Origin of the sequence: Streptomyces sp. NPDC093111 (assembly GCF_040683955.1) — a bacterium.
In the GTDB taxonomy this organism is placed as follows: Bacteria; Actinomycetota; Actinomycetes; order Streptomycetales; family Streptomycetaceae; genus Streptomyces.
Genome location: NZ_JBFBNW010000034.1, coordinates 1 through 57671, shown reverse-complemented (window position 1 = coordinate 57671; position 57671 = coordinate 1). Strand labels below are relative to the sequence as shown.

At 74.2% G+C, this 57671-nt stretch carries 47 protein-coding genes (1 of these 47 running past the window's edge); 37 read left to right on the top strand and 10 right to left on the bottom strand.

Annotated elements, in window-relative coordinates:
- The coding region annotated (locus AB0Q96_RS37175; protein ID WP_365333440.1) for a BTAD domain-containing putative transcriptional regulator crosses the window boundary (this coding region is incomplete at its 3' end): on the bottom strand, nucleotides 1–1037 show 1037 of its 1220 nt. 183 nt of the annotated region lie to the left of the window's left edge.
- 90 nt (nucleotides 1038–1127) lie between these two features.
- Here AB0Q96_RS37175 and AB0Q96_RS37170 point away from each other — a divergent pair.
- Both AB0Q96_RS37170 and AB0Q96_RS37165 read left to right on the top strand, forming a co-directional pair.
- Nucleotides 1128–3203 carry a SpoIIE family protein phosphatase gene (locus AB0Q96_RS37170; protein ID WP_365333438.1) on the top strand — a complete coding sequence of 692 codons (2076 nt, stop codon included), beginning with the start codon at nucleotides 1128–1130 and terminating at the stop codon, nucleotides 3201–3203.
- 139 nt (nucleotides 3204–3342) lie between these two features.
- A complete protein-coding gene (locus AB0Q96_RS37165) occupies nucleotides 3343–4368 on the top strand; it encodes a PHP domain-containing protein (RefSeq protein ID WP_365333436.1) in 1026 nt (341 codons plus the stop codon).
- 85 nt (nucleotides 4369–4453) lie between these two features.
- Here AB0Q96_RS37165 and AB0Q96_RS37160 read toward each other — a convergent pair whose 3' ends face one another.
- The 3 genes from AB0Q96_RS37160 to AB0Q96_RS37150 form a co-directional block, all read right to left on the bottom strand.
- A complete protein-coding gene (locus AB0Q96_RS37160; protein ID WP_365333434.1) occupies nucleotides 4454–4747 on the bottom strand; it encodes a DUF6342 family protein in 294 nt (97 codons plus the stop codon).
- 258 nt (nucleotides 4748–5005) lie between these two features.
- Nucleotides 5006–6397 (bottom strand): NADP-dependent succinic semialdehyde dehydrogenase, encoded by a 1392-nt coding sequence (locus AB0Q96_RS37155; protein WP_365333433.1) that lies wholly within the window; start codon nucleotides 6395–6397, stop codon nucleotides 5006–5008.
- A 107-nt stretch (nucleotides 6398–6504) separates the two neighbouring features.
- Nucleotides 6505–7176 carry a ThuA domain-containing protein gene (locus AB0Q96_RS37150; protein ID WP_365333431.1) on the bottom strand — a complete coding sequence of 224 codons (672 nt, stop codon included), beginning with the start codon at nucleotides 7174–7176 and terminating at the stop codon, nucleotides 6505–6507.
- A 276-nt stretch (nucleotides 7177–7452) separates the two neighbouring features.
- On the opposite strand from AB0Q96_RS37150, the gene AB0Q96_RS37145 reads away from it, so the two are divergent.
- Nucleotides 7453–8259 (top strand): class II aldolase/adducin family protein, encoded by an 807-nt coding sequence (locus AB0Q96_RS37145; protein ID WP_365333429.1) that lies wholly within the window; start codon nucleotides 7453–7455, stop codon nucleotides 8257–8259.
- Nucleotides 8260–8301: 42 nt separating this feature from the next.
- On the opposite strand, the gene AB0Q96_RS37140 is transcribed toward AB0Q96_RS37145, so the two are convergent.
- On the bottom strand, nucleotides 8302–8910 hold the full coding sequence (locus tag AB0Q96_RS37140; protein ID WP_365333428.1) for a TetR/AcrR family transcriptional regulator: 609 nt from the start codon (nucleotides 8908–8910) through the stop codon (nucleotides 8302–8304).
- Between the two features lie 114 nt (nucleotides 8911–9024).
- Here AB0Q96_RS37140 and AB0Q96_RS37135 point away from each other — a divergent pair, with 114 nt between their 5' ends.
- The 3 genes from AB0Q96_RS37135 to AB0Q96_RS37125 are packed head-to-tail and all read left to right on the top strand — an operon-like array spanning nucleotide 9025 to nucleotide 13414.
- Entirely contained in the window at nucleotides 9025–11376 is a 2352-nt protein-coding gene (locus AB0Q96_RS37135) for an FHA domain-containing protein (RefSeq protein ID WP_365333426.1), read from the top strand.
- A gap of 5 nt (nucleotides 11377–11381) precedes the next feature.
- A complete protein-coding gene (locus AB0Q96_RS37130) occupies nucleotides 11382–12287 on the top strand; it encodes a hypothetical protein (protein ID WP_365333424.1) in 906 nt (301 codons plus the stop codon).
- Nucleotides 12284–13414 (top strand): serine/threonine-protein kinase, encoded by a 1131-nt coding sequence (locus AB0Q96_RS37125; protein ID WP_365333422.1) that lies wholly within the window; start codon nucleotides 12284–12286, stop codon nucleotides 13412–13414. The genes AB0Q96_RS37130 and AB0Q96_RS37125 overlap by 4 nt, the downstream gene beginning before the upstream one ends.
- 135 nt (nucleotides 13415–13549) lie before the next feature.
- Here AB0Q96_RS37125 and AB0Q96_RS37120 read toward each other — a convergent pair whose 3' ends face one another.
- Complete coding sequence (locus tag AB0Q96_RS37120; protein WP_365333420.1) at nucleotides 13550–14905, bottom strand: streptophobe family protein; 1356 nt, start codon at nucleotides 14903–14905, stop codon at nucleotides 13550–13552.
- A gap of 54 nt (nucleotides 14906–14959) precedes the next feature.
- Here AB0Q96_RS37120 and AB0Q96_RS37115 point away from each other — a divergent pair, with 54 nt between their 5' ends.
- The 3 genes from AB0Q96_RS37115 (at nucleotide 14960) to AB0Q96_RS37105 (ending at nucleotide 18902) form a co-directional block, all read left to right on the top strand.
- The gene (locus AB0Q96_RS37115) at nucleotides 14960–16489 is read left to right on the top strand and encodes a DUF6777 domain-containing protein (protein WP_365333418.1); all 1530 of its coding nucleotides are present in this window, start codon (nucleotides 14960–14962) and stop codon (nucleotides 16487–16489) included.
- Nucleotides 16490–16825: 336 nt separating this feature from the next.
- Entirely contained in the window at nucleotides 16826–18307 is a 1482-nt protein-coding gene (locus tag AB0Q96_RS37110) for a PLP-dependent aminotransferase family protein (RefSeq protein ID WP_365333416.1), read from the top strand.
- A 91-nt stretch (nucleotides 18308–18398) separates the two neighbouring features.
- Nucleotides 18399–18902 (top strand): FBP domain-containing protein, encoded by a 504-nt coding sequence (locus tag AB0Q96_RS37105; protein WP_365333414.1) that lies wholly within the window; start codon nucleotides 18399–18401, stop codon nucleotides 18900–18902.
- Nucleotides 18903–18924: 22 nt separating this feature from the next.
- Here the strand turns inward: AB0Q96_RS37105 and AB0Q96_RS37100 are convergent, their stop codons facing one another.
- On the bottom strand, nucleotides 18925–20130 hold the full coding sequence (locus AB0Q96_RS37100; RefSeq protein ID WP_365333412.1) for an acyl-CoA dehydrogenase family protein: 1206 nt from the start codon (nucleotides 20128–20130) through the stop codon (nucleotides 18925–18927).
- A 137-nt stretch (nucleotides 20131–20267) separates the two neighbouring features.
- On the opposite strand from AB0Q96_RS37100, the gene AB0Q96_RS37095 reads away from it, so the two are divergent.
- The 5 genes from AB0Q96_RS37095 to AB0Q96_RS37075 all read left to right on the top strand — a co-directional run bounded on the left by AB0Q96_RS37095 (nucleotide 20268) and on the right by AB0Q96_RS37075 (nucleotide 26202).
- A complete protein-coding gene (locus tag AB0Q96_RS37095) occupies nucleotides 20268–21437 on the top strand; it encodes a CoA transferase (RefSeq protein WP_365333410.1) in 1170 nt (389 codons plus the stop codon).
- A 132-nt stretch (nucleotides 21438–21569) separates the two neighbouring features.
- Entirely contained in the window at nucleotides 21570–22235 is a 666-nt protein-coding gene (locus AB0Q96_RS37090; protein WP_365333407.1) for a GntR family transcriptional regulator, read from the top strand.
- Between the two features lie 94 nt (nucleotides 22236–22329).
- Nucleotides 22330–24066 (top strand): FAD-dependent monooxygenase, encoded by a 1737-nt coding sequence (locus AB0Q96_RS37085; protein WP_365333405.1) that lies wholly within the window; start codon nucleotides 22330–22332, stop codon nucleotides 24064–24066.
- 86 nt (nucleotides 24067–24152) lie between these two features.
- Complete coding sequence (locus AB0Q96_RS37080; protein ID WP_365333403.1) at nucleotides 24153–25460, top strand: serine hydrolase domain-containing protein; 1308 nt, start codon at nucleotides 24153–24155, stop codon at nucleotides 25458–25460.
- Nucleotides 25461–25566: 106 nt separating this feature from the next.
- Entirely contained in the window at nucleotides 25567–26202 is a 636-nt protein-coding gene (locus AB0Q96_RS37075) for a CBS domain-containing protein (protein ID WP_365333401.1), read from the top strand.
- On the opposite strand, the gene AB0Q96_RS37070 is transcribed toward AB0Q96_RS37075, so the two are convergent.
- Both AB0Q96_RS37070 and AB0Q96_RS37065 read right to left on the bottom strand, forming a co-directional pair.
- Entirely contained in the window at nucleotides 26199–27602 is a 1404-nt protein-coding gene (locus tag AB0Q96_RS37070; RefSeq protein ID WP_365333400.1) for a hypothetical protein, read from the bottom strand. The genes AB0Q96_RS37075 and AB0Q96_RS37070 overlap by 4 nt on opposite strands.
- A gap of 425 nt (nucleotides 27603–28027) precedes the next feature.
- On the bottom strand, nucleotides 28028–28327 hold the full coding sequence (locus tag AB0Q96_RS37065; RefSeq protein ID WP_365333399.1) for a DUF1876 domain-containing protein: 300 nt from the start codon (nucleotides 28325–28327) through the stop codon (nucleotides 28028–28030).
- Between the two features lie 202 nt (nucleotides 28328–28529).
- On the opposite strand from AB0Q96_RS37065, the gene AB0Q96_RS37060 reads away from it, so the two are divergent.
- The 3 genes from AB0Q96_RS37060 (at nucleotide 28530) to AB0Q96_RS37050 (ending at nucleotide 32461) form a co-directional block, all read left to right on the top strand.
- On the top strand, nucleotides 28530–30008 hold the full coding sequence (locus tag AB0Q96_RS37060) for an APC family permease (RefSeq protein ID WP_365333397.1): 1479 nt from the start codon (nucleotides 28530–28532) through the stop codon (nucleotides 30006–30008).
- Complete coding sequence (locus tag AB0Q96_RS37055; RefSeq protein ID WP_365333395.1) at nucleotides 30005–30445, top strand: hypothetical protein; 441 nt, start codon at nucleotides 30005–30007, stop codon at nucleotides 30443–30445. The genes AB0Q96_RS37060 and AB0Q96_RS37055 overlap by 4 nt, the downstream gene beginning before the upstream one ends.
- A 165-nt stretch (nucleotides 30446–30610) precedes the next feature.
- Nucleotides 30611–32461: a DUF4157 domain-containing protein gene (locus AB0Q96_RS37050; RefSeq protein ID WP_365333393.1), complete on the top strand. Its 1851-nt coding sequence runs from the start codon at nucleotides 30611–30613 to the stop codon at nucleotides 32459–32461.
- Nucleotides 32462–32759: 298 nt separating this feature from the next.
- Here the strand turns inward: AB0Q96_RS37050 and AB0Q96_RS37045 are convergent, their stop codons facing one another.
- Nucleotides 32760–34082 carry a hydrolytic protein gene (locus tag AB0Q96_RS37045; protein ID WP_365333391.1) on the bottom strand — a complete coding sequence of 441 codons (1323 nt, stop codon included), beginning with the start codon at nucleotides 34080–34082 and terminating at the stop codon, nucleotides 32760–32762.
- Nucleotides 34083–34394: 312 nt separating this feature from the next.
- Between AB0Q96_RS37045 and AB0Q96_RS37040 the strand changes: the two genes are divergently transcribed.
- The 20 genes from AB0Q96_RS37040 (at nucleotide 34395) to dhaM (ending at nucleotide 57564) form a co-directional block, all read left to right on the top strand.
- Nucleotides 34395–35210, top strand: a complete 816-nt coding sequence (locus tag AB0Q96_RS37040; protein ID WP_365333389.1) for a response regulator transcription factor — start codon at nucleotides 34395–34397, stop codon at nucleotides 35208–35210.
- Nucleotides 35211–35394: 184 nt separating this feature from the next.
- Entirely contained in the window at nucleotides 35395–38574 is a 3180-nt protein-coding gene (locus AB0Q96_RS37035; RefSeq protein WP_365333387.1) for a hypothetical protein, read from the top strand.
- On the top strand, nucleotides 38571–39275 hold the full coding sequence (locus AB0Q96_RS37030) for a DUF4255 domain-containing protein (protein ID WP_365333385.1): 705 nt from the start codon (nucleotides 38571–38573) through the stop codon (nucleotides 39273–39275). Before AB0Q96_RS37035 ends, AB0Q96_RS37030 begins: the two co-directional genes overlap by 4 nt.
- Nucleotides 39276–39574: 299 nt before the next feature.
- Nucleotides 39575–41803, top strand: coding sequence for an ATP-binding protein (locus tag AB0Q96_RS37025; protein ID WP_365333444.1), 2229 nt, complete (start codon nucleotides 39575–39577; stop codon nucleotides 41801–41803).
- 161 nt (nucleotides 41804–41964) lie between these two features.
- Entirely contained in the window at nucleotides 41965–43530 is a 1566-nt protein-coding gene (locus AB0Q96_RS37020) for a phage tail sheath family protein (RefSeq protein ID WP_365333381.1), read from the top strand.
- A gap of 69 nt (nucleotides 43531–43599) precedes the next feature.
- On the top strand, nucleotides 43600–44040 hold the full coding sequence (locus AB0Q96_RS37015) for a phage tail protein (protein ID WP_329418251.1): 441 nt from the start codon (nucleotides 43600–43602) through the stop codon (nucleotides 44038–44040).
- Complete coding sequence (locus tag AB0Q96_RS37010) at nucleotides 44037–44534, top strand: hypothetical protein (RefSeq protein WP_365333379.1); 498 nt, start codon at nucleotides 44037–44039, stop codon at nucleotides 44532–44534. Before AB0Q96_RS37015 ends, AB0Q96_RS37010 begins: the two co-directional genes overlap by 4 nt.
- Nucleotides 44531–44689: a DUF6760 family protein gene (locus AB0Q96_RS37005; protein WP_365333377.1), complete on the top strand. Its 159-nt coding sequence runs from the start codon at nucleotides 44531–44533 to the stop codon at nucleotides 44687–44689. Before AB0Q96_RS37010 ends, AB0Q96_RS37005 begins: the two co-directional genes overlap by 4 nt.
- Nucleotides 44690–47579: 2890 nt before the next feature.
- On the top strand, nucleotides 47580–47870 hold the full coding sequence (locus AB0Q96_RS37000) for a hypothetical protein (protein ID WP_365333375.1): 291 nt from the start codon (nucleotides 47580–47582) through the stop codon (nucleotides 47868–47870).
- 37 nt (nucleotides 47871–47907) lie between these two features.
- Entirely contained in the window at nucleotides 47908–48333 is a 426-nt protein-coding gene (locus AB0Q96_RS36995) for a phage tail protein (RefSeq protein ID WP_365333373.1), read from the top strand.
- Between the two features lie 85 nt (nucleotides 48334–48418).
- Entirely contained in the window at nucleotides 48419–49144 is a 726-nt protein-coding gene (locus AB0Q96_RS36990; protein WP_365333371.1) for a LysM peptidoglycan-binding domain-containing protein, read from the top strand.
- Entirely contained in the window at nucleotides 49141–50958 is a 1818-nt protein-coding gene (locus AB0Q96_RS36985; RefSeq protein ID WP_365333369.1) for a VgrG-related protein, read from the top strand. Before AB0Q96_RS36990 ends, AB0Q96_RS36985 begins: the two co-directional genes overlap by 4 nt.
- Nucleotides 50959–51027: 69 nt before the next feature.
- The gene (locus tag AB0Q96_RS36980; protein ID WP_365333368.1) at nucleotides 51028–51345 is read left to right on the top strand and encodes a PAAR domain-containing protein; all 318 of its coding nucleotides are present in this window, start codon (nucleotides 51028–51030) and stop codon (nucleotides 51343–51345) included.
- Nucleotides 51345–51767 (top strand): GPW/gp25 family protein, encoded by a 423-nt coding sequence (locus AB0Q96_RS36975; RefSeq protein WP_329418259.1) that lies wholly within the window; start codon nucleotides 51345–51347, stop codon nucleotides 51765–51767. Before AB0Q96_RS36980 ends, AB0Q96_RS36975 begins: the two co-directional genes overlap by 1 nt.
- Nucleotides 51767–53740, top strand: a complete 1974-nt coding sequence (locus AB0Q96_RS36970) for a putative baseplate assembly protein (RefSeq protein WP_365333365.1) — start codon at nucleotides 51767–51769, stop codon at nucleotides 53738–53740. Before AB0Q96_RS36975 ends, AB0Q96_RS36970 begins: the two co-directional genes overlap by 1 nt.
- Nucleotides 53737–54315: a phage tail protein gene (locus tag AB0Q96_RS36965; RefSeq protein ID WP_365333363.1), complete on the top strand. Its 579-nt coding sequence runs from the start codon at nucleotides 53737–53739 to the stop codon at nucleotides 54313–54315. The genes AB0Q96_RS36970 and AB0Q96_RS36965 overlap by 4 nt, the downstream gene beginning before the upstream one ends.
- Before the next feature lie 487 nt (nucleotides 54316–54802).
- Nucleotides 54803–55426 carry a zinc ribbon domain-containing protein gene (locus AB0Q96_RS36960; protein WP_365333361.1) on the top strand — a complete coding sequence of 208 codons (624 nt, stop codon included), beginning with the start codon at nucleotides 54803–54805 and terminating at the stop codon, nucleotides 55424–55426.
- 109 nt (nucleotides 55427–55535) lie between these two features.
- A complete protein-coding gene (gene dhaK / locus AB0Q96_RS36955; RefSeq protein ID WP_365333359.1) occupies nucleotides 55536–56528 on the top strand; it encodes a dihydroxyacetone kinase subunit DhaK in 993 nt (330 codons plus the stop codon).
- Between the two features lie 5 nt (nucleotides 56529–56533).
- A complete protein-coding gene (gene dhaL / locus AB0Q96_RS36950; protein ID WP_365333442.1) occupies nucleotides 56534–57163 on the top strand; it encodes a dihydroxyacetone kinase subunit DhaL in 630 nt (209 codons plus the stop codon).
- The gene (gene dhaM / locus AB0Q96_RS36945) at nucleotides 57160–57564 is read left to right on the top strand and encodes a dihydroxyacetone kinase phosphoryl donor subunit DhaM (protein ID WP_365333357.1); all 405 of its coding nucleotides are present in this window, start codon (nucleotides 57160–57162) and stop codon (nucleotides 57562–57564) included. Before dhaL ends, dhaM begins: the two co-directional genes overlap by 4 nt.
- Nucleotides 57565–57671: the final 107 nt, after the last annotated feature.

Genomic DNA, 57671 nt, shown 5'->3' with positions numbered 1-57671 from the left:
TGGGTCTCGCGGGTGCCGAGGGCGGTGAGGACGGCGGCGAGGACGGCGGATTCCTCGCGGACGGAGGCGAGTTCGACGACCCACACCTCGGTCTCCCGGTCGGCGGGGTCCGCCTCCACAGCTCGGGCGGCCTCCATGGCAAGCCGGGTCTTGCCGACGCCGCCGGGCCCGAGCAGGGTGACCAGCCGCGAGGATTTCAACTCACCGGCCAGCCACTCCAATTCGGCGTCCCGGCCCAGGAACGAGGTGAGCGCGAGGGGCAGTCCGGGCCGGGGCGCGACAGCCCCGACCGGGGGCGCTCCGGCCAGCAACTCCTCGTACAGCTGGCGGAGTTCGGGCCCGGGGTCGGTGCCCAGCTGCGCGGCGAGGGCGGTGCGGACGGTCTCGTACGCGGCGAGGGCTTCCGCCGGGCGGCCGGCGGCGCGCAGGGCTCGCAGGTGGAGGGCGTGCAGGGGCTCGTCGAGCGGGTGCTCGGCGAGGAGCTCGGCCAGCGGGGCGAGGGTGTCCTGGGCGTGGCCGAGGGCGACGGCGGCGGCCAGCCGGTCGCGCCGGGCCCGGGTGCGGCGCCGTTCGGCCCGGAGGGCGAGGGGGTCGGTGTCGTGGTCGGGGAGGTCGGCGAGCGCGGCGCCCCGCCACAGGCCCAGGGCCTCGTCGAGGAGCTCGGCGGCCCGCCGGGGCCGGCCGGCGTCCAGTTCGCGGGCGGCGGCGTCCGCGTCCCGTTCGAAGCGGAAGTAATCGACGTCCTCGGGTGCCCCGACGACGAGCCGGTAGCCGCCGGGGTCCGAGGCGACGGCGGCGGGCCCGAGGGCCCGCCGCAGGCGTCCGACGAGGGCCTGGAGGGCGGCGAGCCGGTCGTCCGCCTCGCCGCCGCGCTCCCCCCACACCTGCGCGATCAGGGTGTCCGTGCGCACCGGGCGTCCGCCCGCCGCGGCCAGGGCGGTGAGGAGGGCCCGGAGCCGGGGGCCGTTCAGGGCGGCCTCGTGGCCGTCGGCGTGGAGGGCTTGGCCGGGACCGAGGATGCGATAGGACGGATGCACCGGCCCATTCTGCCGAACCTCCGGAGAATCCCCCGCGCGGCGGTGTCGTCGCCATGGCGTCCGGGGGGTGCCGGTTCGACAATGGTGAGGATGACCGAAGACGAACGCAGCGCGCGCGGCGGCGGCGAGATCGGGCCGACCGAGCGTCTCGCCATGAACCGTACCGGCAGCTTCGACTGGGATCTCGACACGGGCACCATCGATGTCGACGACGCGGGGCTGCTGGTCTTCGGGGTCGCCGCGGACGCGTTCGACGGCCGGCCGGCGACGCTGGTGCGCGGGCTCGATCCGGAGGAGCGGTCCCGGCTCGACGCGGTGATCCGGCGGGCGATCACCAGCGGGGAATCCTCGTACACGGCGCACGTGCGGCTCGAGCGGGCCGACGGGACACCCCAATGGACGCATGTGCAGGCGCGGATCCTGCGCCGGGACGGGCGCATGGCGCACCGGATCGTGGGGATCGTGCGGGACGCGACGGCCGAGGTGACGCATTCGGCGTTCCTGCTGGAGCTGGAGAAGCGCCGGGAGGTGCAGACGTCGATCGTGGAGCGGACGACGCACGCGCTGTCGCGGGCGGTCACGGTGGACGACGTGACGGCGGCGCTCACCGGTCCCGGGGGGCTGGCGAGGCTGGGGGCGGACGGGCTGGCGCTTGGGCTGGTGGAGAACGACTCCCTCAACATCATCGCGCTGTCCGGGGAGTCCCTGGACGTGTTCGACGACTTCCGGATCCGGCGTCTGGACGGCGGGCTGCCGATGGCGGAGACGGTGTTGAGCGGACGTCCGCGGTTCGTCCCCACGTTCTCGTCGCTGGGGCAGGACTTTCCGGAGCTGGCGCCGTACGTGAGCCGGATGCCGTTCCAGTCGGCCTGCTATCTGCCGCTGATCGCGCAAGCCCGCAAGCTGGGCGGGCTGGCGCTGTTCTACCGGCGCCGGAGCACGTTCAACGCGGACGAGCGCAACCTGCTGCTGGGGCTCGCGGCGATCGTGTCGCAGTCCTTGCAGCGGGCGATCCTGTTCGACGAGGAGCGGGAGCTGGCGACGGGGCTCCAGGCGACGATGCTGCCGCGCCGGATCCCGGTGATCACGGGTGGCGAGATCGCGGTGCGTTACCACGCGGCGTGGAGCGGCCGGCAGGTCGGCGGCGACTGGTACGACGTGATCCCGCTGCCGCGCGGGCGGGTCGGGATCGTGGTGGGCGACGTGCAGGGCCATGACACGCACGCCGCCGCGATCATGGGGCAGCTGCGGATCGCGCTGCGGGCGTACGCGGGTGAGGGCCACGCCCCGTCCACGGTGCTGGCCCGGGCCTCGCGCTTCCTCGCCGAGCTGGACACGAACCGCTTCGCGACCTGCACGTACGCCCAGGTGGATCTGGCCGGGGGCACGGTGCGCGGGGTGCGGGCGGGGCATCTGGGGCCGATGATCCGGCACACGGACGGGCGGGTGGGCCGGCCGAAGCTGCGGGGCGGGCTGCCGCTGGGGCTCGCGACGGTCTTCGGGGACGAGGAGTTCCCGGAGACCCGGCTGGACCTGGTGCCGGGCGAGACGCTGGTGCTGTACACGGACGGTCTGGTCGAGCAGCCGGGGACGGACATCGAGACGGGTCTGTCGGCGCTGGCCGAGGCGGTGCGCAGCGGTCCGCCGCAGGCGGAGGCGCTGGCCGACCACCTGTCCGAGCAGCTGTGGGAGCGCTGGGGTTCGGGGGACGACGTGGCGCTGCTCGTGCTGCGGCGCAGTCCGGACCCGGGCACGCCGCGGGCGCCGCGCATCCACCAGTACATCCACCAGGCCGACCCGCAGGGCCTGTCGGACGCGCGGGCCGCGGTGGGGCAGGCGCTTGTGGACTGGGGCATGCCCGAACTCGCGGACGACGCGGAGCTGTTGACGGGCGAGCTGCTGGTGAACGTGCTGCTGCACACCGAGGGCGGCGCGGTCCTGACCCTGGAGGTGCTGCCGGAGCCGGTGCGGCGGGTCCGCCTGTCGGTGCAGGACCGGTCGAGCGCGTGGCCGCGGCGGCGCACGCCGGGCGAGGCGGCGACGTCGGGGCGGGGCCTGCTGCTGATGGACGCGCTGGCCTCGCGCTGGGGCGTGGAGCCGCGCGGCGAGGGCAAGGCGGTGTGGTGCGAGATCGGGCCCGCGCCGACCGCGGGCCCGGCGGGCTGACGGGCCGACGAACGGGCGGACCGGCAGACGGGCGGACCGACAGACCGAGGAATCGGCCGACCGCCGAACCGGCGGACCGACAGACCGGCAAACCGACGAACCGACGAACCGACGGACTCACAACAGAAGGGTGCGGCCGATGGATCCGGTGGCGGCGCTGGAGCGGATCGCGTTTCTCCTGGAACGCTCGCAGGCACCCACGTACCGCGTCCGTGCCTTCCGTACGGCGTCGGCGGCGGTGACGGCGCTCGGCGCGGACGAGGTGGCGAGGCGGACGGCGGCGGGGACGCTGGAGGCGGTGAAGGGCATCGGGCCGAAGACGGCGGCGGTGGTGCGCGAGGCGCTCGACGGGCGGGTGCCGGACTATCTGGAGCGTCTGGAGCGGGAGATCCCGATGCCGGAGGTGTCGGGCGGCGAGGAGCTGCGGGCGGCGTTGCGCGGCGACTGCCATGTGCACTCGGACTGGTCGGACGGCGGCAGCACCATCGTGGACATGGGGCGTACGGCGGCCCGGATCGGGCACGAGTGGACGGTTCTGACGGACCATTCGCCGAGCCTGAAGGTGGCGCGGGGCCTGTCGGCGGGGCGGCTGCGGGAGCAACTGGGGCTGGTGGAGCGGCTGAACGAGGAGTGGGCGCCGTTCCGGATGCTCACCGGGATCGAGTGCGACATCCTGGAGGACGGTTCGCTCGACCAGGAGCCCGAGCTCCTGGACCGGCTGGACCTGGTGGTCGGTTCGGTGCACTCGAAGCTGCGGATGGAGTCGCGGGCGATGACCCGCCGGTTGGAGAAGGCGGTCCGCAATCCCCTGATGGACGTGCTGGGGCACTGTACGGGCCGGCTGGTGAGCGGCGGGCGGCTGCGGCCCGAGTCGGAGTTCGACGCGGAGCGCGTCTTCGCCGCGTGCGCCGAGGCGGGCACGGCGGTGGAGATCAACAGCCGCCCCGAGCGCCGTGATCCGCCGAGCCGGCTGCTGCGGCTGGCGGTGGCGGCCGGGGTGTACTTCGCGGTGGACACGGACGCGCACGCGCCGGGGCAGCTGGAGTGGCAGATCCTGGGCTGCGCGCGGGCGGAGGAGTGCGGGGTGCCGGTCGAGCGGGTGGTGAACACCTGGCCTGCGGAGCGACTGCTGGCCTGGACGCGGGGCCTGGACGCCCCGTCGTAGGAGTCGGGCGCGGTGGCAGGTGCCGGATGCCGGACCTGCCATCGCGCCCGAGTGGGCCGTCAGGCGGTGGTGACCGCCCCGGCTCCTAGTACGACAGGTCCTTCTGCTCCGTGATCAGGCGGCCGGCGATGTGCAGGTTCCCCTCGGAGTCGAGGATCCCGATGATCTTCTTCGTGGAGCCGATGTGGGTCGTGAAGAAGATCTTGTCCCCCTCCTGGTTGGAGGAGAAGTTCGAGTTCACCGACAGCTCGATGCTGACCGGCGAGCTGATGAGGATGTCCTGCGACTTCGGGTTGACGTGGTTCTGCCGTAACGCGATACGGGCGTGGGTGTCGCCCTCGTTCCAGTCCGTCGCCACTCCGAGATCGATGTCCGCCATGAGGCTTCCTTCCCAGTGCCGGCGGGCGTGCCCTCGGGACACGTCCGCAATCCAGTGAACGAGCCGTCCCGGCCGGGCCTTTGGAGCATCGCCCAACCGCGTGAGGACTCTACGCAGCACCGGTCACCGGAAGGGACCCGTCCGTCGAAGTACATCGCCCCACATGGGCAGATGCCTGCTTTTTGGCTAAATCGACGTAGATGGAGACCGAAAAGCGGGGCACGTGCCGCCCGCGCGGGGCGGGGGCACGTGCCCGGGTCAGCCTCGCTGCCAGACCGTGGTCGCGTTGCAGAACTCGCGGATGCCGTGGCCGGAGAGCTCGCGCCCGTACCCGGAGCGCTTGACGCCGCCGAAGGGCAGCGCGGGGTGGGAGGCGGTCATGCCGTTGACGAAGACGCCGCCGGCCTCCAGGTCGCGCACGAAGAAGGCGATGTCCTCGTCCTTGCGGGTCCACACGTTCGAACTGAGCCCGAAGGGCGAGTCGTTGGCGACGGCGACGGCTTCCTCGATGTCGGCGACGGGGTAGAGGGTGGCGACGGGGCCGAAGGTCTCCTCGCGGTGGACGCGCATCTCCGGGGTGATGCCGGTGAGCACGGTCGGCCGGTAGTACCAGCCGCGGGGCAGCTCCTCGGGGCGGGCGCCGCCGCACAGGACGGTGACCCCTCGGCGTACGGCGTCGTCGACGAGGGCCTCCAGGTCGGTGCGGCCCTGTTCGGTGGCGAGGGGGCCGACGTCGGTGTCCTCGTCGAGGGGGTCTCCGACGGTGAGCGCGTTCATGGCGGCGGTGAAGCGTTCCGCGAAGTCGTCGTAGACGTCCTGGTGGACGATGAACCGCTTGGCGGCGATGCAGGACTGCCCGTTGTTCTGTACGCGGGCGGTGACGGCGGTCTTGACGGCGCGCGGGATGTCTGCGGAGGGCATGACGATGTACGGGTCGCTGCCGCCCAGTTCCAGGACGGTCTTCTTCACCTCGTCGCCGGCGATGGCGGCGACGGAGCGGCCGGCCGGTTCGCTGCCGGTGAGGGTGGCGGCGACGATCCGCGGGTCGCGCAGGACGCCCTCGACGGCGCCCGAGCCGATCAGCAGGGTCTGGAAGCAGCCCTCGGGGAAGCCGGCCCTGCGGAACAGCTCGCCGAGGTACAGGGCGGTCTGCGGGACGTTGGAGGCGTGCTTGAGGAGTCCGGTGTTGCCGGCCATCAGCGCGGGCGCGGCGAACCGGATCACCTGCCAGAGCGGGAAGTTCCACGGCATGACGGCGAGCACCGGGCCGAGCGGCCGGTAGTGGACCCGGGCCGTGTCGGCGCCCGCGTCCTGGACGTCGTGTTCGTCGGGGTGCTCGTCGGCGAGCAGGGCCTCGGCGTGCTCGGCGTACCAGCGCATCGCCTTGGCGCACTTGGCGGCCTCGGCGCGGGCGGCGGCGATCGGCTTGCCCATCTCCGTGGTCATGGTGCGGGCGATGTCGTCGGTGTCCTCGTCGAGGAGGGCGGCGGCGGCCCGCATCAGGCGGGCCCGCTCGGCGAAGGGCGTGGTGCGGTACTGGCGGTACGTCTCGTGGGAGGCGTCGATCCGGCGTTCGATCTCGTCGGGCCCGTGGGCCTCGTAGGTGCGCAGCGTCTCGCCGGTCGCCGGGTTCACGGTGGCGATGCCCATGTCGTCTCCTCCTGGCCTCCGCCCCCTCCGGAAACCTTTCGCGCCCGGGCGCCGGGCGCAAACGGGGCGGGGCGGTGGGGTGACACGCCCGGGTGCGGGGGCGGGGGTCAGCCGCCCGAGACCCAGTGCAGGGCGCCCGCCAGGTGGGCACGGAAGGCGGGGTCGGTGTAGGCCTCCGGGGCGTGGCCGAGGGCGGTGAACAGGAACCGGCCGCCGCCCGGTCCGGTCTCGCGGGACCACACGAGGGGGTGGTCGGCGCCGAGGGTGCCGCCCCGGTAGGCGGTCTCGTCGGCGCGGGCGAGCACGCGGACGCCGGTGGCCCGGGGGTTGGAGGTGAAGTTGTACCACTCGTCGGTCCACTCCCAGCGGGCCGGCAGGCAGGCCGTCACGGGGTGGCCGGGGGTGTCCACGCACACGGCGCCCGGCTGGAGCTCGGGGTGCCCGTCGAAGCGGGTGCCGAGCAGTTCGCCGTAGAAGGGCCAGTCGGGTTCGGCGTTGGCGGCGGCGTGCACGGCGAGGAGCCCGCCGCCGCCCCGTACGTACGCTTCGAGGGCGGCGCGGCCCGGGTCGGTGAGCACGGTGCCGGTGGTCGACAGGAGGACGACGGCGGCGCAGCGGGCCAGCCGGGCGGGCGTGAAGGCGCCGGGGTCCTCGGTGGTCTCGGCGGGGCGGCCCGCGGCGGCGGCGAGCTCGGTGAGCGCCGCGGCTCCGGCGGGGATCGAGTCGTGGCGGTAGCCGGCGGTACGGGTGTAGACGAGGACGTCCCTGGTGTCGTTCACGCTGCTCCTGTGTGTGCCGCGCTTCCGGCGGGCGCGGTGCGCGTGCGCGTACGGGCGTGCGGGCGCGGACGCCGTCCAGCAAGCGCTTTCTGTCTGGTTTCCGGGTGCGACGGTAGCCAGCCGGATCCGCGCACCGCAAGGTAGCGGGACGGAAAGGCGGGGTGCGACGGGGTGCGACGTGAGCGGTGCGGTCATGGGCGTATCGGACGCGTCGCCGTATCTTGTGGCGCGCCCGCCGCGCCCCGCCGCGCCCGCCGCTCCATCTGGGGAGAGTCCATGAGCACCGTGCCGCCCGCGCTCGCCGCCGCCGTCGGTCCGCTTCCGGAAGGGGTCACCCTTCCGCTGCCGCCCGTCTTCACCTCCGTCGAGGAGGAGCGCCGCCACCGCAAGGAGCAACTGGCGGCGGGCTTCCGCATCTTCGGGAGGCTCGGGTTCTCCGAGGGGGTCGCCGGGCACATCACCGTGCGCGACCCGGGAGAGCCGGACACTTTCTGGGTGAACCCCTTCGGCATGAGTTTCGGGCAGATCAGCGCCTCCGACCTCATCCGGGTCGACCACGAGGGCCGGGTCCTCTCGGGTCGCAGCCCGGTGAACCGGGCCGCGTTCGTGATCCACTCCCAGGTGCACGCGGCCCGCCCCGACGCGGTCGCCGCCGCGCACTCGCACTCCCTGCACGGCAAGGCCTTCTCCAGTCTCGGCATCCCGCTCGACCCGATCACCCAGGACGCCTGCGCGTTCTTCGAGGACCACGGGATCTACGCCGACTACCGGGGTGTCGTCAACGAGCTGGAGGAGGGCGAACGGGTCGCGAAGGCGCTCGGCGCGTACAAGGCGGTGATCCTGCAGAACCACGGGCTGCTCACCGTAGGGCAGTCGGCGGCGGAGGCGGTGTGGTGGTTCGTCACCATGGAACGCTCCTGCCAGGCGCAGCTGTTGGCGATGGCCGCGGGTACGCCCCGGCTCATCGACCGGGACACCGCGCTGCTCACCCGGGGGCAGCTCGGCACCCCGCTGGCCGGCTGGTTCCAGGCGCGGCCGCTGTGGGACCAGATCACGGCCTCGGATCCGGACCTGTTCGACTGAGCCCGCGCGGGGCCGGGGCGTGGTGGCGCGGGGGGGCGGCGCTCAGACCGGGCGGGTGCAGGATGCCAACAGCGGTGCCAGGAAGTCCCTTTCGAGTGTCCCCGGGGGCAGTGCGGCCGGTTCGACGTAGCTCTGCGCGAGACCGCCCTCGCGCAGGGCCACGACCATCCGGGCGAACCGGTCGGCGTCCACGGTCAGTTCGCGTCCGGACCTGCGCAGGACGAGCTCGATCGCGCGGGCGATCTCGGCGCGCAGCCGGGCGTCGTGCCGGGCGAGCACCCAGGCCGCCTGCGGGTCGCGGATGGCGTGCAGGGTGAACTCGGTGCTGACCAGGTACCAGTCGCGCTCGTCCGGCTCGACCCGGGAGGCGAGCTCCGCGACCCGTTCCAGGGTGTAGTCGTCGGGGCCGAGGGCGTCCACCGCCTCGGCGAGGCGGTGGACGATCCGCTCGCTGTGCTCGTCGAAGAGGGCGAGGAACAGCTCTTCCTTGCTGGCGAAGTTCGAGTAGTACGCGCCGCGGGTGTATCCGGCGCGCTCGCAGATCTGCTCGATCGAGGCGGCGTGGAACCCGTGCTCGGCGAAGGTCTCCAGGGCCGCTTCCAGAAGGGCGGCGCGGGTACGCGGCCGGCGCCCGGTGACACCCTTCGGCACGGTCTCTCCTCCTCGTTCCCGCACGTCGTCCGCCTGCCCTGAGGGGTGGCGGGGCGACCACCATACCGGCGGCCCGCCCGGGCACGGACCGGCGTCCGACGTTAAGATGCGGACATGGGAGAGCGGCCCGTCGCGCCCGCCGCGCCCGAGCTGGTCCTGGAGATCGGCGGGGACGCGACCGTGATGAACCCGAGCCGCGTCTATCGCATCGGACGCGACCCCACCAGCGACTTCGTCCTGGCAGACGCCAGGACGTCGTGGCACCACGCCGTGCTGCGGGCGGCCGACGGGCACTGGACCGTCGAGGACGAGGACAGCACGAACGGCACCTTCGCCGACGACCGGCGGGTGCATCTGAGCTCCGTCGGCCCCGGCACGGTCATCCGCTTCGGGCATCCGTCCGACGGGCCCGTGGCGCTGCTGACGGCCCCGGCGCCGCCGCAGCCCCCGGCCGCCCGCCCGTCCTCCGTCTCGTACCCCGCCCGTACGGGCACCTTCCGGCAGCCGACCTCCGTGCGGCCGCTGCCCACGCGCAGTGTCCGGATCGGCCGGGCACCCGACAACGACCTGGTGGTCGACGACCTGACGGTCTCCCGGCGCCATGCCGAGCTCCAGGCCGCGCCGGACGGCACGTACTGGATCCAGGACCTCGGCAGCCACAACGGCACCTTCCTGAACGGCAGCCCGGTCGACCGGGCCCGGGTCACGGCCGAGGACATCGTCGGCATCGGGCACCGCGCGTTCTGCCTCATCGGCGCCGACCTCGTCGAGTTCACCGACAACGGCGAGGTCTCCCTCGACGTGACGCGGCTCGCCGTCACCGTCGACCACGGCCGCAAGACCCTGCTCGACGACGTCTCGTTCCCCGTCGGGCAGAAGTGCCTGCTGGCCGTCGTCGGCCCGTCCGGCGCGGGCAAATCCACCCTGCTCGGGGCGCTCACCGGCCAGCGGCCCGCCGACCGGGGCACCGTGCTCTACGACGGCCGCGACCTCTACCGGGACTACGCGGAGCTGCGCCAGCGCATCGGCCTCGTCCCGCAGGACGACATCCTGCACCTCCAGCTCACCGTGCGCCGGGCCCTCTCGTACGCCGCCGAGCTGCGCTTCCCCGAGGACACCGCGGCGGAGGAGCGGCGCGCCCGGGTCGACGAGGTGATCGGGGAGCTGGGTCTGGTGGAGCGGGCGGGGCAGCCGATCCACAGCCTCTCCGGCGGGCAGCGCAAGCGGGTCAGCGTGGCCCTGGAACTCCTCACCAAGCCCTCGCTGCTCTTCCTGGACGAACCGACCTCCGGCCTGGACCCGGGCATGGACCGCTCGGTGATGCACATGCTGCGCGGCCTCGCCGACGACGGGCGCACCGTCATCGTCGTCACGCACAGCGTGCTGAGCCTGGACGTGTGCGACCGGCTGCTCGTCCTCGCGCCGGGCGGGCGGGTCGCCTACTACGGCCCGCCCGACGAGACGCTCGGCTTCTTCGGCTTCGACCAGTGGCCGGAGGCGTTCGAGGCGTTCGAGAACGACCGGGAACGCGACTGGGCCGGCCAGTACCGCGCCTCGCGCTTCCACCGGCAGTACATCGACGAGGCCATGGTGCGGCCGGGACCCGCCGCCCCCGGCGCGCCGGCCGTCGCCCCCGCGCCGCCGCCCAAGGCCCAGAGCTGGTGGTCGCAGCTGCGGACGCTGGTGCGCCGCTACACGTCCGCCCTGTCCGCCGACCGGACCTTCCTCGCCATCATGATCGCGCTGCCCTTCGTCATGGGCGCGATGGCGCGGGCCCTCTCGGAGGGCAGCCTCGGCCCCGAGTCGACGCTGAACGTCCTCCTGATCCTGTGCGTCGGCGGCGTGCTCACCGGAGCCGCGAACGCGGTGCGGGAGCTGGTCAAGGAACGCACCATCTACCGCCGGGAGAGAGCCGTCGGACTGTCGCGCTCGGCGTACCTCATGTCCAAGGTCGTGGTCCTCGGGGTGATCACGATCGTGCAGGCGGTGGTCCTGACCCTGGTCGCGCTGATCGGCGTGCCGCTGAACGTGCCGGACGGCAAGGGCGTCCTGATGCCCCCGCTCGTGGAGCTCACCCTCGCCGTCGCTCTGCTCGCCTTCACCGCGATGATGCTCGGCCTCTTCGTCTCCGCCCTGGTGCGCAAGGAGGAGGTGACGATGCCGCTGCTCGTCCTCCTGGCCATCGTGCAGGTGGTGTTCTGCGGAGCCCTCCTGAACGTGCGGGGCACCCCGGTCCTGGAGCAGCTGGCGTGGCTGGTGCCGTCCCGCTGGGCGTTCGCGGCGATGGGGGCGACGATCGACATCGGGGCCGTCGCGCCGAGCGAGAAGACGGCGGACCCCCTGATGGACCACACCGTGGGCGCCTGGCTCTTCGACATGGGGATGCTGGTGGTGCTCTGTGTCGTCCTCGGCTTCGTCGTCGCCCGGCTGCTGCGCCGGCACGAGCCCGTCGTCATGCGGAGGTAGCCGCCGTGAACAGCGTCGTACCGGATTCCGACTACGCGTACGTGCCGGACTTCCGGCCCACGCACGTGGTGCCCCGCGACGGGCTGCCCGCCTGGGAGTCGCCCGACCCGGGGCTGCCGACCGCCCCGCTCGACGCGTTCCTGCCGGTCCGGCTCGTGGACCGGGTCGGCGACTGGGGGCACATCCTGTGCTCCAACGGCTGGACGGCCTGGGTCGACGCCCGCCTCCTCGTCTCCGTCCCCGACGACCCGCCCGCCGCCGGCCGCCCCCTCGCCCGCACGGCCGATCCGCGCCCCCTGATCGCCCGCGCGGAGGACGCCCTGGGCCGCTACCGGCGCGCGGCGGAGGAGCTGGCCGGCGGCCGGGCGGACGGCGAGACCTTCCGGCAGCGCACGCGCGGGCTGCGGGTGGGGATGGTCGTCGACGGCGAATCCCTGTGGCTGTACGACGCCGAGCACGAGCGGTGGCTGTACTGCGACGGCACCGGCCTGAGCACGTACGCGGCCTCCTCGGGGCCTTCGGTCGCGGCGGCGGTGGCGGTGCCGGGTGCGGAGGTACCGGGTGCGGAGGTGCCGGGTGCGGAGGTGCCGGAGCCGCTGGCGGCGGGAGGCGGCGGATCCGCAGGGCCTCCGAGGCCGGTGGCTCCGTTGACGCCGGTGTCTCGGGTGGCTCCGGTGGCTCCGGTGGCTCCGCACGAGCCGACCCAGATCGTGCCCCAGCTCGACTCCGACCCACCCGCCCCCGACCCGGCGGCACCCACCCGGGTGGTGGGACGACCGGACGATCCGGATGGACCGGATGGACCGGATGGACCGGATGGACCGGATGGACCGGATGGACCGGATGGACCGGATGGACCGGCCGTATCAGACGTACCGGATGGACCGGGTCGACCAGGTGAGGGCCGATGACCGCCCCGGACACGCCACCGGAGACACCTCCGGGCACTCCCCCGGACCCGTCTCCCGGCGGCCCCACACCCCCACCCACACCCACACCCACGGACACCGCCCCCGGCGCGGTCCCCGATCCGGGTGGTGGCTACGCCGAGTTGCCGGTGGGTCGTGACTCGGGGCTCATCGGCAAGCGGATCGCGGGCTACCGGGTCGAGGAGGAGATCGGGCGCGGTGGCATGGCGGTGGTCTACCGGGCCCATGACCTGAACCTGGAGCGGACCGTGGCACTGAAGCTGCTCGCTCCCGAGCTGGCCCGGGACGACACCTTCCGCAGGCGTTTCGCGCACGAGTCGCGGGTGGCGGCGGCGATCGACCACCCGCACATCGTGCCGGTCTTCGAGGCGGGCGAGACGGAGGGGCTGCTGTACATCGCGATGCGGTACGTGCCGGGGCAGGACCTGCGGGCCCTGGAGGACCGCGAGGGCGCCCTCGACCCGGTGACGGCGGCCCGGATCGCGATCCAGGTGGCGTCCGCCCTGGACGCGGCGCACGCCCACGACCTGGTGCACCGGGACGTGAAGCCGGGCAACATCCTGGTGGCCGAGGGCACCGACCGGGACCACCCGGAGCACGTGTACCTGACCGACTTCGGCCTGACGAAGAAGTCGCTGTCGCTGACCGGGTTCACGACGGTGGGGCAGTTCGTCGGCACGCTGGACTACGTGGCGCCCGAGCAGATCTCGGGCAAGCCGGTGGACGGCCGTTGCGACGTCTACAGCCTGGGCTGCGTGGTCTTCGAGATGCTGACCGGCGTGGTGCCGTTCCGCCGGGACGACGACATCGCGGTGCTGTGGGCGCAGCAGTACGACCCGCCGCCTCCGCTGTCGGAGGTGCGGGCCGGGCTGCCGGAGGCGGCGGACACGGTGCTGGGCAAGGCGCTGGCGAAGGCGCCCGAGGAGCGGTACGGGACGTGTCTGGAGTTCGTGGCCGAGCTGCGGGCGGCGCTGGAGCGGGGGACGCGGGCGAAGGACCCGCCGCGCGAGACCGGCGGAGCCGGGCGGCCGGCGCAGGGCCCGCCGCCCGAGCCGCCGGCGTGGGCACGGCCTATGTTCCGGCGGATCGGCGACACGTTCGAGCGGTGACGTCCCGTCGGGCTGCCGAGCTGCGTACCGGCTTCGTCCGGTCCTCGCCGGGGCATCGCCAGGTCTCCGTCGGCTCTGCGTCCGGTCTCCGGCTTGTCTTCGCCGGGTCTTCGCCGGGTCCTCGTCAGCTCTTCGTCAGCTCTTCGTCAGGGGCGCGTCGACCTCGCCGCGGCGGCGGACCGGGCTCGCGAGGAGGCCGCCGAGGAAGCCGGCGACGAGGCCCCAGAGCAGGGCGAGGCCGACGGTCCGCCAGAGGTCCGGGCGGAGCACGACCTCGCCGCCGAGGGACTCCAGCTCCCCGATGCCGAGGATGGAGAGGCCGAACCGGGCCTCGACGAGGGTGAGCGGGGTGATGACGAGCATCGTGAGGGCGAAGGCGACCCCGAGGTGCACGGAGTGCTGCCACAGGCGCGTGCGGGCCGGGGAGCGCACGGCCGCCACGAAGGCGGCGGCGAGGACCAGGACGGCCGCGATGGGGAGCAGCCACCAGGCGCGCGCGTCGTAGGAGGCGAGGCTGGACAGGTCGACGGTGGACAGGTCCTTGCCGCCGTTCCCGCCGCGCAGGACGTCGTCGAGGATCTGCGGCATGGGCAGCCCGAACGGGCCGTCGACACGGCCCTCCCAGGAGCCGCCGATGCCGACGCCGAGCGCGAGCCAGCTGACGTTGGGCAGGCCGAGCAGGAGCACGGCGAGCGTCTGCGGCACGTGGCCCTTGGTCGCGGCGACGACGACGCCGATCACGAGGCCGATCACCACGTACGCGAGGACGAGCAGGAGCATGGCTGAGGCGGCGGGTCGGACGGCCGCGTGGTGGCGGACGAGCCGGGTCGGCAGCGGGGTGCGGCGGGAGACGAGGAGGGCGACGAGGAGGACGCCGAGGATCCACAGCAGGCCGTAGAAGAGCGTGGGGCCGAGGTCGGTGCGGAAGCCCACCGAGGGGTTCACGGCGTCCAGGAGTTCGCTGAAGAGGTCGCCGAGGCCCCCGGTGTCCTGGGAGCTGCCGCCGCCGATGCTGAGGGGGAAGTCGTGCCGGGCGAGCGCGGAGAGGCCCGCGAGGGCGATCAGCCAGATCAGGACGGTCGGCACGGCGAGGGACAGCAGGTCGCGGGTGCGGGCGACGGCATGGTGGCGCAGCGGGCGCAGGAAGCAGAAGCCGGTGACGAGTGCGCCCACCAGGGTGACGGTGAGCGGCATGGCGGTGAGTTCGGCCTGGGTGCCGGCGAGGTCGCCGGCGTCCCCGGCGAGGCCGACCTGGCCGCCCGCGGCCATGACGACGACCGCGGCGAGGACGGCGACGAAGGCGCCCGCGCCGCCCGGGAGGTCCGCGGCGCCCGCGGCCCACAGGCCGAGGCCGGCGACGACGCCCATCGCCAGGAGACCGGCGACGACCGTCAGGAGTGCCAGGGCCACGTCACGGGCGAGCCGCCCCGGGGGGCGGGCGGCGGCGGGCGGGCTGGGTGGGGTGGGGAGCCGGTTGCTCACCTCGCCCACGCTAGTACCGGCGGACGCCGTCCGCTTGCGGGCGGTACCCGGTCGGCGCACACAATGGGCGCGGAACGGAAGAAAGGGAAAAACGTGACTTCCCACCCGCCGTCCGGCACCCCCTCGGTCCCCCCTGCCGGCCCGCCCTCGGGACCCCTCTCGGGCCCGACCACGCGCCCCGGGCAGGCCGTACCCCCACCGCCTTCGGGCCCGCCGCACGACGGCGCGGGCGGAGGCGGGGGCGGCGGCTCCGGCGGAGGGGGTGGTGCGGGCGGCTCCGGTGGCGGGGGCGGCTCCCGTGGCGGCGGCTCCGGTGATTCCGGTTCCGGCGGTACGGGCGGGGGCGCGGCGGGCGGGGGCGGGAAGGGCCCGTGGTGGCGTTCGGTGCCGAAGGTCGCCTCGATCACCGCCGTCCTGGTGGCGGCCATCGCGCTCGTCGTGGTCCTCACCCGCGGCGACAGCGGCGGCGGCAAGAACGAGGCGGGCGGCGGGGGCGGGGGCGAGGTGTTCCTGCAGAACACGTCCGCGTCCGGCCCGGACCCGTTCACCCAGTCGACGGCCCGCTCCTCCGGGGCCTCCATGTCGCCCGTCCCGCTGCCCTCCGAGACCGGCACCGGCACCAACGTCACGCGCAGCGTGTCGGGTTCGGCGCCGGGCCTGTACGGCGGCACGCACCGGACGGCGAGCTGCGACGTCGAGCGGCAGATCCGCTTCCTGGCGGACGAGCCCCCGAAGAACGCGGCCTTCGCGAAGGTCGTCGGCATCTCGGCCAACGAGGTCCCGGGCTATCTGCGCTCCCTGACCTCGCTCCAGCTGCGGGTGGACACCCGCGTCACCAACCACGGTTTCCGGGACGGCTCCGCGACTCCGTTCCAGTCGGTGCTCCAGGCCGGCACCGCCGTCCTGGTCGACGACCACGGGGTGCCCCGGGTGCGGTGCGCCTGCGGCAACCCGCTGACGCCGCCCGTCGCGCAGTCGGCGCCGAAGGCGGTCGGCCCGGTCTGGCCCGGCTACCGGGCGAGCAACACGGTGGTCGTGCAGCCGTCGGTGACGGTCATCAACGTCTTCGTGATCTACGACCCGCACGACGACAGCTGGGTCGCGCGGAAGCCGGGCGACACCGGCCGTCACGACCAGCACACGACTCCGCCGCCGCCCCCGACACCGACCCCGTCGAAGTCGACGTCCATGTCTCCGTCGACGTCTCCCTCGACGTCACCGAGCTCCCCGGTGCCGTGCGTGACGGTCACGGGCGCGGAGACGCCTCCCCCGAGCAACGGCGTGACGCCGTCGCCCTGCCCGTCGACCCTGTCGCCGCCGCCGTCGTCGCCCACCTCGTCACCGCCCTCGTCACCTCCGTCGTCACCGCCGTCCTCACCTCCGTCGTCGCCGCCTTCTTCGCCACCGGCGTCCTCGAAGTCCGCACCGGAGCCGGCGTCGTCCCCGGCGGACCTGACGACGACGGAGTCCTCGGCGTCGGAGTCGACCTCCGCGTCGACCTCGGCATCGGCGTCCGTGTCGACGTCGGTGTCGACCCCCGTGTCGACCTCGGCGTCCGTGCCGGGCGCGCCCGGCGCTCAGCCGGTCGTCTGAGGGGGCGCCGGGGTCCCTCCCGGCGCCACGACGCCGGTACGGGCGTGCCGCCGCAGGACCCGGGCAGGCCGTACCCCCGCCGCCTCCGAGCCCGGCGGCGGGGCCACCCGTCGCAGCGATCGGATCCACGAATGGATCCAATATCCGATATCCAAGGGCGCGGCGATCCGCTGCTCCGCCCGCCGCTGCCACGCCCTCTCGTCCCGGTCGGTGAAATGTCCGTCCATGGCGCGCTCCTCTCCCCCAGCTCCCGATCTGGCCCTGACCCACGGGCCACTTGACGGGAGTCTGTAGCCTTATTGGCCTGGACAGCACAGCCAATGAGGAGTGATTGGCATGGCACAGGGTCGAGTGGTCCGTACCGTGGTCACGGTCGCGGACCGCGTGTTGAGCGGCCGGCAGCTGGCGGCGCTGCTCACCCCGCCGCCGGAGGGGCGTTTCGGCTACCGCGAATTGGCCCGGGCGGTGCGCGAGACGCTGCTCGACGGGCGGGTGGCGCTGCGGATGCGGCTGCCCGCCGAACGCGAGCTCGCGTCGGCGCTGGCGGTCAGCCGGACCACCGTCACCTCCGCGTACGACCTGCTCCGGGAGAGCGGGTACGCGCACAGCCGTCAGGGCGCGGGGACCTGGACGGCGCTCCCCGAGGGGCAGTCGCCGATCGGTCCCGCCGCGATCCACGGCGACACCGGGACCGTGATCGACTTCGCCCTCGCCGCCCCCGAGGCGCCCGCGGGAGTGCTGGCCGAGGCGCTGGCCGCGGCCTCCGCCGAGCTGCCCCGGTACGCGACGTCCCAGGGCTACCACCCGTACGGCCTGCCCGAGCTGCGCGCCGCCATCGCCGACCGGTACTCCGCGCGCGGGCTGCCGACCCGGCCGGAGCAGATTCTGGTGACGACCGGGGCCCAGCAGGCCCTGGCGCTGGCCCTCGCGCTGCTCGGCGGGCCCGGCGACCGGGTGCTCGCGGAGAACCCCTCGTACACCAACGCCCTGGACGCCATGCGCAACCACCGGCTGCGGATCACCCCGGTGCCGGTCACCGAGACGGGCTGGGACAGCGGGCTGATCGACGCGGCGCTGCGGCAGACCGCGCCGCGGCTCGCCTATCTGATCCCCGACTTCCACAACCCGACCGGCCGGCTCATGCCCGAGCACCAGCGCCGGGAGGTGGCCGCGGCGGCGCGGGCCACCGGTACGTGGCTGGTCGTGGACGAGACGCTCGCCGACATCGCCCTTGACGTGCCGGCGCCGCGCCCGTTCGCGGCCTCGGCGGGACCGGGCACGGGCGAGCAGATCATCAGCGTGGGCTCGCTCAGCAAGAGCGTCTGGGGCGGGCTGCGGGTCGGCTGGGCCCGGGCCTCATCGCGGATGGTGACGGAGCTGGCCCGGGTGCGGATCACGCACGACCTGGCGGGTTCCGTCCTGGACCAGCTGGTCGCGGTGGCGCTGATGGACCGGATCGACCCGCTGCTCCCGGACCGCGCGGCGGAGCTGCGGCGGCGCAGGGAGGCGCTCGTGGACGCGCTCGCCCGGCACGTGCCGGAGTGGCGGTGGACGCTGCCGCCGGGCGGCCTGTGCCTCTGGATCGACCTGGGCCGTCCGATCGCCTCGCAGCTCGCGGCGCGGGCCCTGGGGCACGGGATCCGGGTCGAGGGCGGCGCGCGGTTCGGGGTGGACCCCGGCACCCACGAGCACCGGCTGCGCATCCCGTACACGCTGCCGGGCGAGGTGTACGAGACGGCGGCCGAGCGCCTCGCGGCGGCTCTGGCCGGCGCCCCGGCCCGGGCCGCCGAGCCGGGCCTGCCGGAGTGGGTGGCCTGAGCCTCCGCGGGGGCCGGCGTTCCGGGCGCCGGCGGCCCGCTCGCCCGATAACCGGATGCCCCGGGCAACGGGCTGTGTGTACCGTCCCAGGGTGGAACCTCTGACCGACAAACAGATCCGCGCGTCCTTCGTGAACTGCACGAAGGGTGACGCGGCCCGGATGAAGACGCCGCTCGACTTCGCCGAGCTGCCCTGGCCCGACCTCGACTTCCTCGGCTGGGTCGACCCGGGCGCGCCGCTGCGCGCCCATCTCGTCGTCCCCCGCCCGGACGGCCCGGTCGGCGTCACCCTGCGGGTGCCCTCGGTGAGCCGTACCAGCGCCGTGAAGTCGAGCATGTGCCAGGTCTGCCTGACCTCGCACGCCTCGTCCGGCGTCACCCTGCTGGCCGCGCCGCTCGCGGGCAGCCGCGGCCGGGAGGGCAACACCATCGGCACGTACGTCTGCGCCGACCTGGCCTGCCCGCTCTACGTGCGCGGCAGGCGCGAGCCCCGGCTGCGCGGCCTCCGGCAGGAGGAGTCCCTGAGCGTGGCGGAGCGGGTCGACCGGATGATGGGCAACCTGCACGCCTTCGTGGACCGGGTGACGGCGGGCTAGGACGGGCCCTGGCCCGCAGGGGTCAGCGGAAGGCCTGCTCGCCGGTGAGGGCCTTGCCGATGACCAGGGCGTGCACCTCACTGGTGCCCTCGTACGTGAGGACCGACTCCAGGTTGTTGGCGTGGCGCAGCACCGGGTACTCCAGGGTGATGCCGTTCGCGCCGAGGATGGTGCGGCACTCGCGGGCGATGGCGATGGCCTCGCGGACGTTGTTCAGCTTGCCGACGCTGATCTGCTCGGGGGTCAGCGCGCCGGCGTCCTTGAGGCGGCCGAGGTGCAGGGCGAGCAGCATGCCCTTGCCGAGCTCCAGGGACATGTCGGCCAGCTTGGCCTGGGTCAGCTGGTACGAGGAGAGCGGGCGGGCGAAGACGGTGCGGTCGGCGGCGTAGGAGATCGCGGTCTCCAGGCAGTCGCGGGCCGCGCCGAGCGCGCCGAAGACGATGCCGAAGCGGGCCTCGTTCAGGCAGCCGAGGGGGCCGGAGAGGCCGCGGGCCCCGGGCAGCATCGCGTCGGCGGGCAGGCGCACGTCGTCCATGACGAGCTCGCTGGTGACGCTGGCGCGCAGGGAGAGCTTCCGCTTGATCTCGGGCGCGCTGAACCCGTGGGTGTCGGTGGGGACGACGAAGCCGCGGACGCCTTCCTCGGTGCGGGCCCAGACGACGGCCACGTCGGCGACGGAGCCGTTGGTGATCCACATCTTGGTGCCGTTGAGCACCCAGTCCGCTCCGTCGCGCTTGGCGTGGGTGCGCATGGCGCCGGGGTCGGAGCCCGCGTCCGGCTCGGTGAGGCCGAAGCAGCCGATGTACTCGCCGGCGGCCATCCCGGGCAGCCAGCGCTGCTTCTGCTCCTCGGAGCCGAACTTCCAGATGGCGTACATGGCCAGGGAGCCCTGGACGGAGACGAGCGAGCGCAGGCCGGAGTCGACGGCCTCCAGCTCCATGCAGGCCAGGCCGTACGCGACGGCGCTGGTGCCCGCGCAGCCGTAGCCCTCCAGGTGCATGCCGAGGACGCCGAGTCCGCCGAGGGTGCGGGCGAGTTCGCGGGCCGGGATGGCGCCCTCGTCGAACCAGCCGGCCACGTGCGGGCGCAGGTCGCGGTCCGCCGCGGCCCGGACGGTGCGGCGGATCTCGCGCTCCTCGTCGGTCAGCAGTCCGTCGATCGCGAGCAGATCGAGCGGATGGACGGGCGCGGACTGCGAGGAACGCGACGGCTGCGGCGACGACTTCACGGACGGCCTCCTGGCGACTGTGGCAACTCGGCGTGCCGCAGCCTAGCCCCAGATTGGATATTGGATCCAGTCTTGAATATCCGCTATCCGATGCGTACGGTCCGGGGACATCCCGATCGCCGACGAAGGAGAGCGGAATGCCCATGGACCACCCGGAGACGCTCCCTCCGGGCGCCTTGTCCGGAATCGTCGTCGCCGACTTCGGCCGGGTGCTCGCCGGCCCGTACATGACGATGCTCCTCGCGGACCTCGGGGCCGAGGTCGTGAAGATCGAGCGCCCTGGCACCGGCGACGACACCCGCGCCTGGGGCCCTCCGTTCGCCGACGGGCAGGCCACGTACTTCCTCGGTGTGAACCGCAACAAGCGCTCCGTCACGCTCGATCTGACCGATCCCGCCGGCCTGGCGGCGGCCCGCGCGATCGTCGACCGCGCCGACGTCCTCGTGGAGAACTTCCGCCCGGGCACCATGGAACGGCTCGGCCTCGGCTACGAGAAGGTGCGGGCGTCCAACCCGGGCCTCGTCTACTGCTCGGTGACCGGCTTCGGCACGGCGGAGGGCGCCGGCCTGCCCGGCTACGACCTGCTCGTCCAGGCCATGGGCGGCCTCATGAGCGTCACCGGCGAACCCGGCGGCACCGGCACCAAGGCGGGCGTCGCCCTCGTCGACGTGATCACCGGTCTGCACGCGGGCCTCGGCGTCCTCGCCGCCCTGCGGCACCGCGAACGCACCGGCGAGGGCCAGCTGGTGCAGGTCTCGCTGCTCACCTCGCTGCTCTCCGCGCTCACCAACCAGGCCGCCGCGCACCTCGCCGCCGGGGTCGTCCCGCGCGCCATGGGCAACCGGCACCCGAGCATCGCCCCGTACGAGGAGTTCGCGGCGAGCGACCGGCCGCTGGTCCTGGCCGTGGGCAACGACCGGCAGTTCCGCGTGCTGTGCGAGCGGATCGGGCGCCCCGGCCTCGCCGACGACCCCCGGTTCGCCACCAACACCGCCCGCGTCGCCCATCGCGAAGAACTGGTCGGGGAGCTCGCCGGACCGCTGGCGGGGCGCACCGCCGACGCGTGGTTCGAGGAGCTCACCGGCGCCGGAGTGCCCTGCGGCCCCATCAACGACCTGGAAGCCGCCTTCGCCCTCGCCGACCGCCTCGGTCTCGCCCCGCGCGTTCCGGCCGGGCTAGCGGGCCCCGGACAGGTCGCCCACCCGATCACGCTCGGGGCGACCCCCGCCGCCTACCGCACCGCTCCCCCACGCCTGGGCGAGCACACCGACGAGCTCCTGGCCGAACTGGCGCACCCCGAGCCCTGACCTGGTCCGCCGGCGCCCGCCGCACCGGCCCGCCCCCGGTCGAAGCCGGGTTGTCCACAGGCTCGGCACGCGGCGCTCGGTCCGTAGCAAGATGCAGGATGTACGGCGAACCACGAACGAGAGGTCACGACGATGAGCAGCGCGCTGGAGAAGCGGCGGCCACCGACCGCCCAGCAGTTCGTCCTGGCCGAGCTGCGACGTGCCATCACCTCCGGGGAGTTGCGGCCGGGCGGCGCGATCCGGCAGGAGACCCTGGCGGCGCGGCTCGACGTCAGCCGGGTCCCGCTGCGCGAGGCCCTGAAGGCGCTGGAGGCCGAGGGCCTGGTGGTGCACCACGTCCACCGGGGCTACTTCGTGGCCGAGCTGTCCCTGGAGGACCTGGAGGAGATCTACCGGATCCGGCGGCTCCTGGAGACGGAGGCCGTGCGCACCGCGGCGCGCCGCATGCCGGAGGGCACCCTCGACGCCCTGGAGGAGATACAGCGCGAGGTCGAGCGGGCGGCGGACGCCGGGGACGTCGCGGCGATGGCCGAGGCCAACCGCCGCTTCCACTTCACGCTGATCGAGGCATCCGGGATGCCCCGCCTGGTGCGCCTCATCGGCACCCTCTGGGACGCCACCGACGCCTACCGCTCGCTCTACTACACCGAGGACACCCACCGCGAGCAGGCCGTCCACGAGCACCGGGGGGTCATGTCGGCGCTGGTCAACGGAGACACCGACGCGACGGTGCGGTGGCTGGACGAGCACCGGGACCACGCCGTCGCCGCGCTGCGCGCGGTGCTCGCCGTGGAGTGAGCCGGGCCCGCGCCGCGCGCCGGGTCGCGCGGGTGCGCCGCCAGGCCCTCCGGCCGACCATGGTGGAGGGGCCACGGGTCAGGAGGCGCCGACGATGCGCAGCGACGACGACACCCTCCGTGGCGGGCCCCGACCCCGTACGGTCGGCGCGGACGGGCGCGGCGTGCTGGACGTGCTGGTCGTCGGCGCGGGACCGGTCGGCCTGACCGCCGCCGCCGAGCTGCGCCGTCGCGGCACCGGAGTGCGGATCGTCGACCGGCTGCCGGCCCGCCTCCCGTACGCCAAGGCGATCGGCATCCAGCCCCGCACGCTGGAGGTCTGGGACCGGATGGGCTGCGTGCGGGCCGCGCTGGAGGCGGCCGTCCCGCTGCGCGGGCAGCTCCTCTACGTCGACGGCGTCGAGCGCTCCCGGTTCGACCTGGTCCTGCCGCCCGAGGTGCCGTACCGCTTCGCCGCGCTGCCGCAGTACGAGACGGAGCGGATCCTGGAGGAGTTCCTGACCGGCTTCGGGACCCGCGTCGAACGGGGCACGGAGCTCGTGTCGTTCGGGCAGGACGCGGACGGGGTGACCGCCCGGCTCGTCTCGGCCCGCGACACGGGGCCGCCGGTGGAGGAGGAGGTCCGCTGCCGGTATCTGGTGGGCTGCGACGGCGCGCACAGTGTGGTGCGCAAACAGCTCGCCCTCGGCTTCGAGGGCGGCGCGTTCCCCGAGGAGTACATGCTGGGCGACGTCGTGGTCGACTGGGACCTGCCGCCCTGGTACGCGGTGCGTTCGACGCGCCGGGGCGGCGCGGACGGTGCCGACGACGACGTCCTGGTGTGCATCCCGCTGCCGGGGCAGGGGCGTTACCGCGTGTCGATGAGACTGTCACCGGAACTCTCCACGCCACGCCCCGAGGACCCCGGGCCCGCGGACGGGGTGGCCCACGGCCTGGACGGCGGAGCCCGGCCGCCGGCGCTCGCCGACCTCCAGCAGGTCCTGGACCGGCTCTCGCCCCGGCCCGCGACGGCCTCGGCACTGCGCTGGTCCTCGGTGTTCCGCATCAGCCACCGGCTGGTCGAACGGTACGGCGAGGGCCGGGCGTTCCTCGCGGGCGACGCGGCGCACATCCATCCACCGACCGGTGCGCAGGGCATGAACACCGGCATCCAGGACGCGTACAACCTGGCGTGGAAGCTCTCCCTCGCCGTCGAGGGGACGGCGCACCCCGGGCTGCTCGCCAGCTACGACGCCGAGCGGCGCCCGGTCGGCGAGGAGGTCGTCGGGCGCACCGTGCGGCACGCGAGCGGGGGCGTGCAGGCCGATCCGGAGGACCCGCGGACACTGCTGATGCGCGAAGCGCAGCTGCTCGTCGGCTACCGGGGCGGCCCGATCACGGACGGCGGCACCAGCGACGGCGGCACCAGGGACGACGCCCCCGGCCCCCGCCCCGGCGACCGGGTCCCGGACTGTACGGGCCTCACGACCGTGCTCGCCGCCCAACCCCTTCGCCTGTTCGACCTGTTGCGGGGCCGCGACCACCTGCTGCTGCTGTACGGCGACGACCGGACGGCCGACGACTTCGCCCGACTCGCGGCGCGGGCGGCGGAGTTGTCGCACGGTGCCGTGCGGACCTGTGTGCTGCTCGCCGCCGACGGGGGCGCCACCAACGGGGTGGGCGCGCCGGGGCTTCCGGTCTACCGGGACGCGCGGGGCGAGTTCGCCCGGATCCTCTCCGTACGGGCGCCAACGGCCCTTCTCGTACGGCCCGATGGCTATCTGGGGGCCCGGCTGCACCCGCCCACGGCGGAGGGCCTCGCCGCGGGGCTCGCCCGCGTGTTCCGCGCGTGAGGGGGTGCGCGGGGCTCGTCGTGCGGGAGCCCGGTCACGGGCCTAGCCTGGAGAGGAGTGTCGCCCTCGTGTGGCAGGAGGCTGCCGTGAGGAACTCGCAGGCCCGTTGGCGCAAGCTCGGCATCGGTGTGGCCCTCGCCGGCACCCTGGCCGTCCCGGCGGCGGCGGGAGCCGCGTACGGCGTGACCGCCCCCGCTCCACCACCGCCGGCCGCCGCCTCGGCGTCGACCACCGCACCGTCCCCCTCGGGGGAGCAGTTCCCCCAGCTCAGCCCTGCCGTCGCCGCGCGACTGGACAAGGCGGTCCAGGCCGTCATGAGCGAGGCGAAGGTGCCCGGCGTGATGGTGGCGCTGTCCGCGCCCGGCAAGGGCGAGTACATCCGCGCCTTCGGCACCGCCGACAAGGCGACGGGGCAGCGGATGACCCCGGGCCTGTACATGCGGATCGGCAGCGAGACGAAGACGTTCACGGTCACCGCGCTGCTCCAGCTCGTGGACGAGGGCAAGGTCCGCCTCGACGACCCGATCGGGAAGTACATCACCGGCGTGCCGAACGGGGACCGCATCACGCTGCGGGAGCTCGCAGGGATGCGCAGCGGTCTGTTCAACTACTCGGCGGACGAGGACTTCTTCAAGGCCTTCACGTCCAACCCCAGACGCCCCTTCACCCCGCAGCAGTTGCTGGACTACTCGTTCAGGCACCCGGTCAACTTCGAGCCGGGCGCGGAGTTCGAGTACTGCAACACCAACACGATCCTGCTGGGCCTGCTGGTCGAGAAGGTCAGCGGCAAGCCGCTGCACGACTACATCGATCAGAACGTCGTCCGGCCGGCCGGCCTCCGGCACACGCTCTTCCCGACCGGCGCGGAGTTCCCGCACCCGCACGCCCACGGCTACACCAACCAGACGGCGACGGGACAGACCGAGGACGCCACCGACTGGAACCCGTCCTGGGGCTGGGCGGCCGGCGCGATGATCTCCGACCTCCAGGACATGCGCACCTGGGCCAAGGTCCTCGCCACGGGCACGCTGTTGACCCCCGAGACGCAGGCGCAGCGGCTGAAGGTCAGCTCGACGGGGACGCCGGACACCGGCTACGGCCTCGGCATCTTCAAGGTCGAGGGCTGGACCGGCCACAACGGCTCGCTGCCCGGCTACGAGTCCCTGACGCTCTACCTGCCGCAGGAACAGGCCACCCTCGTCGTGCTCCTGAACACCGACATCCTGCACGACCAGGTGGAGCCCAGCACGCTGTTCGGGAAGGCGATCACCGAGATCGTGACCCCGGCCCACGTGTTCGACCTGCCGAAGCCGACCGAACCGGCCGCCTCGACGCCGCCCGCCTCTTCGTCCCCGGCCTCGACACCGCCCGAGACCAGGTTCCCGGCCCCCTGACGGTCCGTCTCCCGGCCCCTCGCGCGGGCGGGCCGCCCCTCGGCTCCGTCCTCCGGGTCCCGTGAGGGATCATGGACAAAGGAGTCGAGAAGGGACGGGACGAAGAATGAGGCACCGCAGTGTCGCCGACCTCATGACGCCGACCGCCGTGTCGGTCCAGCCCGGCACGCCGTTCAAGGAGATCGCGCGGCTGCTGGACGAGTACGGCATCACGGCCGTACCGGTGGTCGACCCGGAGAACCGGCCGGTGGGGGTGGTCTCGGAGGCCGATCTGCTGCGCCGTCACACGGCCAAGGAGGGCCCGAGTTCCGCCGAGGCCATGATGTCGAGCCCCGTCGTCGTCGCCCGCCCGTCCTGGACGGCGGTCGAGGCGGCACGGGTGATGGAGCGCCACCGGGTGAAGCGGCTGCCGGTCGTCGACGTGGAGGGGCGGCTCATCGGCGTGCTCAGCCGCAGCGATCTGCTCCAGCTTTTCCTGCGGCGGGACCGGGCCATCCAGGAGGAGATCCTGGAGGACGTCGTCACCCGGATCCTGGGCCTCTCCCCCGCGTCCCTCCACATCGACGTGTCCGAGGGCCGGGTGACGCTGACCGGCTCGCTGCCCCGCAAGGGCGTCGGGCCGATCTTCGTGCGCCTCTGCGAGGACGTGGACGGGGTGGTGGAGGTGGTGGACCGGCTGTCCTACGGGGACCAGGACGCGGCGGACCCGTCACCGGGGTCCGCCACACCGGAGAACGCCTAGCCGCGCGGGATGCAGGGGTCGCAGCAGGCCGGAGCCGGTTCCACGCAGACCTTCACCGAGTCGGTGTTGTCGGACGGGTCGGGGTCCTTCTCGACGGCGGTGACCGAGGCGGTGTTCGTGAGCAGTCCGGTCCTGGTCGCCTTCGCCCGCAGGACGAGGGTCGCGCGCCCGCCGACGGGCAGGTCGCCGACCGCCCACTGGCCGGTCGCGGGGTCGTAGGTGCCACGGGAGGCCTCGGAGGAGAGGAACGCGAGGCCGGCCGGGAGCCGGTCGGTGACGGTGACGCCGGTCGCCGGGCTGGGGCCGGCGTTGTGGACGGTCACCCGGTAGACGACGGTCTGGCCGACGGTGACGGTGGTGGCGTCGGCGGCCTTCGTCACGTCCAGGTCGGCGGCCGGCCGGACCACGGTGACGGCTTCGTCGGACGTGGCCGTGAGCGTCTCGGGCGTGGGGCCGAGCCGGTTCTCGTAGGCGGCGCTCGCCGTGTTGGTGACGCGGGTCCCGGCCGTCCCCAGGCCGAGCACGACGCGGTACTCGACGGTCGTGCCGCCCGGCAGGGCCGCGGTGTTGGCCAGGCTGCCGCCCTGGGTCGCGGAGGCGTCGGTGCCCAGCCGGAAGACCACCGCGTTCGCCGCGGCGTCGTAGGAGGCCTGGTCGTCGCCGGCCCGGTCGGTCTTCACCCCGCTGTTGGGACCGTCGATGACGCGCAGCGAACCGGGCACGTACGTGGTGCCGGCGGGCAGCGCGTCGGTGAGGACGAGCCGCTCGGCGGCGCCGCCGCCCTCGTTCCTCGCGTTGATCCGGTACGTGACGACGTCGCCGACGTCGAGCGGGCCCTCCGGGATCGCGGTCTTGGTGAGCACCACGTACGGGGCGGTGCCGAAGAAGATCCCGTCGAGGAAGTTGCCGATCCCCTGGTTGCCGCCGGCGGCCGAGACGGAACGGAAGGCGAAGCGGGTGGTGGTCTGCCCGGCCGGGACCATGTACGTCCCGGTGTAGTAGCCCCACGCCGTGTTGCCGTCGGTGAACGTGCGCTGCTCGACCACGCCGCCCGGGGCGCCGATGTCGAGCGCCATGGTGTCCTGCCCCTGCCGGCCGCGGTGGTAGAGCCGCCAGTACAGCTTGGTGCCGGGGGTGGTCGGGAGGTCCTGGTACAGCGTCGAGACCTGGTTGGCGTTGAGCTCGGCGAACTGCTCGCCGTCCGCCGACGGCACGCCGTTGAAACCGGAGTGCCACAGCTCGATCATGTGGTCCGTGGCGGTGGTCCGCCAGCCCGGGACGCTCCTCGGGGCCTGCGTCTGGGAGGCGTCCGGCAGGAACGCCATGTCGGTGACGGGCGGTTGCTCGAAGCTGCCGTTGACGAGGGCGACCCGCAGCGGGGCGGGAGGAGGTGTGCTCATTGCTGACGTCTCCTGTCGGTCGACGGTGCGCCGTCGCCCCGCCGACCCGGCCCCCGCGCTGCGGGCGGTACGGACGGACGGGACCGGGAACGCTCCGTAGCCCAGCACCCGCCCCAGGGTCACGTACAGTCGCGACGAGGGAGTCCCGGCCACCCCGGGCCCGGAGGTTTGCGCGCCCCGGCACCCCGCGTCACAGCCCTGCCGCCGGCCCCCGCGCCCTCCGCCGCGCCCCTTCCCGCACCCTGGGCGACACGGTCCCCACGCGCACCGCCCGTGCTGACCGGATGCCACCGCCACGTGACGACCCCACGCCACAGGAGCAGGTGAATTCACGGGCGCCACATTGACGTACGCGCGTACGGGAAACAGGGGGCCCGCCGGTGTGCGTCGGCACCGGCGGACCCGGGGGGGGTGCGGCGGCCCTCTCAGGAGACCGCCTCCGGCCAGCCGTATCCGGGTCCGGTACGCCGCGGCACGGTGTCGGCGCCCACGGCCTCCATCTCCCGGTCGGCCTCCCTCATCAGCTTTCCGGCCAGATCCTTCATGGCCCGGCTCGCGGCGAGCTCGTCGCCGATCGCCGGCACGTCCACGTCCGCCGGGTTGCACCGGGCGGTGCCGCGGCCCGTGAGGGTGGACGCGCCGGTGTCCAGGTGCGCCTCCGCCCTGGTCCTGCCGCCCTCCTCGACCAGATCCAGGCCGACCTTCCACTCCAGGTGGCGCGTCATGGCCTGCCTCCTCGTGCGCTCGTGCCCGCGGACCACGCGGGAGCGCCGCGCGGCCCTCTCCCTTCAGCATCCGTCCGACGGCGCGCGGACGCGACACGCCGCCAAGAGGGTCCTTCGCTCACCCGTCCGGCGGACCCCGACTGCGGATGTCCGCGCTCCCGCCGACGCTGGTGTCCATCGCGGCCGTACCTGAGGAGGGCCCATGGCATCGATGGACGTACCGGCCGATCTGCCGAAACAACGTGCGGAGACCCGCGCCGCCACCCCGCCCACGCTCACCTGGGTGACGCTCGCGCTGATGACCACCGCCTCGGTGGCGAGCCTGCGGGCGGCGCCGACGATGGCCGTGTACGGCCTCGCGTGCGTGTTCCTGTACCTCGTGCCGGCCATCGTCTTCCTGCTGCCGACCGCGCTGGTCTCCGCCGAGCTCGCCTCCGGCTGGAGCGGCGGCGTCTACCGCTGGGTGGCCGAGGGGCTGACCAAGCCGCTGGGCTTCCTCGCGGTGTGGTGCCAGTTCGCGATGACGATCTTCTACTACCCGAGTCTGCTGGCCTTCGTGGCCTCGACCATCGCGTACGTCATCGATCCCTCGCTCGCCTCCAACGGCGTCTACACCGCGATCGTGATCATGGTGCTGTACTGGACCGGCGTCTGGGTCTCCTCGCGCGGCACGAAGGCCCTGGCCGGGCTGTCCAGCTGGGGCCTGGTCATCGGCACCCTGGTCCCCGGCACGGTCCTCGTCGTCCTCGGCATGGTCTTCCTCGGCCAGGGCAACCCCTCGGCCGCGCCCATGGACTCCAGCCACCTGCTGCCGCAGTGGACCGGCCTCGCGAGCCTCGTCCTGATCGTCAACAACTTCCTGTCGTACTCCGGCATGGAGATGAACGCGGTGCACGTCTCCTCGCTGAAGGACCCGGCGAAGGAGTACCCGAAGTCGATGTTCCTGGCGATGGGCCTGGTGCTGCTCATCTTCATCCTGCCCGCGCTCGCCATCAGCTGGGTCGTCCCCGCGGACCAGCTCAGCCTCACGGCCGGCGTCATGCAGGCGTTCGACGCGTTCTTCTCGTACTTCGACGTCGGGTGGATGACCCCGATCGCCGCCGTCATGCTGATCTCCGCCTCCCTCGGCGGCATGCTGACCTGGCTCGCCGGGCCGTCCAAGGGCCTCCTGGAGATCTCCCGCCAGGAGGGCTACCTGCCGCCGTTCCTGCAGAAGCTGAACAAGTTCGGCATCCAGCAGAACATCCTCGTCACCCAGGGCGTCGTGACCTCGGTCATCGCCCTCATGTACGCGCTGATCCCGAACGTCTCCAGCGTCTACTGGATCTTCTCGACCATCACCACACAGGTCTACCTCATCGTCTACCTGCTGATGTTCGTGGCGGCGATGCGGCTGCGGAAGAACAAGCCCGACCACCCGCGCGGCTACCGCGTGCCGATGCTCGGCCTGGTCTGCACCGTCGGCCTGCTGGCCTCGCTGGCGGCGATGGCGATCGGCTTCGTGCCGCCCTCCCAGTTCGGCGGCGGCAGCGTGCTCTCGTACGTCCTGTTCATCGCGTGCGGCCTCCTGGTCCTCGGCCTCCTCATCCCCTGGATCTTCCTGAAGGTCCGCAAGCCCAGCTGGCGCACGGCGGCGGCCACCGGCGGCGAGGGCACCCCCAGCGAGGGAGACCTCTCATGAGCCCGACCCGCTTCGCCTCCGAGCACAAGTGGATCTACTGGGGCGCCATCGCCATCCTGGTGGGCCTGCTCATCGCCGGTCTCGTGCGCTACACCAGCTTCAAGCGCACGAACGAGAGCCAGAAGAAGGCCGACCAGCTCAGCCAGGAGCTGGTGAAGGCCGGCTACCCGGCCCCCGACACGGACACCGTCCAGCGCCTGCTCGGCACGGACGGCGGCCAGGTCTGCGAGGACCCCGACAGCGCCCTGAAGACGGCGCTCTACCGGATCCAGCAGCTGTCCAACGGTGCCACGGGACCCGGCAACCGCCCGATCATCGCCGACACCAAGGCCGTGGACGCGGAACGGATCGTCCTCCAGGTCTACTGCCCCGACCAGGTCGACGGCTTCGACAAGGCCGTCGACGACCTGAAGACGGACGACACCGTGAAGAGGTGACCGCACCTTCCGGAGGACCCGCACGTCCGCCCGCACCCCCGCCCGTCGCACGGGCGGGGGTGCAGCCACGAGGGCCCCCGCACTGCCCTCCCGGGACTGGTCGGGCGCGGCACGGCGCGGGACCATCGGGGCAGGAGCCGTTGGCCGTCGACCGGGAGGCAGCTCGTGCGCGCGAAGACCAGGGGCCGGGACGGCACCTCCGAGGACCGGCCGGCCGGGAACGCCCGCACGGGCACGACGGCCCAGGAGCCGCGGACGACCGCGGGACCGGCGCGCGGAGCCGTCTCCCCCGCGAACGCCGCCGCGTGGCAGGCGCGCATCGGCAACGCGGCCGTGGCGCGCGCGGTACAACGGGAACGGGAAAGCGACGGGAACCAGGAGCCGGCCCCGGGCCGCTCCCTCGTCCACGACGTCCTCCGGCGCCCCGGGCGGCCCCTCGGGGAGCCGCTGCGCGCGGAGATGGAGCAGCGGCTCGGCGCGGACTTCTCCGATGTACGGGTCCACACCGGGGCGACGGCCCAGCGCTCCGCCGCCGAGATCGGAGCCCGGGCCTACACGTCCGGGCGGGACGTGGTCATCGGGGCCGGCGGCGGGGACAAGCACACGCTGGCGCACGAGCTGACCCACGTCGTCCAGCAGCGCGGAGGGCCCGTCCCCGGCACCGACAACGGTGCGGGCCTGTCGCTGTCCGACCCCTCCGACGCCTTCGAGCGGGCCGCCGAGGCCAACGCCACCCGGGTGATGGCCGCGCGGCCCCGGCCCGCACCCGGCCGGGCGCCCGACGCCCGGACCCCGGGGCGGGCCACGCCCCCGGGCGGGCGCCCGGACGCGCCCGTGCAGCGCATGCTCGGCTTCGAGACGGAGATCAGCCTCCCCGTGGAGAACGCCCAGGGGAACATGTACGAGGGCGACACCGACCTGGCGAAGAGCACCAAGGAGGACTTCAAGGTCGTCTCCGACAAGCGCTCCCTGAACGACGGTGCCGGGTACTCGAACATCGAGTTCGTCACCGGAGCGGTCAAGGTCGTCGGCCCGGAGAACGAGGCGGGGAACGAGCGGCTCGACCGGCTGGTCGACGAGATCCGCACGGTACGGGACGCCTTCTACGGGGCGGCCGACATGGCGCCCCTGGCGAACATGACGCTGGATCTGGAGATCCTGACCGCCGGCGCGGAGGCCCGCGTCGCGCCCGGCCTCCCGTACACGGAGCACTCCGGTCAACCGGGCCTGGGCGACGGCCTGTTCGTCCACTACTCCGTCGGCGTGCCGCTGAAGGGCATGCCCCTCTTCTTCGACCACCTGAGGACCGCCGCCCCCGCCACGCCGACGGCACCGAACCGGCGCGCCCGGTTCCGGCTCACCCAGGCGAAGAGCTTCGCCGCGGCGGTCGTGGCGATGTACGAGGGGGACGCCGGCACCACGAAGAAGCGCAAGCAGCTGGACACGGACGCGCTCGACGGCTACTGCCAGCTGTTCTTCACACAGGTCGCGGCGGTGGCGGACTACGTCGCGGAGGAGGAGGACCGCGGCCAGATCAAGAACCTGACGGCCGTGCTGTCCCGGTCCCGGCTGTCGGACGTCCGCGCGCTCCTCGAAACCGAGTTCAGGGGCTTCCTGAACAGGCGGGGCGAGGACGTCCTCACCCTCCTCGCCGGATACCAGGAGGACTCCGGCGAGGGCACGCAGCTGGACTTCAAGGAGAAGGCCACCCGGGACGTCGAGGGCGGCCCGGTGTCCCTCCTCTCCTTCGCCTGGTCGGCGATCAAGGGCACTCCGAAGGTGTTCCAGCAGCGGGTCTTCGGCGGCATGAACCAGATCGACCCGCACGAGGAGGCGGGTGCCGTGATGGTCCCCTTCGAGATCCGCACCATGGGCAGCCAGATGAAGACCTGGGACCAGCTGAGGACCGAGCTGCACGACCTGGCGCGCTGGGCGGAGGAGGCGTACCGCCACGACCGGGGGCAGTCCGGCGACACCAGCCGGCGCCGCACCGGACCCGGACCCGACAGCCCGTGACCCGCGCCCGGTTCGAACGGCCCGCCGAGGCCGGCGCGCGGCGGGTCATGGCCGCGCCCGGTCCGGCGGGCCGGGGCTTCGCACCTGTTCTGAGAGCGCTCTATACCGGTCTTCCTTGAGACTGGCCGAAACGCGGATCGGCGGACCGAAGTCCGCCGATCCGTCCCGTTGTGCCCCGCGAACGTACCGGGCAATCCGGACGGTTGGCCGTCACGTGGTGGATGTATTTTCCGGACAGCGGAAACGGGGGTGATATTGCGCGGACGCAAAGATGCCCGAGGATGGGCCGCGCCGCCGGTCACCTCAGGTCGTTGAGCATCCCGCTCACGTTGAGGACCTCGTGGCACTTCTGCGCTCGACGGCCCGTGGCCGGGGTGCCCGGCTTCGCGCAGGTCACCTGGATGGTCACGGTCTGACTCTCGTTGATCCTGATGGGGGTGACCCAGTGGTAGTCCTGGTTGCGAAACGTCTCCAGGGCGATCGTCGTGATCTTGCGATCGCCGAAGCCGATGGTCATGACACCCTCGTCGCCCTGGAAGTTGGCCACCACGATGTCCGTGATCCCGAACGTCTTCCCCTTCGGCACGGTGTAGGTGCCGGTCGCGGTCTCGCCGCCGCGGGTCTCCAGGTCGATGGTGGCGGAGCCCTGCTGTCCCGCCGACGTCCCGGGACCGGTCCCGGGTCCGGTCCCGGTCCCGCCGTCGCCGCCGGTGCCGGGCTTGTCGCCGGTACCGCCGGGCTGCTTGCCGTCGCCCGTCCCCGGCGGCCGGACGCTCGGGACGGCGGTGGGCGCGGGACGCTTCTGGACCACCTCGTCGGCGGCCTCCTTGGCGGTGCTGCGGACGGCGGGGCGGACCAGCGCGAACCAGGCGACCAGCAGCGCGACGAGCGCGGCGAGGAGCACGAGCAGCCAGCGCGGGAAGACCGGTATCTGGACGAACTCGGCCTCCACCGGCGGCCGGACGAGCGCCGGGTCCGACGGCTCGGCGCCGTCCCGGGCCTCGGTCGCCGCCACCGTGAACGGCCACGTCGTGGGCGTGCCGAACCACACCGGCCGGCCGGCCCGGACCCGCAGCGCCGCCTCCGCCGACTCGCCGGGCTCCAGGTCCTGCGCCATGGGCCGGAAGTCGAACTTCAGCTCCTCGCCCTGCTGACCGGCCGTGAAGGCCACCCGTACGGGCGCGTTGCCCTCGTTGCGGACCGCGAGCCGGTACCGGCCACGGAGCCAGCCCCGCCTGCGGCCGGGCGCGAGCGCGGTGCGCAGCTCCCGGAACTCCTCGACGTGCACGACGGTCTCCGGCACCCGTACCGCCTCGGGGTGCTCGGTCGGCAGCACGCGTACGGCGAGCGGCACGTCCCCGGCCCGCACCCGCGGCGAGCGCGGCGGTTCCAGACGGATCGTCACCGTCTCCGTGGTGCCCGGGTAAAGGGACACCCGCTCGGGTTCCACCGTCGTCCAGGCGGCACAGTCGCCGACGACCTCCAGGTGGTACGCCTCGACGATGTCGCCGTCATTGCGGACGGTGAGGCTGGTGGTCGCTGTGCCGCCGGGGACGACCGACACCCGCGGGATGTCGAGACCGGGCGCGCCAGCGCTGGAAGAGGCAGCTGAGGACGTCACCCCGGCGACGCTAGGCCGAAGGCCCCGGGGGCTCCACGGATGCGAGGGCAACGCCCCGGCAGACACGGTGCCTGAAAGGGGCGCCCCGCCGACGCCGCGCCCCGCGCGTCCCCCGCACCCCCGCAACTCCCGCCCGCGCCCGCACCTCTCCCTCCACGACCCGCCACGCGCACAACTCACACCACTCACACCACTCACGTCGTTCGCACCACCCACACCGCTCGCACCACTCACGTCGTTCGCATCGATCACGTCCTTCCTCGCTCCTCCTCTCCGCGCACGTCTCAACCGACACCGAACAGGTAGCGACTCATGAGCCGAGCTCAGCACAGCGGACCCGTCACCGCGTCCGGCACCGGACCCCTCACCGTGCCCGCCCAGCACTCCGCCCGGGACCAGGGCGCCGCCCGGGACCGGGACCTGCCCCGTACCCACGACGCCTCCGGCCCCCGGGACCTCATAGAGACCCCGCCCGCGCCGCGGTCGCCGTCCGGCCTCGCCGACCGGCGGATCACCGTGGCCGTGTACGCCTCGGACCCGATCCTGCACGTCGGGGTCGTGCACCAGCTCCGCCAGCGCCCCGAGGTCGAGCTCCTCGACGGGGCGCGTGCCGCCGAGGCGCGCGTCTCGCTGGTGACCGTGGACAGCGTGGACGACGAGACGGCCGCGCTGTTGCGCCGGCTGCGGCACAACTCCCGTACCCGCACCGGGCTCGTGGTCGGCACCTTCGAGTCCGGCGACGCGCTGCAGCGGGCCATCGACTGCGGGGTGACCGCGGTGCTGCGGCGCGCCGAGGCCGACCAGGACCGCCTGCTGCGGCTGGTCCTGGCGATGGCGAACGGCGAGGGCGTGCTCCCCGGCGACCTGCTGGCCAAACTGCTCAGCCATGTCGGCAGCCTGCAGCGCTCCACGCTCGACCCGCAGGCCTCGTCGCTCTCCACCCTCACCCAGCGCGAGGCGGACATGCTGCGCCTGGTGTCGGAGGGCCTGGACACCGCCGAGATCGCGCGCACGACCTCGTACTCGGAACGCACCGTCAAGAACGTCCTGCACGAGGTCATCACCCGGCTCGAACTGCGCAACCGCACCCACGCGGTCGGCTACGCCCTGCGCAACGGCCTGATCTGACCGGCCTTCGTTCGGGCCGGTGCGGGCGGCGCGCGCGACCGCACCGGCCCCTCGGGACTGCCCCAAAGCACACCGGGCACTTCCCCCGGGTGCGGCCCCGGGGGCCCTGCCGGGCCGTACCGTCCGGCGGGCAGGGTGGCGGGTCGTACGGACCCTGCTGCACCCGACTGTGAGGTGGACCGTGATGAGCACGGGCGGCTCCGGCGGCCGACGGCACCGCTGGGGGAGGGTCGGCGCGCCCATGCTGCTGCTGGTCCCCCTGCTCGCGGTGACCGCGGCCTCCGCCCCCGACCGGGCGGAGGCGGGCCCTCGGGCCGCCGACGCCGGTGACGTCCGCGTCGCGTACGCGGGGACGCGGCACCGCAGTCTGGGCCGGGTGACGAGCGGCACCACCAGCGCCCCGCTGTTCGGCGAGGCCCCGACCCATCTGGACGTCCAGCCGGCCGCGCTGGGCGACGTGCTGGTGTTCGCCAGTCGCCGCGACGAGAAGACCCCGCAGATCTACCTGCGCGCCGCGGACGGCTCGGTCGACCGGCTGACCAGCGGCTTCGACGCGGCCAACCCGCGGCTCACCCCGGACGGGCGCGCGGTGGTCTTCGACGCCGCCCCGCCCGGCGGCGGACAACGCGACCTGTGGCGGGTGGGCACCGACGGGTCCGGCCCCGACCGGCTCACCGACACCGCCGCGAACGAGGAGCACCCGACCGTCTCGCCGGACGGCGCGCGGCTCGCGTACTCCAGCGACGCCGACCCGGTCCTCGGTCGGCAGGTCTACGTCCGCCCGCTGGAGGGCGGCGACGCCACCCTGGTGAGCGACCCCGCCCAGGGCGCCGCCACGGAGCCCGTGTGGAACCCGGTGGACGACGCCACGCACCGGGAGCTGATCGCCTACACCGCGACCCGCGACGGTGTCCCGCGGCTGCGGTGGACCGACGGGAGCACCGGCGGGGCGCTGTTCGCCGGCACACCGGGGCAGTGGCGGACCCACGGGGCATCGTGGATGCCCGACGGGAACAGGGTGCTGTTCCTCAGCCCCGACCGCACCTGCGACTGCGAGGGCGACTGGGACCACGTCTTCCGCGTGACCGCCCGCACGGACGCCACGCCCGAGGTGGTGCTCAGCGAGAACCGCGAGGTCGGCTCGCCGACCTGGCTCGGCCCGCCCGACGGCGGCGGCACCGTGGTCGAGCGGATCACGGCGGCCGACGCGCACGAGGTGACCCTCCAGGACGTACGGTCCGACGGCTCCGATCCGCGCGACCTCGGCAGGCCCGTCCTCAACGAGGACCCGGCCGCCGACACCGAGACCGATCCGAGGCGGGACCCGCTGTTCCGGCCCGCCCCCGGGTTCGATCCGTGGACCGAGCGGCAGAACTACACCCCCGACGGGCGCCGGATCGTGTTCACCCGCTTCGAGGGCCCACGCGACGCCCGGATCGAACGGATCTGGACGGCGGACGCCGACGGCACGAACGAGGCGGCGCTGCCGCTGGCCGGGCGGGGCCCCCGCGACTGGGACACCGACCCGACGTTCTCCCCCGACGGCAGACTCCTCGCCTTCACCCGCACCTCCCCCGGCGGGGTGGGCGACGCCTCCGGCCCCGGACGCATCCTGATCGCCGACGCCGCGACCGGGGCGCTCCGAGGGGAGATCGTCCCGCCGGCCGGGCAGGCGGTGGGCGGCGACGCCCAGCCCACCTGGTCGTCCGACGGCACGACGCTGGCGTTCACCCGCAACCAGGTCATCGACGGCAACGGCGGCAACAAGCACGTCTGGACCGTGCCCGTCGACCGGCTCGGCCTGCAGCGCGACCTCAGCTCGGTCATGTGCCCGGAAGGCTGCCGGGTCATCGACGACAGCCCGGCGTTCTCCCCGGACGGCACCCTCCTCGCCTTCAACCGGAAGAACGGCGGCGGCCTGGTCGACGAGCGCAACGGCCTCCTGCTCGCTCCCGTGAACGCCGACGCCTTCGACGGCGGCTGCCGCGTGCTGCTGCCCGAAGCCGCCCGCGACGTGCCGGGGGCCTGTCACCGCGAGCTGCCCGACACGACGTACACCGGGCCCCACCAGCCGCGCGACGCGGCCTGGACCGCCGACGGCCGGAGCCTGGTCATCAGCGCCCGGGCCGCGGCGGCCGCGAACAGCCCGGAGAAGCTGCACCTGGTGGACCTCGCGACCGGCGCCCTCACCCCGCTGACCGCCGGCCTGCCGGGCCGCCAGAAGGAACCCGCCGTGCAGCAGTCCGTCGACCTCGCCGTACGGGCGCCGGACATCGTCCCGCCGCTGACCGTCGGCGTGCCCGGGATCGTACGGGTCCACGTCGTCAACGCCGGCCCCGCGGCCTCGCCCGGCACCCGGCTCACCCTCGCGCCCCCCTTGGGGCTCACCGTCACCGCGCTCACCGCGCCCGGCGCCACCTGTGACGCGGCGGCCCTGACCTGTGCCCTCGGCATCGTGCCGCCCGGTGGCGACGTCCCGGTGGACGTCACGTTCACCGGGACCGCGCCGGGCGACCAGTTCGTGGACTGGTCGGTGACCGGCGCCGTCCTCGACCCCCGCCCGAGCGACAACGCGGGCCGCACGCTCGTACCGGTCCGCGAGGCCGCGCCGCCCACCCCCTCGCCCTCGCCGTCGACGCCCACGCCGACCGTCCCGCCGACGACCTCCGCGCCCCCCACCCCGACTCCCCCGCCACCGCCCGAGCCGCCCGCGCCACGGGCCGGGCCCGGCGTACGGATCACCGCGCAGCCGCTGCCCGGGTACGTGGGCGGGCGCGTCGTCGTCACGTACACGGTCCGCAACGGGCGCGCCGCGCTCGCGACCGGCCTCCGGCTGCGCGTCGGCCTGCCGCCCGGCGTCCCCCACAACGGGCCGCCGCCCGGCTGTGACAGCGGCTGGAACTGCGCGCTGCCGGACCTCGCGCCGGGCGCCCGCGTCGTCCTCCAGGTCGTCCTCAGCCCCGACCGCGCCTTCACCTCCCGGGCCACCGCCGTGCTCACCACCACCGGCACGGACGCCGACCTCCGCGACAACACCGCACGGCAGCGGATCCGCGTCCTCCAGCCGCGGATCGTCGCGGTGCCCCCGATCGGCAAGCCCGGCTTCGTCACCTCGGTGCGCGGCAAGGACTTCCCGCCCGGCGCGCCCGTACGGTTCACCTGGCGGCCGGGCATCACCGCCGCGGCGGCACCGACCGTGCCCGGCCCCGACGGCACCTTCATCGGGCAGTTGCTGATCCTCGCCAAGGACCAGACCGGGCCGCGGGTGATCACCGCGAGCGGGCCGGGCTTCGGCCCGGTGCGGACCGACTTCCTCGTGGTCAGCGGCACGGTGCAGCCGCCCGACGTGGTGGCCCGCCGATGATCCACGAGGTCGACGAGGCGCTGCGCCGCCTCCTGACGGAGTCCGGCCTGGAGGCGGCGGGCGTCGACGTGGTGTTCGACGCCCCGACCCGCGACTGGGCCGCGCGCCGCAGCACGCCCACGGTCTGCGTGTTCCTGTACGACATCCGCGAGGACCACGCCCGGCGCGGCAGCGGCGCGGGCGAGGTCTACGACGAGGAGGGGTTCGTCGTCGCGCGCCGCACCCCTCCCCGCTGGTTCGAGCTGACGTACCTGGTGTCCGCGTGGGCCGGCCGCCCCGAGGACGAGCACCGGCTGCTCTCCCAGGTCCTCGTCTGCCTCACGGCCCGCGACGACCTCCCGGCCCGGCTGCTCGGCGGGACCCTCGCCGAACTCGGCCTGCACGTACCGCTGGACGCCGGCGCCACCGGGCCCGACACCCCCTCGGCCTCCGACGTCTGGTCGGCGCTCGGCGGCGAGCTGAAGCCGTCGATCGGGGTACGGGTCAGGGCCCCGCTGGCCGGTATCAGCCGGCTCACGGCCCCACCGGTCACCGACGGCCTCGTCGTCCGCGCCGCGCCGCGCTCCGTCCCCGACGCCGAGGACACCCGTCGCCTCCGCTACACCGAGGTCGACGCGCCCGGCCCGGACGAGGGCCTCGGCGGCCCCCGGGACCGCCGCCCCACCCCCGCCCGCCGACGCCGAGGAGAACGCCAGCCGTGACCAGCACCGTCCCCGCCACGGGCGGGGGCCCGGCTTCCGCGCGGACCGCGACCCGGGGAGGAGGCCAGGCGGGGGAGCCGGCGCCCGCGCGGACCGCGACCCGGGGAGGGGACCAGGCGGGGGAGCCGGCCCCCGCACCGCCCGCCACGCAGGCGCCCGCACCGCTCCTCTCGCAGGCGCCCACACCGCATGTCCCGCAGCCACCCGACCCGGAGGACCGGCAGCCGACCCCCCTGGACGGCCCGCGGCCACCCGCAGCGCCTGCCGCGCAGGCGCCCGACCCGGACGGCCCGCGGGGGATCGCCCCCGCCGGGGTCGCCCCCGTCCCGTACCTCTGGAGCCGTCTGCGGCTCGTCGAGGAGCGGGTGCGGGGGGCCGTGGCTCGGCGGGTGGCCGTCGACCCCGACCCGGACAACCCCTACCGGGGGCAGTTCCTGACGCCGGAGGCCGTCGCGCGCGTCCTCGACCCGCCGTACGACCCCCGCCTCCCCGCACTCGCGCCCGAACTCCCGCCGCCCGGCTCGCCGCTGGACGTCCTGGCCGCCCGCTTCGCGCTCGCCCCGCTGGACCTCGACCTGCTCCTGATCGCCCTGGCCCCGGACGTCGACGCCCGGTTCGAGCAGCTGTACGGCTATCTCAACGACGACCTGACGCGCCGTCGGCCCACCGTCGGGCTCGCGCTCGACCTGTGCGGCCGCACCGGTGTCCCGGCCGCGCGGTTCCGGCTCTCCCCCGCCGCTCCGCTCGTCGCCGGGGGCCTGGTCGAGGTGGGCGAGCCCGAACGGCCGCCGCTGTCGCGGGTCCTGACCGTGCCCGACCGGGTCACCGCGCACCTGCTCGGCGACCCGTCGCCGGACGCGTCGCTCGCCGAGGTCCTCGGCCTGGCCCCCGAGGACCCGGCCGCCGATCCCGGCGAACGGGACCGGGCGGTCGTCGCCTCGGGCCACGGCCACGTCCACCTCCGCTCCCACGGCGGCGACCCGGCGGGGCTCGCCGCCGCCGCGCTGCGGGCCCGCGGTCTCGGCTCGCTGCCGCTGGACGCGGCGGCCCTGGGCCGGCCCGTCGGCACGGTGCCCGCGCTCGCCCGGACCGTCGCCCGCGAGGCCCGCCTGGCCGGTGCCGGGGTGCTGCTGGGGCCGTTGGAGGAGCTGCCCGACCACCCCGCCGAACGGGCCCGCGTCCTGCGCACGTTCTGCGCGGAGCTGCGCGGCATCCCCCTGTTCACGTACGGCACGAGCGGCTGGGAGCCCGCCTGGGCCGCCGACACCCCCGTCACCTTGGCGGTGGCGGCCCCCTCCCCCGACCGGCAGGCGGCCCGCTGGCGGGACGCCCTGGAGCGGGCGACGGCGCGGTACGGGGCGGGGGCGTACGGGGCGGGGCCCGGCTCCACGGCGTACGGCGAGGGGCTCGGCGCCACGGCGTACGAGCCGGGGCCGGCCGAGGCGTACGACGCGAGCCGGGGCGAGGGGTACGACGGAGGCCCGAGCGCAGGGTTCGACGGGGGCCCGAGCTCGGGGTACGACGGAGGCCCGAGCGACGCCGACGCGCTCGCGCGGTCCGTGGCCGCGCACCGGCTCGACGCCGGGCAGTTGCGCCGTGCCGCCGGTGCCGCGGTGCGGACGGCCGCGCTGGACGGCCGGCCGGTGGCAGCGGGCGACCTGCGGGCGGCCGTGCGGGCCCAGAACGGCGCGGGACTGGCCCGGCTGGCCCGCCGGGTGGAGCCCGCGGTGGGCTGGGACGATCTGGTGCTGCCCGCCGCGACGCACCGGCAGTTGAGGGAGCTCGCGGTGCGGGCCCGCCACCGCGACCAGGTGCTCGGCGGGTGGGGGATGCGCCCGGGCGGCGGGCGCGGTCGGGGGGTGATCGCGCTGTTCGCCGGCCCGTCCGGCACGGGCAAGACCATGTCCGCCGAAGTCGTGGCGGCCGATCTCGGCATGGACCTGTACGTGGTGGACCTGTCGACGGTGGTCGACAAGTACGTCGGCGAGACCGAGAAGAACCTGGAGCGGATCTTCACGGAGGCGGCGGCCGTCAACGCGGTGCTGCTGTTCGACGAGGCCGACGCGATCTTCGGCAAGCGGGCGGAGGTGAAGGACGCCCACGACCGGCACGCCAACATCGAGTCGGCGTACCTGCTCCAGCGGATGGAGTCCTTCGACGGCCTCGCCGTCCTGACCACGAATCTCCGCGCCAACCTGGACGAGGCGTTCACGCGCCGGCTGGACGTGATCGCGGACTTCCCCGTGCCCGACGCCGCCCAGCGGCTGGCCCTGTGGGAACGGTGCCTGGGCGGGCTGCTGCCCCGGGCGGACGACCTTGATCTCCGTTTCTGCGCGGACCGGTTCGAGCTGGCCGGCGGTTCGATCCGGGCCTGCGCGGTGACCGCCGCCTACGCCGCCGCCGCGGCGGGCGCGCCGCTGACCATGGTGCAACTGGTGACGGCCGTCGCCCAGGAGTACCGCAAGCTGGGCCGTCTCGTCCTGGAGGGCGAGTTCGGACCGTACCTGTCCCGGGTCGCGCACGCGTGATCCGCCCCGGCTGCCCCGGGCGTCCGGGGAGGGCAGCGCGGATGCCCCCGGCCAGGTCCGTGTGCCCCTGCCGCCGCCGACGCCCGCCGGAAAGGCTGGGGCGAAGCTGATCACCGCGCGGCGCCACCCGTGGCCGAAGGAAGCCGACCGAAGGAGCGAGCATGCCGACGTACCTCACCCCGGGCGTGTACGTGGAGGAGGTGCAGTCCGGTGCTCGCCCGATCGAAGGGGTCGGCACCGCCGTCGCCGCGTTTCTCGGGTTCGCCCAGAACGGGCCCTTCCACGAGCCGACCCTGGTCACCAGCTGGGACCAGTACACCCAGTCGTTCGGCGGGTTCACGGCGGGCGCCTTTCTGCCCCTCGCGGTCCACGGGTACTTCGCGAACGGCGGCGGCGCCGCGTACATCGTGCGGATCGGCGGGTCCACGCCGGACGGCGCCGGGGCGTCCGCGTCCGGTCCTCGGGAGCTCCCGGCGGCCCGGCCGGTCGAGCTCGGCGGCTTCCTCGTCTCGGCCCGGCCCGGGGTCACCGGCGTGTCCGTCGAGATCGCCGACGTGGAGGGCGAGAACCCGCCCGAGGACCGCTTCCGGGTCCTGGTGCGCCAGGGCGACCAGGTCGCCGAGACCTTCGACGTGTCCACCCGCAAGAGCGTCAAGGGGTACTTCGTGACCCAGGCGCGCGGCTCGCGGCTCATCGAGGTCGCCGAGCAGCGCGAGGCCACCCAGAACCGGCCCGCCGCCCAGACGGTCGCCCTGCCCGACGCGCCGGCCGCCCCCGCGCCGGCGTCGGCGCCCGCCGCGCAGGGCGACGCGGCCCGTCTCGACGCGGCCGAGTACGTCGGGGACGCGGACGCGCGCACCGGCTTCGCGGGCCTGGAGACGATCGACGAGATCACCATGGTGGCGGTGCCGGACCTGATGAGCGCGTACGAGCGCGGCGACATCGACGCCGAGGGCGTGCGTACGGTACAGCTCGCGGTGATCGCGCACTGCGAGCAGATGGGCGACCGGGTGGCCGTCCTGGACACGCCCCCCGGTCTCTCCGCCCAGCAGGTGCGCCGCTGGCGCAACGACGAGGCGGGCTACGACTCGCGCCACGCCACGCTCTACTACCCGTGGGTGCGGGTTTTCGACCCGGCGGCCGGGCGCAACGCGACCGTCCCGCCGAGCGGGCACATCGCCGGCGTGTGGGCGCGCAGCGACGCCGAGCGCGGCGTGCACAAGGCCCCCGCCAACGAGGTGATCCGCGGCGTCGTGGACCTGGAACTGAAGCTGAGCAAGGGCGAGCAGGACCTGCTCAACCCGATCGGCGTGAACTGCGTGCGCGCGTTCCCCGGCCGCGGCATCCGGATCTGGGGTGCCCGCACCCTCTCCTCCGACCCGGCCTGGCGCTACCTGAACGTGCGCCGCCTCTTCAACTACCTGGAGGAGTCCATCCTGTTGGGCACCCAATGGGTGGTCTTCGAGCCGAACGACGACCGGCTGTGGTCCAGCATCCGGCGCAACGTCACGGCGTTCCTCACCGAGGAGTGGCGCCGGGGCGCCCTGTTCGGCCGGACGGCGGCCGAGGCGTTCTACGTCAAGTGCGACCGGGACAACAACCCGCAGGAGTCGATCGACCAGGGCCGGGTGGTCTGCGAGATCGGCGTCGCGCCCGTCAAGCCCGCCGAGTTCGTGGTGTTCCGGCTGGCGCAGTTCTCGGACAGCACCAGTCTCGTCGACGAGTGACGGACAGCAGGACCGGACAGCGGGACCGGACAGCGGGACCGTGAGCCAGTGAGAGAGGTGTAGGCAGTCATGGCAGAGGGCGATGCTCTTTCCACCCACGTCTTCGGCGTGCAGCTGGGCGGCTACCTGGTCGAGTCGATCCAGGAGATCAGCGGGCTGAGCGTCGAGGAGGAGGTCGTCGAGGTCCGCCAGGTCAGCTCGACGGGCAAGCAGATCATCCGCAAGCAGCCCGGCGCCCGGCAGGCCGGCGAGATCACGATCACGCGGGGACTCGACAAGAGCAGCGAGTTCACCAAGTGGATCAAGGAGACCCTGAACAACGGGGCCGTCGACGCCGCCCGGCAGAACATCACCATCGAGATCAAGGACAGCACGGGCTCGACCGTCCGGCGCATCCAGCTGATGCAGGGCTGGGCCTCCAAGTGGGAGGGCCCCTCCCTGAAGGCCGGCGAGTCGTCCGGGGCCACCGAGACCGTGACCATCGTGTTCGAGGAGATCATCGTCGAATGAGGCGTCGCACGGTGACGGCGGGCAGCCTGGAGGACATCCTCCAGGCCACCGCGCCCGCCACGGCCCCCGAGCAGCCCACCCCCACCCCCGCGCCCGCCGCACCGGCGCCGCGGCAGGACCACGGACTGCGCACCGATTTCGAGTTCGAACTACCGCGCGGGTACGTGGACGAGGACGGCACCCTGCACCGGCACGGCGCGATGCGCCTGGCCACCGCGCGGGACGAACTGCGCCCCCAGATCGACCTGAGGGTCAAGGAGAACCCCGCGTACCTGAGCGTGGTACTGCTCAGCCAGGTGATCACCCGGCTCGGCACGCTCACCGACGTGCACGCGGGGATCGTCGAGCGGATGTACGCGACCGACGTCGCGTTCCTCCAGGACTTCTACCGGCGCGTCAACAGCGAGGGCCACACCCGCGCGGCCGTCACGTGCCCGCACTGCGAGGGCGGCTTCGAGGTCGACCTCTCCGGTGGGCGCCTGGGGGAATCGTGACGTACGCGCTCCCCCGGCTCCGGGAGGAGATCGCGTACATCGCCTACCACTTCCACTGGGCGCGCGACGAGATCCTCGACCTGACCCATCGCGAACGCCAGGACTGGGTCACCGAGATCGCCCGTATCAACACCCGTGTGAACGAAGGCGGTTGAACAGATGGCATGGCGGGACAGGCTGCGGCGGCGCGCCGCCGCGCCCGCCCGGGGCACGGCTCCCGCGGAGCCCCCGGCACCGGGCCCGGCGGCCTCCGAGGACGCCGCCGCACCGGACTCCGGCGTGCCCGGGAACTGGGACGGCGGCTGGCGCATGACGACGGGACCCCGGCTGACCGTCTCCCGCGCCCCGCTCGCCGTCAGCGACGGCCTCGTCTTCCGCGACGGCCTCGCGGCCTGGCAGAACCCGGCCTTCGACACCGGCCTCGCCCACGCCCTGGCCCCCACCGCCCCACCCGGCCTCGTCCACGGCGTGGCCCACCCCACCACCACCCCACCGACCCACAGCACCGGCGGCCCCCTCCTCCTCCGCGCCCTCACCCCGTACGGGACGGAGCCCGAGACCACGGCCCCCGAAGGACAGCATCGGGCCACCCCGAGCACTTCCTCGCCCACGCCCTCCACCGCGTCGCCGACGGCACCCGGGGTGGTACAACGGGCCGCGACACGACCGGGCGACGCGGCGTCGCCGGGGACGGGGACGGGGACGAAGGCGGGGACGAGGACGGGGACGGCCGAAGCGCCGCTGACGGGCGCCGGTTCGGCGGACTCCCCTGCTGCCACCCCATCGACCGTGACGCCGACCTCCGCCCCCGCACCGCAGGGCGCCGCCGCCGTCGGCCCGCCCGGGCCGGTGGTGGCGCGGGCCGCCACCGAGCGACCAGCGGACCGCGAGACGGGGGCTTCGCCCTCGGGGCGGGGCGGGGAGACACGAAGGGCTTCGTCGGGGCGGGGCGGGGAAACGCCCAACGCCTCGTCCGGGCGGGGAGGAGCGACCCGAGAGACCCGATCCCGCCCCTCAGGGGCGGGCGGGGAGACCGGGAACGCAGCCCCGAGCCCGTCGTCGAACAGGGTCGTGGAGACCCGTGGCCCTTCCTCAGGGCGGGACGGGAAGACCGCCAACCCGCCTTCGGGGCGTGGCGGGAAGACCGCCGGCCCGGCGTCAGGGCAGGACGGGAAGACCGCCAACCCGCCTTCGGGGCGTGGCGGGAAGACCGCCGGCCCGGCGTCAGGGCAGGACGGGAAGACCGTCAGCCCGCGTTCAGGGCGCGCGGGGGCAACCCGCACCCCGTCCCCAGGACAGGACGGCAAGACCGCCAATCCGTCCTCAAGCCGCGAAGGGGAAACCCTCACCCCGGCCTCGGGTAAGGGCCCGGGACCTACACCGGGCCCCGTAGAAAGTGCTGGCTCCTCGGCTTCGGGTCGGTCCGGAGAAACCCCTACCCCCTCGGGAGGCGGGGACGGCGGCCGGGCCCTGCCGCCCCATCGGCCGGACTCCGTCCAGCGGGCCCAGGCCAAACCGCCCGCCTCCGGCCCGGCGGCGGGCGACACGGCCGCCCGGCCCCTTCCGGGCGGGCCCGGAACCACACCCGGCAGCCGGGGCCTTCTCGCCCCGGACGGTCTGGGCGCCGCCGTGCAACGGGCCGAGTCCGCAAGCGGCGAAGGCACGGCCCTCCGCGCACCCACCCCGGCCCCGCCCCCGACTCCGGTCCTCCCGGAGTTCCCGCTGATACGACGCATCGCCGTCGTCCCCGAGGCGACGGCGGACCGGGTCGCGCAGCGCACGCCGGCCGGCAGCGCACAGAGCTCGCGCTCGTCGTCGGCGCCCGGGTACGGCAATTCCCGCCCTCGCGGCGGGGCAGAGGCACGGACGCCCGGCACCGGGGTCCCGGGGACCTCCACCGCAACCACCCCCCAGAACCCGGCATCACCATCCACCGACGGCCCCCGCACCACCCGGCCACAGGGCCCGTCCGGCGACGGCGCCCCCCGTGCCGTGGTGCGCCCCCGTACCGTCGGGAAGGCGTCGATCGTCGCCCGAAGTCCGTTGATGCCCAGGCGTCGTGTGGCGGTCGTGACACCCCCGGCCGCTGCCCATGCCACTGCCACTGCCACTGCCACTGCCACTGTCGCCCCCACCCCCGCCGCACCCCCGCACGCACAGCCCGCCGTCTCCGGACCCCCGGCAACCCCCGTCGCCCGACGCGCGAGCCGGGCGCCGCTGGGCGAGCCACTGGCCGAACTGCCGCCCACCGCCGAGCCGGTGGACGGCGGAACGGCGTCCGGTCCCAGGATGCCGGTGGTGCAGCGGCAAGCCGAGGAAACCGCCGAAGCCCCGGCCTCGCCCGTAGGACGACGGCCCAAGGATTCCGCACAGCCCGCGACCGACTCCAACGCCGGTGCCGGGCCTCGCGTACGGAGCGGGCTCGGGGCTCCACTGGCCTCGCTGCCGGCGAGTGCGGCTCTGCTCTCCGCCCCGCCGTCCCGGTCCGGCACGACGCGCACCGGTTCCCCCGCCGACGTACAGCGTGCGCCCGGGCAAGGAACGCCGCCCGCGCCGCTGTGGGGGGCGGACGGCGAGCGCGCCGTGCCGAACCGGCCTGAGGGCGCTCCGGCCGCCGCTCCCCCGCTCGTGCGGCGCACCACAGCCGGCGACTCCGCGTCCGTACCCCTCGTCGTCCCCGGCCCCGTCAGGGATGGCGGCAGCACCCGCCCCCACGACGGCGGCGCCAGCACACCTGTCCTGCGGCTGCTGTCGGCCCGTCAGCTGTCTCTCGGGCTGGACGTCGGGGACACGGGGGCCCCGGTCGCGTCCCGCGAGGACCCGGCGCCGAGTCCCGTGGTCCCGGCGCGCTGGCCCGACCCGCCGCCCGCGTCCACGCCTCCCGTGCAGCGTGCGGCGGACCGGCCCCGGGCAGCACCGAGCGTGCCGGGCTCCGCCGGCGGCGGACCGGGCCCGTACCGTACGCCTCTCCCCGTGACCGGCCCCCAGCCGCCTCCCCTCGCAGCCCCACCGGCCCCGGCGCCTGCGCCGGTGGGGAAGGGTGGCGTGCCCCCGAGCCACCCGGTTCCGGTGGCGCGGCCCGCACCGGTGCAACGCGCCGCGGGCGGCGGCGAACCGGACCCGCCGGCAGGCGGCGCCCGCCCGGTCCAGGCGGCCACGGCCACGACCCCGGCCGCGGCCCGGTCCGGCAAGGCCCGCGAGACGGCGCCCCAGGGGTCGGACACCGAGCTGGACGATCTGGCGCGGCGGCTGATCGAACCGGTCGCACGCCTGCTGCGCACCGAGTTGCGGCGCGGCCGGGAACGCGCGGGCAGGCCCTTCGACGGGCGCCGCTGAGCACACGAACGAACGAGAAACGGACGGCGGAGGACCGATGACCGACAGCATCTTCGCGACCAGCGTGTTCTTCCGGCTGGCGATCGGCGGCAACGACCTGGGCGCGTTCCACACGTGCTCGGGGATGGGGGCCGAGGTCGAGATGGAGAGCTACGCCGAGGGCGGCAACAACGGTTTCACCTGGCAGCTGCCGGGGCGCGTCACCTGGTCGAACATCACGCTCACCCGGCCGGTGACGGCGGACACGGCGAAGATCGGGCGCTGGCTGGACGAGACGCTGCGCAGGGTCGAGCCGAAGGACGGCGAGATCGTGGCGCTGCGGCCGGATCTGAGCCGGATCATCAGCTGGCAGGTCTTCGGGATCGTGCCGGTGCGCTGGCAGGGCCCCTCCTTCGATCCGGCGAACTCGGCGGCGGCGATGGAGACCTTGGAGATCGCCCACGCGGGCCTGCTGCCCACCTGACCACCGGCCTCCCCGCCTCGCGTCCGTCCCGCGTCCGCCCTGTTTCCGTCCCGTGTCCGTCCCGCCCCGGAAGGAGTCCCACGCCATGCCCGCATCGGCTCGCGCCAGCCGCGCCAGGGCCCAGCTCACCCTGAAGGAGCCGCCCGCGTCGGTCGGGGCCAAGCCCGGCGGGACGATCGCGCGGCTCGACCTCCAGTTCAACCCGTCGTCGCTGGAGCTGCGGAAGACCACCGAGTGGCGGCGGTCGCCGTCCCGGATGGCCGGGCAGTCGGCGCTGCCGGAGTTCGTGGGGAGCGGGCCGCGCGCGCTCAGCCTGGAGGTCTTCCTGGACGCCACCGCCACGCACGACAACTCGGTGGAGCAGGCGGTGGAGAAGCTGATGAAGGCGTGTGTGCCGACGCCGGCGAGTCTCGGCCGGAAGAAGCCGGCGAGTCCGTGGGTGCGCTTCGAATGGGGCAACGCGCGGACGACGTCGTTCGACGGGGTGCTGTCGAGCCTGTCGGTGACGTACACGCTGTTCGACGTGGACGGGAAGCCGTTGCGGGCCACCTGTGCGCTGTCCATCGAGGAGGCCAGCGTCGACCCCGCCGGCCAGAACCCGACATCGGGTGCGCGCACCGCCCGCAGCACGCACACGGTGGTGGCGGGCGACAGCCTGGCGATGCTGGCCTGGCACGAGTACGGCGACGCGACGGCCTGGCGGGTCATCGCGGAGGCGAACGGGATCGACGATCCGATGGCGCTGGTGCCGGGCACCGAGCTGGTGGTGCCGGGGACGCGGGACGCGGACGACGAGGAGGAGGGTCGATGAGCACGTCCGACGCCGGGGGCCGGTCGTTCGCGGCCGATCCGATCGTGGAGGCACCGGGTGAACTGCCGCCGGTGTGGGCCGCGCAGTTGGTGAGCTGTGTGATCGACGAGAACGTGGCGCTGCCGGACACGGCGGTGCTCACGTACCGCGACCCCGACCACGAGTTCCTCCAGGCGACCGGCATCACGATCGGCAGCCCGTTGAAGGTGTCGGTGGTGACGGTGAAGGGCCTGGCGCGGGAGCGCCTGTTCAACGGTGAGGTGACGGCCCTGGAGCTGGACCGGGACCGTACGGGTTCGTTCACGGTCGTCCGGGCGTACTCCAAGGCCCACCGGCTGCAGCGGGGCCGCAAGGTCGTGGCGTACCGGAACATGACGGCGGCGGCCATCGTGCGCAAGGTGGCGGCCGGGGCGGGGCTCACCGTGGGGAAGGTGGAGGCGGCGCCCGTGACGTACCGGCAGCTGTCCCAGGCGAACGTCTCCGACTGGGACTTCCTCCAGTTCCTCGCCGGTGAGAGCGGTGCCCAGGTACGGGTGGACGACAAGGGACTGCTCCAGTTCACCCGCCCCGTGAAGGCGTCGGGGGCGCCGGCTCCGTCGACGTCGGCGACGCGTCATCCGATGGTCCTGGAGTACGGGCGCAACCTGCTGGCGCTGCGGGCGTCGCTGTCGGCCGCCGACGGTGCGGCGCAGGTGCGGGTGCGCGGCTGGGACGTGACGACCAAGCGCCCGCTGGTGGCGGAGAAGCCGGCGGTGGTGAGCGACACGGTGGTGCCGGGGCTCGGTCCGCAGGCCGCCGCGCGGTTCGGCGCGGCGACCGTGACGGTGACGGACACGCCGTACCGCACGCAGGCCGAGACGACAGCGGTGGCGGGGGCCACGGCGGCCCAGATCAGCGCGGGCTACGGCGAGTTGGAGGCGGTGGCCGAGGGCAATCCGCTGCTCCGAGCGGGCAAGGCGGTGGCGCTCGGCAATGTGGGTGCGGCGTTCTCGGGCCGGTACACGGCGACGGCGGTGCAGCACGTCCTGGAGCCGCACGGCGGTTACCGCACGACGGTCTGGGTCAGTGCGAGCGCGGACCGTTCGCTGACCGGTCTGGTGACGGGGGCGAACGCCCCGGGCCGCGGGCCGCGCATCCCGGGTCTGGCGATCGGGGTGGTGACGGACGTGCGGGAGCCGAACGGCTCGCAGCGCGGGGCGGTGCGGCTGCGCTTCCCCTGGCTGGACGACACGTACGTCACGGACTGGGTGCGGACCGTGCAGTGGGGCGGGAAGGGCGGCGGCGGGGTGGTGAGCCCCGAGGTGAACGACGAGGTGCTCGTGGGCTTCGAGCAGGGGCTGCTGGACAGTCCGTACGTCATCGGCGGCCTCTACAACGGGGTCGACGAGCCGTCGCCGCACGACGTGCCGCTCGTGGACCGGACCAGCGGCAAGGTCAACCGGCGTTCGGTGGTGTCCCGTTCGGGCCATCGCGTGGAGCTGCTGGACGCCCCGGCGCCCGGCCCTTCGGGGCTGCGTCTGGTGACCGGGGACGAGCGGCTGGAGGTGCGGCTGGACGACCGGCGGGACCGGATCGAGGTCACCGTGTACGCCGGGCGGAACCGTCCGGTGAGCTCCGTCGTGCTGGACCGGGACGGCATCACGCTGGACGCGCGGCAGGGCACGGTGAAGGTGTCCGGCCGCGAGGTGGACATCGACGCCACGGCGGGGGTGCGCGTCGGGGGGCGGACGGTACGGGTGGCGGGCACGGCGGACGTCACGGTCGACGGCGGCCTGCTAGCGGTCCTGAAGGCCCGCCTGATCCGCATCAACTAGCCCCCACAAACCCACCCTTCCCCCCTCAACCCTTCTCCCCCTCCCCCCACTCTCCCCCAGGAGGTCCAGATGCCAGCCGCGGCCCGTACCGGCGATCCGACCGACCACGGTGGCCGGATCGCGACCCCGCCGCCCGGTGCCGCCGTGCGCGTGGCGACGGTGCTGATCGGCGGGCTGCCCGCCGCCGTGGTGGGCAGCCTGCACGTCTGTGTCGTCCCGCCGCATGCGGCGACGGGACCGGCCAACGTGGTGCTGCCCAGTCCGGCGGGCCTCGTGGCGGGCGCGGTCCTGATCGGCGGGCTGCCGGCGGCGCGGGCCCGCGACCGGACGGCGTGCGGGGCGACGATCCTCATGGGCGCGTCGAACGTGCTGATCGGGGGCGTGTGATGAGCGAGCGGTTCATCGGGCGCGGCTGGGGCTACCCGCTGCGGGTCGGCCCCACCGGGGGGATCGTGATGGTGGAGCGGGAGCGGGAGCTGGAGGAGGCGATCCGGCTGGTGCTGGGGACCGCGCCCGGCGAGCGCCCGATGCGGCCGGAGTTCGGCTGCGGCATCCACGAGTACGTGTTCGCCCCGGGCGACGGGGACACCGCGGGGCGGGTCGCGCAGCGGGTGCGCGAGGCGCTGGAGCGGTGGGAGCCGCGGATCGTGGTGGACGAGGTCGTCGTGGCCTTCGACTCCGTGGACGCGGGCACCCTCTACATCGACGTGCACTACACGGTGCGCACGACCAACGACCGGCGCAATCTGGTCTTCCCCTTCTACACGATCCCCTCCGAGGAGGGGACCGGGAACATGGCCGAGGACTGATGGCACTGCCCTCCCCGAACCTGGACGACCGACGGTTCCAGCAGCTCGTCGACGAGGCGAAGCGGTACGTGCAGCAGCGCGCCCCGGAGTGGACCGACCACAACGTGTCCGACCCGGGCGTGACTCTGATCGAGACCTTCGCGTACCTCGTGGACCAGCTGCTGTACCGCCTGAACCGGGTCCCGGACAAGAACTACCTGGCTTTTCTGGACCTGTTGGGCATCCGGCTGTTCCCGCCCTCGGCGGCCGTGGCGGAGGTCGACTTCTGGCTGTCGGCGCCGCAGCCCGACACGGTGACGCTGCCGGCGGGCACCGAGGTGACGACCGCGGCCGGCGGTCCGGACGAGGGGGACGAGGGGGTGGTCTTCGCGACGGTGGACCATCTCCGCATCGTCCCGAGCGAGTTGACGCGGCTGGTGACCGCGCCCCGGTCCGGCGGGCAGACCGACGTGACGGGTCCGCTCGCCGAGGGGCGGGACATCCCGTGCTTCCAGGCGGCACCGGAGCCGGGGGACGCGCTGCTGTTCGGGCTGCCGGCGCCGGTGCCGCGCTGTGTGGTGGCGGTGCGCCTGGACAGCCGGGTGCGGGGTGTGGGTGTGGACCCGCGGCAGCCGCCGCTGGTCTGGGAGGCGTGGGACGGCGGTCGCTGGCGGCGGTGCGAGACGGGTGCGGACAGCACGGGCGGCCTGAACCGGCCGGGTGAGGTCATCGTGCACGTCCCGGCCGGGCACACGGCTTCGGTGATCGCGGGGACCCGTGCGGGCTGGCTGCGCTGCCGGGTGACGGAGGCGGAGCCGGGCCAGCCGTTCTACTCGGAGTCGCCCACGGTGCGCGAGGCTGCCGTGTTCACCATCGGGGGCACGATGACCGTGGAGCACGCGGAGACGGTGACGGACGTGCCGCTCGGCATCTCGGAGGGGGTGGCGGGGCAGAGCTTCCGGCTCGGCCGCCCGCCGGTGCTGCTGGACGGGGAGCCGCCCGTCGTCGAGGTGTCGTCGCCCGAGGGGTGGCAGCGCTGGCAGGTGGTGGAGCACTTCGGGCGCTCGGGCCCGGAGGCCCGGCACGTGCGGGTCGACGCGACGCTCGGCGAGTTCACGTTCCCGCCGGTGCTGCGCGAGCCGGACGGCACGCTGGGCGCGCGGGGGGCCGTGCCGCCGAAGGGCGCGCACGTCCGGGTGGCCCGCTACCGGACCGGCGGCGGACCGTCGGGCAATGTCGCGCGGGGCGCCATCTCGGTGCTGCGCAGCTCCGTGCCGTACGTCGCGAGGGTCGGGAACCGGGAGGCCGCGCGGGGCGGTGTCGCCGGGGAGACGCTCGACAACGCGCGGCTGCGGGCGCCGGAGGCGCTGCGCATGCAGGAGCGCGCGGTGACGGCGGAGGACTACGAGATCATCGCCCGGCAGGCGGCGCCGTCGGTGCGGAGGGTCCGGTGCCTGCCCGCGTCCGCGGAGGGCGGTGCGGGAGCGGTGCGGGTCCTGGTGGTGCCGGATGCCGTGGCCGACGAGGGCGACCGGCTGCGCTTCGAGCAGCTGATCCCCTCCGACCAGGTGCTCGGGACGGTCACCAAGGCCCTCGACGAACGGCGCCTGATCGGCACCCGCCTGGTCGTGGAGCCGCCGTTCTACCAGGGCGTGACCGTGGTGGCCCGGCTCTCCGCGCCCGCGGCGGAGACGGACCGGGTGCGGGAGGCGGCGCTGGCGGCGCTGTTCCGGCACCTCGATCCGCTGCGGGGCGGCCCCGAGGGCACGGGGTGGGCGTTCGGGCGGCCCGTGCAGTACGGGGAGGTGTTCGGCGTTCTGCAACGCGCCGTCGGGGACGTGCTGGTGGAGGAGATCCGGCTGTTCGCCGCGGACCCGGTCACCGGGCGGCGCGGCGCCCCTGTCGACCGGATCGACGTCGGCGCGGGCGCGCTGGTCTTCTCCTACCAGCACCAGGTCGTCGTGACGGCCCTGGCCGAAGAGGAGGGGGCATGACCCGGGCCGCGGTCCCCGGCCTGCCCAGCCGGCACCCGATCGGCGAGCAGCTGCCCGCGATGTACGCCGAGGACGACTTCGCGCAGCGCTTCACGGCGGGGCTCGACACGGTCCTGGCCCCGGTCTTCGCGACCCTGGACAACCTGCCCTCGTACTTCGACCCGCGCCTGACCCCCGGCGACTTCCTGTCCTGGCTGGCCACGTGGGTGGGCGGCGTCGACGACCCCCGGTGGCCCCTGGACCTCCGGCGCGAGGCGGTGGCGGGCGCGGTCGAACTGCACCGGCGACGCGGCACCCGGCGCGGACTGGTCGACGCGCTGCGCCTGGTCCTCGGCGTGTCGGCCGAGGTCCACGGGGACGGCGCGGCCACCTGGTCCAGGACCCCCGGCACCCCGCTGCCGCCGCCTCCGGCCGAGGAGATCCTGGTCCGGGTGTGGCCGGACCGCGAGGAGACGGTCGACGCGGACAGGGTCCGCGCACTGGTCCGCACCCTCTGCCCGGTCCACACGGCCTGCCGGGTCGAGGTCCTGCCCGGCCCGCCCACCCCCGCCGAAGGAGCCGAACCCCATGCGTGAGTGCCCGGCGTGCGGCACGCCGAACGGCGTGACGGACGACTTCTGCGGCAACTGCGGCGCGTACCTGGGCTGGTCGGAAGGCTCCACGCCCCCGGAAAGCCCAACGCCCCCACAGCCGAACACGGCCAGCCGCCCCCCGACACCCACACCCACACCCACACCCACACCAGCACCAGCACCAGCACCAGCACCAGCACCAGCACCAGACACTCCCCCGCAACCCACCCACCCCACACCCGCACCTCCCGCCTCACCCCCTACCTCCTCGGCACCGCCTACCTCCCCTGCAGCCCTTACCTCCTCGGCGCCGCCTACCTCCCCAGCTCCCCCTGCATCCCCCCGTCCGGTGCAGCCGGCGAGGGCTGTGGTGGCGCGGCCGCAGGTGCGGGCGGTGCCGGTGGAGGAGGTGGTGGTCGGGGTGCCGTGTCCGGCGTGTGGGACGCCGAACGCGCCGGACCGGCGCTTCTGCCGCCGGTGTGCGGCGCCGTTGACGCCGTCCACGGCACCGGTCGCGCTGCCCTGGTGGCGTACGGTCTGGCCGTTCCGCCGCAGGGTGCGCGCGGGTTCGGGCCGGGCGGTGCGCTTCCTGACGGTCCTGGTCGTGGTCCTGGCACTGTGCGCGGCGGCGCTGCTGCTCCTCCCGGCCGGCCGGCGTCTGGTCGAGGACACGCGGGACAAGCTGGGCAAGGCGAAGCCGGTGACGCCGACCGGTGTGCGGGCGAGCGCGGAAGTACGGGGCCATCCGGTGGGCGACACGATCGACGGGCTCAACAACCGCTACTGGGGGGCGCCGGGGGCGGGCGCCTCGGTGACGTACACGTTCGCCGAGCCGTTCCGGCTGGTGGACGTGATCGTGACGAACGGGGCGTCGACGGACCCGGAGCGGTACGCGCTGCAGGGCCGGGCGCTGCGCATCGAGATGGAGGCGACGACGCGGGACGGGACGACCGTCCACGAGTCCTTCACGCTCAGCGACAAACCGGGCTCACAGACCTTCCCCACCGGGATCAGCGAGGTGACGAAGGTCAGGCTGGTCCTGAACTCGCCCGCGGGTCTGGTCGGGGGCCGCCATCTGGCGCTGGCGGAGGTGGAGTTCTTCCAGCGGGGGTGAGGCGGCCGGTTCCGGTGGCTCACCTCGCCGATCTCCGTGACCTTCCGGCCCGCAAGGTCGATACTGCCGAGGTCACAGGTTGATCCACCGGCCCCACGAGGAGACACCCTTGAGGATGTTGATCAATGTTCCGGAGACCGTGGTCGCGGACGCGTTGCGCGGGATCGCCGCCGCGCACCCGGAGCTGAACGTCGATGTGGAGAACCGGGTCGTGGTGCGGCGGGACGCGCCGGTCGCCGGGAAGGTGGCGTTGGTGTCGGGCGGGGGTTCGGGGCACGAGCCGCTGCACGCCGGGTTCGTGGGGCCGGGGATGCTCTCGGCGGCGTGTCCGGGGGAGGTGTTCACCTCGCCGGTGCCGGACCAGATGGTCCGGGCGGCAGCCGCGGTCGACAGCGGCGCGGGGGTGCTGTTCGTCGTCAAGAACTACACGGGTGACGTCCTGAACTTCGAGATGGCCGCGGAGCTCGCCGAGGACGAGGGCGTGCAGATCGCGAAGGTTCTGGTCGACGACGACGTGGCGGTGACCGACAGTCTGTACACGGCGGGGCGGCGGGGCACCGGGGCCACGCTGTTCGTGGAGAAGATCGCCGGGGCGGCGGCCGAGGAGGGCGCGCCGCTGGAGCGGGTGGAGGCGATCGGGCGGCGGGTGAACGAGCGGTCGCGCAGCTTCGGGGTGGCGCTCAGCGCGTGCACGACCCCGGCGAAGGGCTCGCCGACCTTCGATCTCCCCCCGGGAGAACTGGAGTTGGGCATCGGGATCCATGGGGAGCCGGGCCGTGAGCGGCGCCCGATGATGACTTCGCGGGAGATCGCCGACTACACCGTAGAGGTGGTCCTGGAGGACCTGCGGCCGAAGGGCCCGGTGCTGCTCCTGGTGAACGGGATGGGCGCGACTCCGCTCCTTGAGCTGTACGGGTTCAACGCGGAGGTGCAGCGGGTGCTCAAGGAGCGTGGTGTGGCGGTGGCCCGCACGCTGGTAGGCAACTACGTCACGTCACTCGACATGGCGGGCTGCTCGGTGACGCTGTGCGAGGCGGACGACGAGCTGGTCCGCCTGTGGGACGCGCCGGTACAGACGACCGCGCTGCGCTGGGGCCGGTGAACAGAATGAACAACCACGACACCAACGACACCAACGACGCCTATGACGCCACGTTCTTCCGGGCCTGGCTGGGGAGGGCGGCTGAGGCGGTGGACCGTGAGGCGGACCGACTGACCGAGCTGGACTCGGCGATCGGCGACGCCGACCACGGGTCCAACCTCAAGCGTGGTTTCGCCGCGGTGACGGCGACCTTGGACAAGGAGGCACCGGCCACGCCGGGGGCGGTGCTCGTGGCGGCCGGCCGGCAGTTGATCTCCACGGTCGGCGGGGCGTCGGGACCGCTGTACGGGACGCTGCTCCGCCGGACGGGCAAGGCGCTGGGCGACGAGGAACGGGTCTCGCGTGCCGCGCTCGCCGAGGCGCTGCGTACGGGGGTGGCCGCGGTGTCCCAGCTGGGCGGGGCGCAGGTGGGCGACAAGACGATGCTGGACGCGCTCGTGCCGGCGGCGGAGGCGCTCGGCACCTCGTTCGAGGCGGCCCGGGAGGCGGCGGAGGCGGGTGCGCTGGCGACCGTACCGCTGCGGGCACGCAAGGGCAGGGCGAGCTACCTGGGTGAGCGTTCCGTAGGGCATCAGGATCCGGGGGCGACGTCGTCGGCGCTCCTCGTCGGCGCACTCGCGGAGGTGGCGGCATGAGCGGACGCGTGGGCATCGTCCTGGTCTCGCACAGTGCGGCGGTGGCCACGGCGGTGGCGGAGCTCGCCCGGGGCCTGGCGGGCGGCGGTGACACGGCGCCGATCGTCCCGGCGGGCGGCACTCCGGACGGCGGTCTGGGCACCAGTGCGGAGCTGATCGCGGAGGCGGCGAAGGCGGCGGACGGGGGTGCCGGGGTGGCTCTGCTGGTCGACCTGGGCAGCGCGGTCCTCACGGTGAAGGCCCTGCTGGCCGAGGGGGACGAGCTCCCCGAGGGCGCACGTCTGGTGGACGCCCCGTTCGTGGAGGGCGCGGTGGCCGCGCTGGTCACGGCGAGCACCGGGGCGGACCTGGACGCGGTGACGGCAGCGGCGGCGGAGGCGTACGCGTACCGCAAGGAGTGACGGAGCGCCGCCCGACGACGGCGGGGAGGGGGCCGGTGCCGGAGCGGGGGTAGGGGGTGTCCGGACGTGGCGGCGCCCGTAACGAGCGCAGCGAAGTGAAGGTCGCA

Excerpts from the sequence above, each read along its gene's own strand:
- AB0Q96_RS37170 (WP_365333438.1), top strand. The coding sequence starts at position 1,128 with ATGACCGAAGACGAACGCAGCGCGCGCGGCGGCGGCGAGATCGGGCCG.
- AB0Q96_RS37165 (WP_365333436.1), top strand. The coding sequence starts at position 3,343 with ATGGATCCGGTGGCGGCGCTGGAGCGGATCGCGTTTCTCCTGGAACGC.
- AB0Q96_RS37160 (WP_365333434.1), bottom strand. The coding sequence starts at position 4,747 with ATGGCGGACATCGATCTCGGAGTGGCGACGGACTGGAACGAGGGCGAC.
- AB0Q96_RS37155 (WP_365333433.1), bottom strand. The coding sequence starts at position 6,397 with ATGGGCATCGCCACCGTGAACCCGGCGACCGGCGAGACGCTGCGCACC.
- AB0Q96_RS37145 (WP_365333429.1), top strand. The coding sequence starts at position 7,453 with ATGAGCACCGTGCCGCCCGCGCTCGCCGCCGCCGTCGGTCCGCTTCCG.
- AB0Q96_RS37135 (WP_365333426.1), top strand. The coding sequence starts at position 9,025 with ATGGGAGAGCGGCCCGTCGCGCCCGCCGCGCCCGAGCTGGTCCTGGAG.
- AB0Q96_RS37125 (WP_365333422.1), top strand. The coding sequence starts at position 12,284 with ATGACCGCCCCGGACACGCCACCGGAGACACCTCCGGGCACTCCCCCG.
- AB0Q96_RS37115 (WP_365333418.1), top strand. The coding sequence starts at position 14,960 with ATGGGCGCGGAACGGAAGAAAGGGAAAAACGTGACTTCCCACCCGCCG.
- AB0Q96_RS37110 (WP_365333416.1), top strand. The coding sequence starts at position 16,826 with ATGGCACAGGGTCGAGTGGTCCGTACCGTGGTCACGGTCGCGGACCGC.
- AB0Q96_RS37095 (WP_365333410.1), top strand. The coding sequence starts at position 20,268 with ATGCCCATGGACCACCCGGAGACGCTCCCTCCGGGCGCCTTGTCCGGA.
- AB0Q96_RS37090 (WP_365333407.1), top strand. The coding sequence starts at position 21,570 with ATGAGCAGCGCGCTGGAGAAGCGGCGGCCACCGACCGCCCAGCAGTTC.
- AB0Q96_RS37085 (WP_365333405.1), top strand. The coding sequence starts at position 22,330 with ATGCGCAGCGACGACGACACCCTCCGTGGCGGGCCCCGACCCCGTACG.
- AB0Q96_RS37075 (WP_365333401.1), top strand. The coding sequence starts at position 25,567 with ATGAGGCACCGCAGTGTCGCCGACCTCATGACGCCGACCGCCGTGTCG.
- AB0Q96_RS37070 (WP_365333400.1), bottom strand. The coding sequence starts at position 27,602 with ATGAGCACACCTCCTCCCGCCCCGCTGCGGGTCGCCCTCGTCAACGGC.
- AB0Q96_RS37065 (WP_365333399.1), bottom strand. The coding sequence starts at position 28,327 with ATGACGCGCCACCTGGAGTGGAAGGTCGGCCTGGATCTGGTCGAGGAG.
- AB0Q96_RS37060 (WP_365333397.1), top strand. The coding sequence starts at position 28,530 with ATGGCATCGATGGACGTACCGGCCGATCTGCCGAAACAACGTGCGGAG.
- AB0Q96_RS37055 (WP_365333395.1), top strand. The coding sequence starts at position 30,005 with ATGAGCCCGACCCGCTTCGCCTCCGAGCACAAGTGGATCTACTGGGGC.
- AB0Q96_RS37040 (WP_365333389.1), top strand. The coding sequence starts at position 34,395 with ATGAGCCGAGCTCAGCACAGCGGACCCGTCACCGCGTCCGGCACCGGA.
- AB0Q96_RS37035 (WP_365333387.1), top strand. The coding sequence starts at position 35,395 with ATGAGCACGGGCGGCTCCGGCGGCCGACGGCACCGCTGGGGGAGGGTC.
- AB0Q96_RS37030 (WP_365333385.1), top strand. The coding sequence starts at position 38,571 with ATGATCCACGAGGTCGACGAGGCGCTGCGCCGCCTCCTGACGGAGTCC.
- AB0Q96_RS37020 (WP_365333381.1), top strand. The coding sequence starts at position 41,965 with ATGCCGACGTACCTCACCCCGGGCGTGTACGTGGAGGAGGTGCAGTCC.
- AB0Q96_RS37015 (WP_329418251.1), top strand. The coding sequence starts at position 43,600 with ATGGCAGAGGGCGATGCTCTTTCCACCCACGTCTTCGGCGTGCAGCTG.
- AB0Q96_RS37010 (WP_365333379.1), top strand. The coding sequence starts at position 44,037 with ATGAGGCGTCGCACGGTGACGGCGGGCAGCCTGGAGGACATCCTCCAG.
- AB0Q96_RS36995 (WP_365333373.1), top strand. The coding sequence starts at position 47,908 with ATGACCGACAGCATCTTCGCGACCAGCGTGTTCTTCCGGCTGGCGATC.
- AB0Q96_RS36990 (WP_365333371.1), top strand. The coding sequence starts at position 48,419 with ATGCCCGCATCGGCTCGCGCCAGCCGCGCCAGGGCCCAGCTCACCCTG.
- AB0Q96_RS36985 (WP_365333369.1), top strand. The coding sequence starts at position 49,141 with ATGAGCACGTCCGACGCCGGGGGCCGGTCGTTCGCGGCCGATCCGATC.
- AB0Q96_RS36980 (WP_365333368.1), top strand. The coding sequence starts at position 51,028 with ATGCCAGCCGCGGCCCGTACCGGCGATCCGACCGACCACGGTGGCCGG.
- AB0Q96_RS36975 (WP_329418259.1), top strand. The coding sequence starts at position 51,345 with ATGAGCGAGCGGTTCATCGGGCGCGGCTGGGGCTACCCGCTGCGGGTC.
- AB0Q96_RS36970 (WP_365333365.1), top strand. The coding sequence starts at position 51,767 with ATGGCACTGCCCTCCCCGAACCTGGACGACCGACGGTTCCAGCAGCTC.
- AB0Q96_RS36965 (WP_365333363.1), top strand. The coding sequence starts at position 53,737 with ATGACCCGGGCCGCGGTCCCCGGCCTGCCCAGCCGGCACCCGATCGGC.
- dhaL (WP_365333442.1), top strand. The coding sequence starts at position 56,534 with ATGAACAACCACGACACCAACGACACCAACGACGCCTATGACGCCACG.
- dhaM (WP_365333357.1), top strand. The coding sequence starts at position 57,160 with ATGAGCGGACGCGTGGGCATCGTCCTGGTCTCGCACAGTGCGGCGGTG.